Origin of the sequence: Coleofasciculus sp. E1-EBD-02, assembly GCF_040218245.1 — a bacterium.
Lineage (GTDB): Bacteria > Cyanobacteriota > Cyanobacteriia > Cyanobacteriales > Coleofasciculaceae > Coleofasciculus.
The window spans coordinates 1-52,359 of sequence record NZ_JAVJQN010000192.1 but is presented as its reverse complement, the minus strand read 5'-3'; the positions used below and the strand labels follow the sequence as shown (position 1 = coordinate 52,359).

The following is a 52,359-nucleotide window of genomic DNA, read 5'->3' as shown; positions in this document are numbered from 1 at the left end:
CTAAGAGTTTCTTTCTTTTTTATCCCTACTATTTTATTCACTTCTTCCACCAATCCCATCTCATCTATTATTCCCGCCACTATTCCTAAATGGTCTAAATTTTCAATTTTTAGCGTATCCTGACTCTCTTTCATGCTTTTTTCCTCTTAGTCTTTGACTCCATTATTTTACATTAAAAACGACTGAAATAGTTACTGGGCAAACATTTTGGGTTTTAATTTATTCAATTTCATCGCTATGAATTCTGTTGAAATATCTGCGAAATGTAGGTTTTATCCCTACCATTTTAAAAGATGAAATTATTTTATCAAGCCGTTTTTAACAGGTTGTCTGTTTCCGATGAAAACCCCGCAAAATCAATATATAATATCAAGTTACAGTCTAATGTAGAACTTTCTTTTTCACCCCATCACCCCCTCGGTTATAACTTATGACTGGATTAACACTCTAACGGTTGGGCGACTTGTTTGAGTTTCAGATAAAAGTCCGAATCATCAGGCGGTGGCGTAAATTGATCAATGGGGTGGTGGTTAGTTTCGCGACGAGACCCATCCACTGGATCAGGAAGACTGGTATGATTAGGAGAAAGTAGGTCTGGAGGTGTGCGATCGCGCTCTCTAACCCGTTCCGTTTCTGGTTCAGGCTGGGCGGGCATTTGCGGTGATGCTTCAACAGATTCTGTTGCCGATTCCGTGACAACAAATTCCTCTGACTCCGCCACCGCAACCGTAGAACTTGATTCAAACATATCCGGGAAACTCCCCATTAAGAACATCGATTCGGATGTTGTATCAACGGGGGCGTTCAAATCTTGCGGTAGTTTGCGACAAATTAACCGTTCAAACTCATGATTAAAGCGATAGATAGGCTGTTCTCGTCGCCCCCAGACGGCTAAAATTTGTTCAACCGAAATCGCCTTATACCGTCCCTGATACAAGGCTTCAATGACTGCCAAACGAATCCACTGGGCGGGATAGTCTTCCAACCAAAACTCAACTAATTCTGCCGCAGAATATCCCCTCAGTTCAAATCCATAGTGACTGAGTAACTCCACGGCATAAAAAATAGCTGAATCTATCTCATTGGTCATTCGTTATTTGTCATTGGTCATTTGTCATTGGTCATTTGTCATTGGTCATTTGTCATTGATTATTTGTCATTGGTTATTTGCTCCCCAATCTCCCCCAGCTTCCCCAGCTTCCCCAGCTTCCCCAGCTTCCCCAGCTCCCCAATCTCCCCCAGCTTCCCCAGCTTCCCCAGCTTCCCCAGCTTCCCCAGCTTCCCCAGCTTCCTCATTCTTGAACAATATACGGGGAATTGATAGCATTGACACGCCCTTGTTGCACTAAGGCTTGATACAGAAACGCCGTGGCATCGGCGCGGGTAGCGGCTTTTTTCGGGTTTAACCGGGAGGGTTTGGGATAATTGACGATAATCCCGGCTTGAGTAGCCGCCGCTACAGCAGATTGGGCGTAAATGGGAATATTATCTTGATCTTGGTAAATTTCCAAGCGGTTTTCCTCTGCCTCCGGTAACGACAGCCCCTGGACTAAGGAGACAATCAACTCAACCCGCCGTAAACTTTGTTGGGGGTGAAAGGTTTGGTCGGGGAAGCCGGAAAGGAAGCCGCCGCGATAGGCTTGACTAATCACGGCTGACGCCCAAAAGTTGGCGGGAACGTCGCTAAATTGAGTGGCGGGGCGGATGGGTGTGGGGTTAAAGACTTTCACCACTAACGCCGCATATTGCGCCCGATTTAAGGGCGCATCCGGTTTAAAGCTACCATCGGCAAAGCCGCTAATCAAATTTAATCCGGCGAGAGGGCGAATAAAATCAGCCGCCCAATGATTTTGAATATCAGTAAACGAGGGAACGTACCCCTCCGGGTTAACAATATAAGGGGATGAGATAGCCGAGGCTTCGCCAGTTGAGACTAACGCCTGGTAAATTAAGGCAGCGACTTCGGCGCGGCTAATCGCTTGCATGGGTTGGAGTTCTTGAGGGCGGGGATAATTCACCACCAATTGCCGTTGTGTCGCCGTAGCAATAGCATCTGTAGCATAGCTGGGAATCTGGGCGCGATCGCGGTAAAACAAAAGTAGGTTGCCATTCCCACTCCCTAATCCCAACCCATTCACCACCGAAACCAGCGCCTGGGTTCGGGTCAGATTTTGTTGGGGACGAAATGTGCCATCTGGGAATCCAGAGATAAATCCCATACTCGCCGCCTTGCGAATCGCCGCCGCCGCCCAAAAGTTATCCGCGACATCGCGAAATGAACCCGATGTCGCCCCTACCTGGCGGGGTAAGTTAAACGTTTGGGCAATAATCGCCGCATACTGGGCGCGGGTAATATTCGCTTCCGGCTTAAAGGTGCCATCAGGAAAGCCACTAATTAACTCCCGTTTAACTAATTCCTGAATAAATCGACTTGCCCAATGATTGCCCAAATCACTAAACTGAGTTGGACCCAGTGCTGATGCGGGAACCTCTGCTGCACTCAAGGTAACTGCACCAGAAATACGGGCAGGATTTAACAAGTTGCCCACTGAAACTAAGGTCAATGACGTACTATTTTGTAAATCAACATCACCATTATCTTGTAAGATATTCCCGGCTGGGTCTTGACGACTACCTAAATTGGGTTGGGCAGACCCATTGACAATTAGCCCCCCATTGGTATTATTTTCAATCCGATTCCGGCGCAAAACGGGTTTAGCTTGGCGAGAAAGAACAATTCCCGCCTTATTGTTGATTAACGTATTATCAGCAATTAACGGAGCCGCATTATCACTCAGGGCAATCCCATACCCCGTCCGTTGACAGCGATTGCGTCGCAGTTCCCCTTTGGCATTTCGCACCAGGAAAATACCACTAGAGGCATTTTCGCTTAATTCATTATCCATAATCAGCGGTTTTGCCGTCCCCGTGACAAAAATCCCCTCACGACCACAACGGGTTAAAGTAGTATTTGCAATAATCGGGGCGCTGGATTCAATCCAAATCCCGGTTCCCTTAGCGACAGGATTCGTCACTGTCACCCCGCGCAGTTCAGCTTGAGAATCGGCTCTAACGGTAATCGATTGACTGCCAAAACTGGGGCTACTATAATCACCACTACCCACCAGGATAATATCCTTACCTTTACTAGATTCATCGCCGATGATAATCATCCCAGAGGGAATCACAATCGGGAATCGCTCCCCGTTAGCTGCATTGTACATCCCCGGTGTCAGGTAAATCGTGGTATCAGCCGTAGCTTGTGCGATCGCGTGGGTTAAGGTACGGAAGGGAGCATCCGCAGAGCCGGTATTCGTATCCTGACCTGTGGTTGGATTGACATAGAGAGTAGATTGAACCATTCGTTTAGAATTTCCGATATTAAGGTGAATGGCACTGAAATAAGCATTTTTGGCTTGCCGAAACCCTTGATATATCGTAGGGTGGGCAATGCCCACCACCATGCCAGTCAGTGCTATTCATATTAAGGTAGCCTATACCTATAGCGATTTTAGATTTGTCGAGACGTGCCATGGCGCGTCTGGAAGCCAGGGAATCCGCGAACGCTTCTACGTTTGTGTAGCTGCGGTTTCAACCGCCCAATTATATAATGTCTGGCTCAATCCCCTGTGTCAAAAAGTGGGGCGGGTTTAGTCCCATCTGGGTCAAGAAAAAAACGATAGTAGTAAAACCCGCCCCTACTTAATCACGAATCACCTATCACCAATTCTGGACTAGCCTGAAACGGCATAGCTAAAACTGCCAAAATCCGGTTCACCTCATTAATAAAATAGTCGCGTTTATCAATAAAAACAGTCTTATCGCGTAACTCCATAAATTTCCACTCCGTTCCCGTCGTTACCGCCCCATAAATACTCTCCCTCGGTTCCTCGTTGCTTTGATTAAACAGTTGATCCGCAATCATTTCAGCAATACACTGCGCCAACCCCGACTTAATATTTTCATTCTTAGCTTCAACCAGAGTAAGCACAGGAGTCCGAATTTCATAAGAGTCTGGGGAAGCCGTCAGAATATAATCACAATATCCATTTAAACCCGCGCTAGGAGCCACATTGAACTCCGACCCCGAGAAAAAGCCAATTTTAAACCCAAAGTGTCGCCGCACCTCCAAAAGCACAGGAGTAATAATTAACTCAGCCCGTGCCTTTTCGGTATTGATAGCCGTCGCCAGCGAAACATTTTCCGTTAACGTCTTATGCAGATACTCACACGTCATGATTTACTGATTCTCACGGCAAGTACCCATCCTAGCTACCTTTTGGCGATTCCTACATTGGGGGGAGAACCGGAGGCGATCGCACGGACGCAGCAAGACACCTCTATCATTGTCGTACATTTTCCCAGCAGTAGCTGAAGGAGAACGTTTTGATTGTGTAGGGGCGGGTTTCACGGCTATCGTTGCTTTCCTCACCTAAATTTAACTAAACCCGCCCTGACTCCTGCACTAAAATTGTGGAATAGATTTACGGTTAAATCGGGCGCACGTCGGTGCGCCCCTACAATTCTAATCCACCAATTAAGGTGTGCCACGCCATGCGCCCCTACGCCCATTAAACTCCTGTTATAGTCGAGGAATGTAGAGATGCGACGGGTATACCTGGAGGATAGGATGAATCACTTTTCCAGTTTGATGTCTTTTTTACGCGATCGCAAGGCATTTTTAACCGAGGTTGAGAAGGAAATCGGACTCGACCGTAAAATTGTTTCATTGTTAGTGTGTAGTGCCTCCTTTCTGGCGTTGTACGGCTTGGTGATTGGGGCGTCGAGTCATTGGCTTCAGGCGATTAGTTCAGCGATTAAGTTGCCGGGTCTTTATTTAATCACACTGCTGGTTTGTCTGCCCAGTTTATATATTTTCGAGGTGGTGACGGGTTCACAGCGCAACTTTCGCCAATATTTGGTGTTGCTTTTAGCCACCACGTCAGTGATCAGTGTCATGCTTTTGGCGTTTGTTCCCGTGGTCTTGTTTTTCCTACTCTCGGTGAATGATTACGAGTTTTTCAAGTTACTCAATGTCGTCATTTTTGCCTTAACTGGCGTGATCGGTGTCCAGTTTTTCTACCAAAGCATGAAATCGCTGCATTCTCATTCTAAAGATACGGATAAATCCCGGAATTTGAAGGTTGTGCAAGCTTGGTTATTTCTATACGGCTTTGTTGGCAGTCAGTTGGGTTGGTCACTGCGACCCTTTTTTGGTAATCCAGGAAAAGACTTTGCCCTGTTTCGTCCCTTAGAGAGTAATTTCTATGTGCATATTTTTAAAACGCTGACTCACGCTCTAGGATTAAACTAAGCCAAATAATTTCATCATCCAGGAGATACGTTCATGCTAAATAATGTAGCAGAATTGCCGATTACTCCAGCGGAATTAGAGCAAAGCGGGGGTTTAGATCTGAGTGCGGGACTGGTGACAACGGTTTACCGTGGGGTATTTTGGCGAAATCCACAACATCTGCGATCGCTCCTGTTTATTGAGGTCTTTAGTTTAGGTCTAATTCTGATTTTTGTTATGCCTGTGGGGTTTCTGGCGGTGAAGCGATCGGGGAATTTGCCAAGTGATGGGGCGGACATTGCCAATTTATTTCTGTTATTTTTGGCGGGATCAGTCTTGATTTTGGCATTGGGAAATATTTGGCTTGTGAATCAGGCAAAACGCTGGAAATCTGTAGCTAAGTTGTTACGGCAAGTGGATAAGTACAATCGTGTAGTTAAATCCCTAGCCATGCTGAATCAACTGAGTCGGACTGAAAATAATCTGCAAGGGGATAACTCGTTAGAAGGTGAAAAGGTATTGAGGGCTTTACGGGTAACTAAAAACAGTTTACTGCAAGCAATTAAGATAGAAATTATTCGCACGAAACAAGGGGTGATGGCACGACCGGATGAATTGATGGTTACATTAGAGAATAATTTAACCAGTTTGGTTGCGGGAGAACTTGATCCGCCAACGGATCAGTATGGTTATTTGCTCGATGAAGCGCTGCAAATTGCGATGAGTGTGGAGCAACAAATGCGAGATTTGTAAGTTGCGATAAAATCATGAAATAAATCTATTGTCTTTACGCTAAAGTAAGTCTTTGAACCCGTTTTCAGTAAGCCCTAACACCCGCCAACCAGCCAAGAACTCAAGTTCTTGGCTAAAAGCTCAAGTCGTCTAAAGACGACTCAAACTCTTATCCAGTCAGCCTGAGGATGTCAACCTTGCGATCGCATCGTGTAATTCTGCAATCTAGGGATCAGGTTGGGATTGGAGAGATTCTAAGTTAGTAACTCGTTGCTGGAGTTGTGCGATCGCGGTTTCTGTCTGTTGATGAGTCTTCTGATAGAATCGCCCTCGATTAGCTAGATTCAATCCCAGAGTAATCGTAATCGGTACGGCGGCGATAACCATTTCCAATGCTGAACCAGTGAGGAAAACGTATTCGGTAATCTTTAGCCAGTAACGGTTACTCATAGCGGGTGCAACGGGAAATGGGTTACGAGATCAGGTAAAAGCGTAGCCTAATTTTCACAACATCTGGCACAATCAAGGCGGGAACGTTTGTGTAGGGGCGGGTTTGACTATTATCATTGGCTTACCCCACCCAGATGCAACTAAACCCGCCCTGATCGATGTGTAGCGGTGGTTAAAATGCTGTAACCGTCAAGCATTGCATTGGTATCGATGAGTGCGATCGCTACGAGGACATGGCAAACTCTGTCCCTATTGTCTCAGAAGCCGGATGTCAGCAATTTAGCGTACAGGCGTGGAAGGCGTGGCTATAGGTATTAAATCCCATTTTGTGTCAACGGTAGGTGTTTTATGGTTTGAGTGATCAAGTATTTTAGTTGATATGTTAAGCTATGGTTGACCCACATTATACTCAAAATGATCAACACTAAGACAACCCCTATTTTTTATAAATAAAGAGATAGTCGATTGGTCTACAAGGCATTTTAAATACTTTCAAGAGGCATAAATGTATTCCATCAGAATTAAAAATCTACGTTGTTTATCTGATACTGGTTTTATTCAGATAAAGCCTATTACTGTTCTGCTTGGACAAAATAGCTCAGGCAAGAGTACTTTTCTTCGTGTTTTACCTTTACTTAAGCAAAGTGTTGAATCTAGAACAACAGGTCCAATTCTATGGAATGGTCATCTAGTGGATTTTGGCGTATATGAAGATGCACATAGAAAAAATGCACAACAAGGTATTTTATTTTCATTTAAATTTCAATCTGATTTGTTTTATCCTTACACTAGATCTAAGTTAGTTTACACCAAAGAATATTTAGAGTCCATTGAAATTCGCATTGATTTAGAAATTTTTAAAATCAATGAAACAAATAAACCTAGAAGATTATCTATCTTTTTTGCAGATTCAACTATTGAAATAGAATTTGGAGAACATGAATATTTGTCTAAATTTTATGTAAACAATGAGAACTTTTTAAAGGCAGAAACTAAGTATAGATATCAACAATTAAGCAACAGCTATATTTTGCCAATCATTACTGAATACCAATCCGAAATAGATTCTGCTTCGGAGGAAATAGAAAGTCTACCTATTTACATTAGAGGACGCTTGCCGAGGTTTCGCAAAATCCCGGATATGCTCATAAAGGAAACTAAGAGAATAGCTGATCCCCGTACTTCTGAAAAAACCATCAAGAAAATGGCACGTTCGTTTGGTCTGGGAAGTTCTGAAGAAATGTTAAAAGACATTCAGGATAATCAATATGCTAAAAACTCTTGGAAAACTAAAACTAAAAACTGGACAATAGATACTGAAATTTTTAAAAGATTAAGGAATCTGATAATTGCTAATGCAGTGCCACTTATTATTGAGGATTGTGATAGTATTATAGGAAAAATTTCAAGGCAGATTAGATATATGGGTCCAGTACGAGCTATAGCGGAACGTTATTACCGCACTCAAGATCTGGCAGTCGATGAAGTAGACTATCAAGGACGTAATCTATCCATGTTCTTGCGAAATCTAACAGAATCAGAAATGAAAAACTTTGCCGACTGGACTTTTCGGAATTTTGGATTTAAGCCGTCAATTAAGTCTAGCCTTGGTCATATTTCTATAGAAATAATTCCTAGAGATTCAGATAAACCCGTAAATGTCGCGGATACTGGCTTTGGTTTTTCTCAACTTCTTCCTATAATTACTCAACTCTGGCTGCTGTGTGAAGCTCCAGAACGTCGCGCAGAAGGCAATCTAGACCGACAAACAAGTCAAACTCCTGTGGTATTTGCTATAGAACAGCCTGAGTTGCATCTTCATCCTCGTTTGCAGGGAATCCTAACAGATGTGTTGGTTGCTTCGGTTAAAGCCGCTAAGGATAAAAATATCAATTTTCGTTTGGTAATTGAAACCCATAGTGAAGTATTAGTAAACAGACTAGGGCATTTAGTTGCTGACAAAAAAATTAATTCTGAGGATATAAATATTGTTTTGTTTGAGCCATCTAAAGATAACGAATCAATAATAACAAGAACTTCTAAATTTGATTCAGATGGCTATCTTATTGATTGGCCCCTAGGTTTCTTCGAGATGGAATTTGAATAAAATGCTGATTGATATCCATAGTTCTTTGATCAGCCAAGATGAACAACAAAATACTTGGTCTGATGACATAATCAAAGCCCTTGAAATGCTTGCACTTGCACAAAAAGAGGGTAAACATGCAGTAATTTCTAATCGACCCACTTTAGATAAAATTAGGAAATGTCCACATTTATCTTTATCAGATAGAGATGTATACAACAAAGCATTTAATAATTTCACAAAGTTTCAGTCATATCGTTCTACTGTAACTAAGTACATTGAAGTTAACAATCAGTATAAAACACAACGGATTTGCTCTGACTCGGGTAAAACAGTTATTAAGGTTCCTCCAAAATTTTTTAATGATTCAGAAATAGTACAGAAGACTATACTGCTGTGTGAAAATACTAATGATGCAGTTTTGTATGAAAAAATCGCTAAGGTTTACCTGATATGGAACAATATAAAAATACAATTAGCTTGTGAGCATAGAGGGGGCGGGGGAAGTACAATTGCCACTGAGTACAGCAAAATCCAGCAAAACCAAAACCGTTTTTGTCTCTGCCTAGTGGATAGTGATAAATTCGCTCCAAATGGTAGTCTCGGTGATACTGCTAAATTAATTGAAAATCAAGCTAATTCCAATAAAATTAATGCTGGACTTATAATTTTAGATGTACGCGAAATAGAAAATTTAATCCCTATCTCCATTTTAGCTGATTTACCTGAATTATCACAAAGTCAAGAAAGGCAAGCAGCATTAAAAGTATTAAAGGAGATTGAAAATAATGATTTAAGATTATTTTTAGATATCAAAAAAGGTGTGGTACTACAAAATATAATTAGTAAAAGTGATGCTAATGTATGTAAATTCTGGGAAAACATTCTTCATAATGAATCTAATATTTTAGGTAGAATTAATATTCATTGTCTTAGTGATTGGGTATGCCATTCAAGTAGTCAATGCACTTGCAAGGTGTCTTTGGGTTTTGGGAAGAATATATTGGATAACACTATTAGCTGGCTTGAGAAAAAGTCGCTACATGAAGTTGCCAAGATGGTTGAGCCATCGTTACGTTCGGAGCCATCGTTACGTTCGCAATGGGAGAATCTAGGACAGGAGATTACAAATTGGTGTTTTGCACAGAAGCCAATTCGTGCTTAATTGGATAAACATGAAGATAGTGTTCTGGGCGCACGTCGGTGCGCCCCTACCAGTAATGTTCAAAAACAAATGACCAATGACCAATGACAAATGACAAACAATTAAAGCGCCTGCGCCCTTAACCACGCTACTGGTAAATAAAGCAACTTTCGCCCCTTAGACACATAAGCCCGTTGCGTAAATACATCATAATTATTACGCTCAATGACATCTAAAATCCCTTGATACAGCATCGTAGCCGCCCAGACGGGCCAACGCGCATCCCGACTCAGCGCCCCAATACCCTTTTCTGCGTAAGTATAAAACTTACGCGCCCGTTGAATTTGGAAGCGCATTAATTCCTGCCAGCGCTCGTCCACAACTCCCTTAAATAAGTCTTCTTCGGTATAATTAAATAGCGCCAATTCATCTAATGGCAAATAAATTCGACCCCGTTGGGCATCTTCGCCAACATCGCGGAGGATATTGGTTAACTGCTTGGCAATCCCCAACGCGATCGCTTCCTCTACCGGATTCGTGTCAAATTTACTATTCCAGGGCGTTTGACTCCAATCCAAATCAAATCCTAGCACCGGACTGGTCATTAACCCCACCGTACCCGCCACACGATAGCAGTACAGCTGAAGTTCTTCAAAGGTTTCATAACGGCTGCGATATAAGTCCATCCGTTGACCGGCAATCATATCCCGAAACGGTTGAATATCCATCGGGAACCGTTGCAACGTATCCACTAACGCTACATCCGCGTCCTCGATTGGCTGTCCCGCGAAAACAGATTCTAACTGCTGTTCCCAGCGATCCAAGGTTTCCGGTGTGGTTAAACGGGCTTGGGGACCATCCACCAGTTCATCGGTTCGCCGACACCAGAAGTAGATTGCCCATATCGCACGCCGCTTTTGTTCTGGCATCAGTAAGGTAGCCAGATAAAACGTCTTAGCGTATTTTGCTGTAATCTGACGACAGATTTCATAAGCCTCAGATTCAGGAACCAGCTTTCTCATGGGCGGAGATTTAGGCAATTGAAGCATTCGTTGCAGGTAATTCGGTTAGGGGCGAAGGAGTAGATCCTGGATTAAGTCATAGCAGTTAACCGTCAAAAGAAGTCAAAAGAATGGTACTGACTCCTATAGTCGAGAAACACGTTTCCCAGAACCCAAGCTCAAGTACGCTAAAGTTTAGCGGGTCAGTCTTGGAACCCAGTTCAACGGAACGCCAGCTTCCAGCCCACAGACAAAAAACAGCTTCTCGCCGATTTTAGTTCCAGGGCTTTAGCTGGGATAGTTACGGTAAAGACGGATAGTGGGGTGAGGATAATGAGTTTTTCTCTTAACCTGCCCCGACAACCTCTTTACTGTCCACCTGTTTAAACACCCGTTGACTTGAGCCTCCTGATTCATGACGCCTGACAATCACCTGCGATGTCAGCTTACCAGAAAGTACGGCACCCTCCATACTGGCAAGGTAACGTTGCATGGTGTAATCGCCAGTCAAGTAAAAATTGGGGATGGGTGTTTCTTGGGAGGGACGATGGGCTTGTCGTCCCGGAATGGCTTTGTAAACCGAACGTGGAGTTTTGACAATGTGATACTTGAGCAACTGGGCAGGGCTATCACTATCAAAATGTTTAGGGAAGAGTTTCTTGAGTTCTTCCATCGTCGCCGCCACAATATCCTGATCGGATTTACCAATCCAATCTTTAGCTGGGGCGAGAACTAACTCCAACATCGAACGGTCAGGGTTAGCGTATTCCCGACAGGTATTGCTCATGTCAGCATATACTGACAAAAGGGGCGATCGCGAAAACAGGAGATGGTCAATATCCGTTAATTTCCGGTCAAACCACAAATGCAGGTTAATCACCGGAACCCCTTCTAACCCTTCTAGCTTATTGAAAAATTCCATCTCCCGCCAAGGGTGAGGCATGATTAATTTTAAGGGATCAACGGGCATTGCCGAGACATAAGCATCCGCCGTCAGCACTTCGTCCCCATTTTCACCCCGAATCAAAAATCCTTGTACCGTCTGATCCGGATTGAGTAAAAATTCCTTCACCGGAACATTTAATCGTACCTCCCCACCCCTGGCGGTAATATAGTCTACCAAGGGTTGACAGAGGCGCTCCGTTGGGGAACCATCCAGGAATGCCATTTTCGAGCCATTCTTTTCCTGGAGAAAGCGATTCAGCGCCGTCAACACCACCGTTGCCGAAATTTCATCGGGGTTGATAAAATTCAGCGCTTTCGCCATGGCGATAAAGACTTGCTTTTCTACCCGTGGCGGTATAGTTTGACGCTGTAACCACTCGGAGAAGGAATATTGATCCATCTGTTCAACATACTTCTGACCATTAATAATGGCGGGAATCAAACCCAAGCCAAACCGGATCTTCTCCGACCAGGTCAGCATATCGTTATTCCGCAGAATCGCAATAATTCCGTTAATCGGTGCCGGTAAATCCGGGAAATCAAACCGAGAGTAGGTGCCGGGTTTCTCTGGCTGATTGAAAATCATGGTGTGGTCTTTCCACTGTAGCCGATCCTCAATCTCTAGCTCCTTAAAGAGCTGTAGCATATTGGGATAGGCACCAAAGAAGATATGTAACCCGGTTTCATACCAGTCTCCGTCTTCGTCTTGCCAAGCGGCAACTTTTCCGCCGAGAACGTCCCGACGTTCTAAAACAATGGGGGTGTGACCTGCATCCGTGAGATATTTGGCACAGGAAAGTCCAGCTAAACCCGCTCCAGCGATCGCAACTCGCATCTGATAGTAATACTCTTTAGTTAGGTGCTTGTCGGTGTACTCTGGATTTCATTATACTTTGCAATCCGTTACATTTGGTAAAAACTGTCGCCGACTTCATCTGCTCCCCCTGCTTCCCCTGCTCCCCCTGCTCCCAGACGTGCCATGGCACGTCTCTACAACCCCTGCTCCCCCTGCTCCCCCTGCTTCCCCATCTCCCTCACCCCCGTTCCCACGGTCATCAATGATGAACAAACCGACTCAGCTAATCTATCCTACCGTCGATCTATTCTTATATGACCTGCGCGAGAGTTTCGGTCACTCTCTCCCTGAAATCCATCACTACCGCCAACAATTTTGGCAAAAAATCGATCCCAACTTAGACGAAGATAAACTCAACCAATTAGCAGCCCTAGAAAATCCGGAAGCGGATTATGTTCAACTCTTGGTTAAGGCATTTGAATCTCCATTAGATGGATACTATCGGGCGCTGCAACTCGGAGATGCTTACGCCCTGCAAGTCAATTGTTCGGGGGACTATAAAGACCCAGAAACGAAACAACCGAATGATTCGACCCAACGGATTGAAACTTTAAGTAAGCTAAAAAAAATTATTGCTTCTCACATTAATCAGCAGGTGGATACCTGGGAACTGCTCCCCACCCAGCAAGGCACAATTGGTCAAACGTGGCTAGTGTCTGTACAGATTGCTGATAGTAATCAAGACCCCAAAGAACTAGCTAAAGGCTGTTATAAACAGCTCACGCCCAATTCTAAATGGACTCCTGAATTTAGAGAACAAGGACGATTGTTGGGGGCAAGGGTATTTGAATATTGGCATTCTCCCGATAATTGGCAGCAAGACTGGGAGTCGTTTAGCCAAGAAAACTATCATCTGATAATTTGCATGTTTCCCGCTGGCAAGAAAGTCACGGAAATTCGCCAAAGTATGTATGATATTCACTTGGATTTAATCCGTTTATTTAGCTATCGCCATAAAATTATTTGGGCATACTGGCAAAGTCGCTGCCGTACCCAAGAATTAAAACTTCAGTCTTATGAAATTAGAAGTTTAGTTGCCAGTGTTCGTACCTTGCCTAATCCAATTCCGGCTCAAGGCTTGAACTTAAAAGAACTGCAATCAACGTTAATCCAAACCTTACCCACGTTATCCGATTATGCCATGAATTTAAATGATTTAGACTATTATATGACCACGATTCAGGGAAATTTGGAAAATTATCAAAAGCGAATTCAAAAGCTGGAACGCGAAACAAGCAGCTATTTAAAGTTTTTGATCCATTTTAGTGAAGTAGCGAATGAAAAATATCTGCAACAAGTTGCTACAGATAGCGCGACATTTCGTCCCGGATTACCATTGATGGAAAATTTAATTCGCACGATTGGTAGTGTGAGTGGTATTGAACAAACCAAAAGCAATCGCACGCTGAATACAACCGTCGCGTTAATTGGTATCGGATTGATTGTCAGCAGTATCGCCGCGACAGTTTTGGTTGAACAACTGCCCCCAGCGAAAGAGACGCCATTCTTGTTCACCCCGGTATTTTGGGGAAGTATTAGCACAGGCGTCATCGCTGTAGTGATTGCCTTTATTTTTCTGTTTCGCGATCGCCGTTAGGAAAAATGTTGAGTGTTGACCCTTCACGACCTTTAAGGGAACCTGGTTTGTAGGGGCGGGTTTAGGGACTTTATGCGTGGCTATGGATGGTAATGTTTGTGCAAAACCCGCCCTGACCGAGTTTTAAGATATAAGAAAATCTGAGAATGGGGCAACCAATCAGGTAAGAAATGACATAAGACAAATGACATAAGACAAATGACAAATGACAAATGACTATTTAGCCAATCAGTGGTTGCAACAGGGAATTGAATACTTTAGGATTGGGCGCTACGGGGAAGCGATCGCGAGTTTTGAGCAGGCTGCCCAATTCCACCCCAATATGCCAGAAATTTGGTTCCATTGGGGGAATACTTGTTTTCATCTGGGATGGTTCGACGCGGCGTTGACGAACTATGAGAAAGCGATTACCTTGAAACCGGATTACTCAGAAGCCTGGTTTAATCAGGGAAATATTCTATTTAAATTAGGACGCCTAGAAGACGCTTTAGCGAGTTATGACCAAGCGACGCAATTTAATCCTGATTTGGCAGTAGCTTGGGGAAATCGGGCAAGTGCGCTGTATAATTTGGGGCAGTATGAAGAAGCGTTAGCCAGTTGTCAACAGGCGACTCACTGCCAACCGGATTATGTGCAAGCTTGGTATATGCAAGGGTTGGTGTTGATGAATGGGGGACGCAAAGAGGAAGCATTAGCAAGCTTTGATCAAGCCACAAGCTTAAATCATGACTATCTGGAGGCTTGGAAACATAAAGGCTGGATTCTGTTTAATTTAAACCGTTATACTGAAGCATTAGAAAGTTGGCAACAAGCGGTTTCACTACAGCCCAATGATTACGAGGTGTGGTTTCAGCAAGGGAATACATTTTATCGGTTGGAACGGTTAGACGATGCTTTAGCGAGTTATGAAAAAGCCGTTACCTTACAACCTGATGCCCCAGAAGCATGGAATAATCGGGGATTGGTTTTGTTTCATTTAACTCGCTATACCGAAGCCGTGACAAGCTGCGAAAAGGCAACTAAACTACAACCCAATTACCCAGAAGCCTGGTTTCATCGCGGTAATGCCTTGTTTAGTTTAGGACGTTTAGAGGATGCGATCGCGTCTTATGACCAAGCATTGCAGCTTAAACCCGATGATTCTGCCACTTGGGGCAATCGGGGCAGTGCATTATATAATTTGGGACGGTATCGGGAAGCGGTTTCGAGTTGCCAGAATGCCACCTATTTTAATCCCGATTATGCCGAGGCGTGGTACATGCAGGGATTAGCGCTAATGCAGGGAGAACAACCCAACGCCGCGATCGCCTGTTTGGATAAAGCGACAACGTTGAAACCTGATTATGCCCAAGCCTGGTTGTATCGGGGTCATTTATTATTTCAATTAGGGCATTTGGAAGACGCGATCGCCAGTTGTCAACAAGCGACAACCCTTCAACCCGCCTATGTCGAGGCTTGGTCTATTCAAGGTATCGCCTTGATGCAATTACAACGTCCCCAAGAGGCGATCGCTTGTTTGGATCGAGTGGTTGAATTGTACCCGGAACACCCGGAGGCTTGGAAACATCGGGGAACGGTTCTGTGTCAGTTGGAACGCTTAGAGGATGCGATTAACAGTTTTGATCGGGCAATTACCCTCAATCCAGATTACTTCCAGGCGTGGTATAATAAAGGGTTACTCCTCATGCATTTAGACCGCCCAGACGCCGCCATTACCACCTTTGATAACGCCCTAGAACTTCAACCGAATTTGTATCCCGCCTGGGTAAACCGAGGCAATTTATTATTACAAGAAGGGCGCTGGGACGCTGCGATCGCCAGTTATGATCAAGCCCTAGCTATTCAACCCAATTTTGCCGAAGCTTCGGCAAATCGAGGGATTGCCTTAGAGAGGTTAGGACGTTACCAAGACGCCTTAGAGAGTTATGATCAAGCCTTAGCCCTACAATCCGATGATGCCCAAACCTGGAATCATCACGGAGTTACCCTAATCCAGTTAGGACGTTACGAAGAGGCGTTAATCAGTTTCAGCAACGCCTTAGACAATCAGCCAGATGACCCAGAAACCTGGAATAATCGCGGATTAGCCTTGGATAATTTAGGGCGGTATGAAGAAGCAATGGTTTGTTTTGAACAAGCGATTGAATTAAACCCCGATTATGCCCAAGCCTGGAACAATCGCGGGTTAGCGTTACGGAATTTAGGACGAGAAGAGGAAGCGATTCTATCCTTTGATCAGGCATTAGAATTAAACCCAGATTACCCGGAAGCCTGGAATAATCGGGGTTTAGCGTTACGGAATTTAGGACGAGAAGAGGAAGCGAATGCCAGCTTTGAACAAGCAAATATGAAGGATTAGATAAGTTTAGTTTTTAGTGTATAATGGTTCAACCCTCATGTTTTGAGCAAAACGATGAGATTTATTAATCCCAAAACTGATTACGCCTTTAAGAAAATCTTTGGTTCCGCTGAAAGCAAAGACATTCTGATTAGTTTTCTCAATGCCTTGATTTATGACGGTAACGCTACCATTGAAGATTTAGAACTCATCAATCCCAACTTACCACCGAAAGTTGAAGGATTAAAAGATACTTACCTTGATGTCAAAGCTCAACTGAAAAACGGCACACTGGTGATCATTGAAATGCAAGTGCTGAATGTGCAATCCTTTGGGAAGAGAGTCTTGTTCAACGCCGCCAAGACCTATGCCTTTCAACTGCAAAAAGGAGAAGGCTACCGAATGCTCAAACCAGTCATTGCGCTAACTTTGACTGATTTTGAGATGTTCCCTGGTCGCCATCAATTTGCTTCCCGCTTCGTTTATCGAGAAGTATCCGATGGCTATGTTTATACCGAAAACGATATTGAACTGATTTTTGTTGAATTACCCAAGTTTACCAAAGATATTGAAGAACTAGAAACGATTACTGATAAATGGATTTACTTTATCAAATCAGCGCGATCGCTCGATCAAGTTCCCACAAATATGGATGATATTCCGGAACTTCACCGCGCCTTTGAAATTGCCAATCAAGCTAACCTAACCCTCGAAGAACTAGAAGATTTGGAGCGTCGAGAAATGTTTATTTATGATCAGCAAGGAGCGGTTGCTCTCGGTCGTCAAGAAGGTCGTCAAGAAGGTCGCATTACAGAAGCACGCGCTTTAGTCCTGCGTCTGCTGAACAAGCGATTTCCAGACAATACAGCGGAACTCAATAGCTTAGTAGAAGGTTTGTCTTTGTCAGCTTTAGAAGAGTTAAGCGATGCTATGTTTGAGTTGAATAATTGGGAAGATTTATTAACTTTATTGGCAGATATAAACCAATAAGTAGTCGGACAAAAGTAAAGTTAACGGTTGAGATTAGGGAACACCTTGACTTACCTCGACTCCGCTCGGTAACACGCTCGGTGTGTAACAGGGAACAGTAAGGGTTTGAGGGTGATTTACTTGCACTGGCTCCGGAGCGTGCCGTTTTCTTTTGTCCGACTACTTAAAGCAAGAAACCGTTGACGCTTAAATTTCTCTGCCCATTTCATAGCGTAAACTCAAAATTGCCAATACTTCGTCGATAATTTCTGTCCAATAGGAGGCTAAAGCTAACCGTTCGGGTACAATATGGCTGAAACGGGTCGAAAGTTCGGGGACAATATTAGGACTCATAAAATAGGCAAACTCTTTTAGTCCAGTAGACAGCGACCAATCGTAAGGATTATCCGTCTTCGCCAGATAGCGGCGCACACCGTCTAAAACAATCTCGGTTAGTTCTATACTCCAAGGAACGTGGCAATGGGTTAATAAACTAAACGCCGGATGTTGGCTATTAAAGGGAACCTTACTGGATGGGAATAAATTCAGGAAAAAACTATCCCGTTGTTCAGAATAGAGAACATTAATCAATCCAGAAATTAATTGACCTTGCGGGATCAAATAGCCCTTAAATGTACTATGGAACGACAGTAAACTCTCTGCCCAGTCCGGATTCTGTTGTCGCATCGCCGCTACCGCCCAACCTTCAACCAAGGAATGATCCCATTCACTCCGCTTCGCCGCTTGTATCCATTCAGTCGGGGATTCTTCCTGGAGTTCTGACCACAGAGAAAGGGGAGTCGCGGCGACGATTTGCAAAATCATCCAGGCTTTATTGCCTAATAACTGAGGTGGCTGTTTGCTATCAATCCCATCTCTAGTTATCTCTTGGTCATGATTATCCGGGAGGATAAAATCCAGATGCAAACGGTTACGCTTGCGCCGAAATGTGATTGCTGATTGGATGCGTTGCTTCATCCGCTGACATAAACTTGATTCCGGTAACTGTGCTAATAAATTAGCCGCTTGGCGTCGCACCTCTTGACGACGGTCATCTAGTGCCATCTCTAAAAATGGCTCATCCTCCAGGTTTAAGCCAATTTGCAGGGTGTCTAACAAGGCGATTCTGGCATCTGATGATTTTTGTTGCCACACAGTTACAAGTCGCTCCCGTGCTGAGGCGGGATGTTCATGCCGTAGATGGTGTAATAGAAGTCTGCGGGCGTCTAAACTTCCAGTTGTCCACGTTTGTTCGATATCCTCCTCTCCCACATAATTCCAATCCGGATTATGGGCGGCTAACCACCGTCCCCGTTGACCTAAAACTGGGAGAATTGCGGGGCGTAACTGGGGTGAGGTGCGTCCAATTTCGAGTAACTCTGGTAAACAATAGTCTGGAACACGGTATCCGGCGGTAGCGGTGGCGGTTAACCATTCCGGTAAGAGTTTTACCCGGTCTTTTTGTAGCATCAATTTCAGATAGTGGGCGGCGCGGGGGCTACAGGGGGGTTTATCCTCAGGTGGACAGGGTTGAGGTAGGGGTTGGTTATCGGTAATTGGGCGTTGTCCGGCGCGGTGATAGAGAGAAATTGCCCCAGCCGCGCTGAGTAATGTGGCTTCTGGGTCAGTTGGATTCAGTTGGGATAAAAGTTGACCGAGTGGGTTAGTGGCTGGAGTCAGGGTGAGAGTCCGTCTCTCGGTGCCAACTAAGGCGGTGGTGATTACGTCTTGCCAGAGACTCATTGAGGCTTTACCGAAGATAGGATGCTAAATCGATTTTAAGTTGCAACAATTTACCACGGCGATTAAAATCGCGGAACCACACCAACTTTCGTCCGCTTGACTATTGAATCGGGCGCAAGTCTTTGCGTCCCTACGGTTTCGGGTCTCCCGTTCTAATCCAGTAAATAAGGTGTGCCACGCCAATACTGGACTAACACAGCCAAAATTGTGGGATAGATTTGACTATTGAATCGGGCGCACGCCATGCGCCCCTACGGTTTCGGGTCTCCCGTTCTAATCCAGCAAATAAGGTGTGCCACGCCAATACTGGACTAACACAGCTAAAGTTGTGGGATAGATTTGGCGGTGAAATCGGGCGCACGCCATGCGCCCCTACGGTTTCGGGTCTCCCGTTCTAATCCAGCAAATAAGGTGTGCCACGCCAATACTGGATTAACACAGCTAAAATTGTGGATTAGATTTGACCATTGAATCGGGCGCAAGTCTTTGCGCCCCTACGGTTTCGGGTCTCCCGTTCTAATCCAGCAAATAAGGTGTGCCACGCCAATACTGGACTGACACAGCTAAAATTGTGGGATAGATTTGGCGGTGAAATCGGGCGCACGCCATGCGCCCCTACGGTTTCGGGTCTCCCGTTCTAATCCAGCAAATAATGTGTGCCACGCCAATACTGGACTGACACAGCTAAAATTGTGGGATAGATTTGGCGGTGAAATCGGGCGCACGCCATGCGCCCCTACAATTCTAATCCAGCAAATAAGGTGTGCCACGCCAATACTGTGAAAAGTAAGCACAGCTAGGAATTGACTATCCCACCACTACTCTTTTCTGTCGAAATCTTCAAGCTTTGCCGGGTAAATAATAGTTAGCTTTTCGGTTAGGTTGAAGCCAGTAAACCTAACAAAAGATAAGGCTAAGGTTCCCTACTACGAACGTTATCGAAAGGCAATAAACTGATGTTGGGAAAAAGCACTTAAGGGAAAAAAGTCATCCCCATTCCATTCGCCAAACACGGTGATGGGATGTCCCCCACTCAGGGCAAATAACTGCCAATTCTCTGTAAATTTGGGGGTGAGGCGTAATAGGTGATTGTCACCGTCGCGCAATGCCCATCCTTGGTTATACTTCTGGGGAATAACTCCTTGTAAGCTGAGGGGAAATTGGTCTAACCAGGGTTGACAAGCTAACCCATTTGTGTATTGATTTAGAGCGGTTGCGATCGCGCTTTCCCCTTCCATTTCTGTAAATGGTATGGCTGGGGCATGACGGGTTTTGACAATTGCCCGCAACGGATAAGCGCTGGCAAAGAATCCCAAATCGGCGTCGAGGAGACTACCGGGAATGAGACTGGTGTCTAGGGGTTGAGAATGATGGGCAAACGTCAGGATTAGGGCAAATCGATGCGTCTGTTGTCCTTGTAACCATATCCGTTGCGCTTTCAGGTTATCCTGGTCTTCGATACACTGTCCTAAAATTAACCAGCGATCGCGGATCATCGAGGTAGCGGTTTCTTCTTTTTGTCCCCAACCAATCGCCGTGCGGATATCGGCTTGCCTGTCTGGGGGTAATTTTTCTAGGCGTTGAAATCCTTGAAGTAACAAATACAAGCGTCCCAACCGTGCCAAGAGGCGTTCTTGCCAACCCACCCCCGTATACGGAATCCCCGACATCTCCTGTAACTGACGCGCCAATCCTGGGGCTTGAGCATCAATCATTCGGGCGGCTACCGTATCCCAAAAACTATAGTCTTTTTCCGGTAAGTTGGCTAATCCCTGACGGACTAAATCACGCAACCAACGGTCTAATTCTTGCACCCCGGCGGTAACATTTTCCTCCCGTTTGGCGGCGCGTTTGGCTTTAGCCACGGGATCAGCAACGTTTTCTGATTTTTCTACCTTTTTCGCCTGTTTTTGACGGCGAGTGTTAATCCAATCGTTTACCCAATCAGGGGATTGATTTTGGTTAAAACTATCGGGTTGATTGGCGAAGAGTAAAAGGAGTCCGAGTCCATGTTTGCAGGGAAATTTACGACTCGGACAACTGCATTTAAACGCTGTTTCACCTAAATCGATTTGGGTTTGATAGGGGTTATTTCCACTTCCTTTACACTCTCCCCACACCGCCTCCTGATTTTGTCCCAATTCTTGCCATTTCGATAAACGTGCCAAGCCTTGACCATTTTGGGCAGACTTAGCATCGGGGGCGAGTGCGAGGATTTGTTCCGAAGTCCAGGTAATAGGCATGTTCCTAGTGGCGCTCTCTTGCTCCCCTCTTGCTCCCCTCTTGCTCCCCTCTTGCTCCCCTCTTGCTCCCCTCTCCCAAGCTTGGGAGAGGGGCTGGGGGTGAGGGCTGGCTTGGGAGAGGGACTGAGGATGAGGGCTATAGCGTCACCTACAGATGATGGTGCAACGGTAAAGCCAGCTTGTGCGATCGCGTAAGACCCAAACCCCGATTATCATGAATTAGCGCATTTTGTCAATTTAGCCACAAAAATTAACATAGTTACCCTCTATATTAACAATAGAGATAAATAAAGAGGGATAGTAGTCATGGGCTTAATCAACAACATCGAAGTTCGTCCCTTGGAATCGGTCAAAGGCGGAACAGTCGATTTTTACACTCCCCAATCGAGTCACGAAACCATACTGGTGCAGATTCCACCTGCTACCGTGGAAGATCTATTTGTTCACCGATTTCAAACCGATCAACTTTTAGTTGTGCGGGGAACTTTTGTCTTAGTGGTGCTAAGAAATCGTCAGTATGATTATATTCCTTTAATTGACGCTCAGCCAACAGTCGTAAAAGTCCCCGCCGGGATTCTTCATGGTGCAATTAATCTCAGTTCCGAAACTTGTGTGGTAGTGAATGCTGTCTTGCGTCATGGTACACCCCATGAACGGGATTATCAGCCAATCAAACCACCGTTCCCTTACGATTTAGAATTGGCTCAAGCTAAGTTAACAGAAGTCAATTCTTCGACTAACCCCCAATTATTACCAATAGGTTAATTGAACCATTGCTCAATTCAGCAGGGAATTGGCAACAGATTGGATTACACCATCACAGGGGCTTTCTGTTTCCGACGCTGCTTGGGAACCATTCGCAGGTTGCCAGGAGGCGCGATCGTTAAACCGCGACGCATCGGCTTCACCGGACGATTATCGGTTAATGCCAGTTCAAACTGTGACAAAATAGTCGCCAGTACCAGCTTCATTTCCAACAGTGCCAATGCTGAACCAATACAGCGACGGTTCCCGCCACCAAAGGGAAAATATTCGTAAGGGGAATATTGCCGTTCTAGAAAACGTTCTGGTTTAAATTGCTTGGGTTGGGGATAGATATCCTCCCGATGATGAACTAAATAAATAGAAGGCATTAACGCTGTACCCGCTTCAAATTGATATCCCATGATTTCTATGGGTGATTTGGGAATCCGAATGAAGGTACTCGGAGCAATGGGATAAATTCGCAGGGTTTCTTGACAGACGGCTGTCAGATAGGGAAGCCGAGATATTGCCATTGGATCACCCTCTGCATCCAAGGTTTCTAATTCCTCAAGCAGCTTTTGACGCACGTCTGGCAGATAATGAATCCAATACAATGCCCAAACCAATGCAGACGCCGTGGTTTCATGACCCGCAATTAGAAGTGTCATTAACTGATCATGTAATTCCTCATCCGTCATCGGCTCACCTGCTTCATCTCGTGCCGATAGGAGTAATGTTAAAATATCGGTTCGTGACTCATCCCCTTGCTCCCGACGTTCGCGAATCTCATCAAAAACCAACTGTTTGATCTGCTGCTTTAACTGCAAAAAACGCCCCCAGGGACTCCACGCACCCCAATCCTGTCGCAACCAAGGGAAAAAGAGCAGAGTGGAACTGAGGGGAGAATCAAAGGATGCCAGAAGGGTACTCAGCAGTTGTCTCAGTTGGGTGTAACGTTCTCCCTGATTCAAGCCAAACACGGCTTGTAAAATCACCCGCAGGGTAATCTCTTGCGTATAGGTACGGATGATCAACGGTTGACCCACTGTCCATTCTGCGGTTACCCTTTCCGTAATATCACAAATAAGCTGACCATACTCTCGCAAGCGATCGCCATGAAAGGGAGGCATCAGCAGGCGGCGTTGGCGCTGATGGGGTTCACCATCTAACATCAGCAGTGAGTTATCCCCGACTAAATAGCGCAAAACCCCATTTCCTCGACCCGATTCAAATAACTCTGGATCAGCCGTAAAAATCTCTTTAATCGCCTGGGGATTGCTCACATAGACAAAGGGAGGAGCGTTATCCCCGCCAATTTTGAACATGTCTCCATACCGTTGAGCATAATTATCTAGGTAGTCCAAGGGGCGAAAAATCAGCTTGATAATCCGGAAAATTCTCAGATATCGGGGTGTGCGCGGACCTGTGAGTGGTTTCATAGAGTCTTGCTGTTAGCGGCTACTCTTTTTATCTTGCCTAATTTTTCCCGATACGTTGCTCTAAGATTATCAAATTAAGTTATTCTACTTATATCTTAGGCAACCGCTAGGACAAGTCAAGAGCGGCACCAATGACTCAAACTGTTCAGGCTTCCACTATCCAAATCGATGAATTAGAATCGAGTTTTGGTTTACAAGAAATTGTCGATGATCAATTTTTTCGGGAATGGCAAGATAACTTACCAGAGATTGGCGCATGGGAAAAAGAATCATTAGATAGACTGAAAGCCGGATATCTGAATTTACTCAAGAAACCGCCATTCGCCGAAAATGCGATCAGGATGGCGGTTCTTCATCCCTTGCTATTCATCGCTGGATTTTATCTATCGCCGTTTACTGTAAAACCCGAAAAATCAATCACCATTGCTTTAAACGATGAAGATGGCTTAATTATCGAAGGACGCATTGATGTTTTAGTCTTAAAAGAGCAGTTTTGGTTAATGGTAATTGAAACGAAACGGGCAGGAATTAGTTTAGAAGCAGGAATGGCTCAACTCTTGGCTTATATGCTAGGAACACCTAATCCGGAAAAACCTGTATTTGGTCTGTTAACGAATGGGGGTCATTTCCTGTTTGCCAAATTGGTTCACGGAGAAACCCCTCAGTACGCTTTATCGGATGAATTTGTGCTGCGCCGACGGGAGAATGAGTTGTATCGTGTCTTAAGTATCCTGAAACATTTGGCTCAATTAATTTGATCCGTTAAAATGAAATCTGGTACGCCTTACCTACCTGACATAAAATATGATTAGAATTACACTTGAACTTTCATCCGAAGTGGAAGCGAAACTAAGGGAAAGCCTTGTCCATCATGACGCTACAGAGATGCGCCAATTATTAGCTGAAGCTTTTTCTCCCACAGTGGAAAGGTTGCTAAAGCAAGCATCTGAACCATCACCATCAAATGATGAGTTTGAGTTCATCGCCGATCAGTTAGCGGAGGAATTTGCCGCTTGTGTTGGATCTGATGCACCAATGTTATCTGATTATGCTGTGAGTCGTGCAGGTATTTATTCAAATTGATGTACTTTGAATTAAAGAGTATAAACGCGAACAATATCTGTTCCCTGTTCCTTTATAATCTAAACCATCAACTTTAATTTTGTTCGACTACTGGACTGACACAGCTAAAATTGTGGGATAGATTTGACGTTTAACCCTTCGACTTCGCTCAGGGTTAAACCGGGCGCAAGGCTTGCGCCCCTACAATTATAATCTACCATTTTAGGTGTGCCACGACACTACTTATCGTTCATTTCAAGGTTTTTGGTAAAGGCGATCGCGTCCCGATTTCATACCCTTGCTTTTCAATCAAACGTTCCAACTCTTTCACCCGTTTTTTGGGTGCAGGATGGGTTGACAGGAAGGCAAAATTGGCTCCGGATTTCTCACTCATTCGTTCAAAAAAGTCTGTAGCTCCGGCGACATGACCGTAAGTGTCATCTAATAACATTAAACCAAACGCATCCGCTTCCTGTTCCTGAGACTGAGAATACTGCGATCGCGCAATGGCTTCCACCGCCCCCGAAGCCGCTGATTGTAAGGCTCCTGCATCTCCGAGGAAATAGGCTAAGGCTACCCGTACCACCAAAACTCGTCCCAAACCCCGAAGGTGATCCCGGTGAGCAAAATGACCCAATTCATGGGCTAAAACCATCATCAATTCATTCTCAGACTCTGCTTGTTCCAGTAAACCCTGATAAATAACAATAGCATCTCCCGGTAACGCGATCGCATTCACCGTAGACTCTGGCAAATACAGCACCTGATAATCCCGCGCTTTTTGTTGTTCAGGGGGAAGTTCCTGTTCCAAACGATCTAATAATTGGTTCAGAGTATCTTGAGTTGGAGACGGTTTAGCTTGTTTCTCGTAAACTGGCACAATTACCGCCCCCAATTTTTGCTCCACACTCGGCGGAATCATCCCAATTAAACCATTCACCAGCAGATTCAACAGCCAGAAAATAGCCACAATAAACCCGATAAATAACCCCAATAAAATTAGGAGTTGGCGATTACTCGGCGGCGGATTGCGATTTGTTGGAGCATTAGACATAGAAAATTCGTTCGTAGTGAGCGCTTTAGCGCTCTAATAATGACCATCTTCCTCAAAATCATCCCAATCTTTACCGTAATCACGCACAGGATATTCAATCCACGCATCTCTCAACCACTGGCGTCCGAAATTTTCCAAATACCAATGAACGCTACTTTCACGCCAATCATAAGGAGATTGGCTCCAGCCATGTTTAACTGGATTGTAATGGAGATAGTTTAAAGCAGCAAAATAATGTCGTTCTGATCGAATAGCGCGATCGCTATAACGATACCAAACCTTACGACGGGTGACATTATCATCCCGATTCCATTGATAAGAAGTACGACCATGTACTAAGCGAAATAAGCGACTCAACTCATCAAAATTAGTCAGATGTACCAGGAGATGATAGTGATTTGGCAGAACAACCCAGGCGCGGATTTCCATCCCAGCCGTTACGAACGCATCAAATAGCAAATTGAGTAACTCTTGGCGGCGACATTCATCCTTAACATGGCACTTGTGTTCATAACAAGCTGCTGTTAAGAGATAAAATTCCTTGTCAGTCACAACATGGGGAGGCGCGTGAGGTGGATAACCACGAGACAAGCGTTGCTGAACTAATTCAGCTTGTTGTATGGGAGTTAGTCGGCGATATTCATACATAATATTCTGGCTCGTATGTATGTATGTATGTACGTATGTAGTCGGCACTTTAGTGCCTCAAAGCGCTGAAGCGCTTACTACATACTATTTTTGTACCTATGTATGTACGTAGTCGGCACTTTAGTGCCTAGAAGCGCTAAAGCGCTTACTACATACTAATTATTACTCTTCGTCGGGCGGAAGGGATTTAAGAAATTAATTAAACTATAGAGTTCTCTCGACTGCACCCATAACCGCCCTTCTCCATTAAACCGACAAACTAATCCTTCACCCCCCAAAATCCCCGTTCGTAATCCACGAAACGATAACCCGCCCAGCATTTCTACGTTATAATTCAACGTATCTTCAAATGCCACAATATAACTGGTATCTACCACATAATCCCCAGCCACAGGAATTTCCACAATCGCCCCATAGGAACTAAACCAAACATCCCCGACTCCAGTTACCCGAATTAAAAACAAAGATTCGCCACTAAAGAAGCCTTTAAACCCTTGAAACTTGGTATCTATCTCTACCGTGGGACTGGCGGCGACAAATCCAGAAGATTGAATCATTAAGCCATTCCCTTGCAAGTAATAGTGACAAATATCTCCAGGGACTCCAGGTGAAACATACAATTGTCCTGATTTGCCCTCAGCCGTAAACTCACTGATAAAAAAGGACTCACCACTTACCATTCGCCCCAGTCCTTTCATCAAACCACCCTTAGCCCTGGACTTCATTTTAATACAGGTATCCATTGCCGCCATAGCGCCGGATTCAACTACAACTGTTTCATTGGTTTTTAAGTTAATAACCAAAGACGCATAAGACGGTGAATGCTCTATTTTATAAGAAATTTGCTGACTCATGATGATTTATCCTTTATTTATTTTTCCCACCATTTAAGTCCACTTGCTTTTAAGGGACGAGACTCAACCTAAACCCGCTCATTGCGGCGGTAGTTTAGAACCAACCTGAGAACCAAAAGCACCAGGATTGTGAGTTTGGCAATAGACGTTTCCTTGTCCTTTAAATCGACAAACCAGCCCTTCTCCGCCCAAAAAGGCACTCAGCCAACTCGATCCGGCTTTGGTAATATCAAAATTCAGACTTTTTTCAAAGGCGACAATATGACCTGTATCAACAACATATTCCCCATTGACGGGTATTTTATAAATCCCACCAAATGAAGTTAACAAGACAACCCCATAACCGCTAAGACTCAACCAAAAAATGGATTCACCCGAAAACAGAGATTTAAACCCTTGAAAGCCGATATCAATATCAACGCCTGACTCACTCGCCAAATAGGATGTCGCCTGAACCACTAACTCTTGACCCTTCATCTCATAGACGAGAAGATCACCCATCAGTTTAGGCGCGAGAAAGACTTCTCCCTCCGCAATTGGTGAACGGAACACACTTAAAAATAGCGATTCCCCCGCCACCATGCGTTTGAGTCCGCCCAAAATACCGCCACCTTTTCCCTGGCGTAATGTGGTACTGGCATTAATAGAACCATTCATGGCAATCATACAGCCAGCTTGTGCCACTAACTCTTCATTAGCGTCCAGAACAACACGCGCGATCGCACTATCCGGTTGATGCAACAGTTCAATATTCATTATTCGTCATTTGTCATTTGTCATTTGTCATTTGTCATTCGTAAAGGTTTGAGACTTGTTTATAAAACTTAGTCCCGTGCTATTTTCTCCTGTCCGGCTACTGACTAACGCACTTTTGATTGTAAATAGCTGACTAAACCACTAATACTGCGAGACTGGATGTAAATTTCTCCTGTCCCCGTAAGTCGATTAATGAATCCTTCACCAGAAGTCATTGAACCCAATAAACCGCCCGCTAAACCAACATTCATGCGAATCGTTGGTTCATAGGCGACTAAATGACCCGTATCAACAACAAAGTCACCATTAATCCGCTTTTTCGTCAATCCACCATAGGCACCAAAGAATACCTTACCCTGACCACTCACTTGAAGTTTGAACAATCCTTCTCCAGAAAACAAACTCTTCAAACCCGCCCACCGCACACCCAGTTTGACGCCAGAGGTATGGCAAATATAAGCACCGGGTTGAAAACAGAGGGAATTTCCGCGCAAGTCCACACCAACAATGTCGCCAATGGTGGACTGGGTAAGAACTAGGGTTAAGGGTTGTTGCGTTTTATTATGAAATGTATTAACAAATAACGATTCTCCGCCAAAGAACTTTTTCAGTAAGCCTGAGATAAAGCCACCCGAAAACTCCGTCTTCACGGTGAGTCTACCATCCATACTGGTCATCGCACCTGCTTCTGCCGTGATTCTGTCACCGGGATTGAGTGTCAGGAAAATAGCGGCAAAGGCTGGCTTGTAGCGAATTTCATACTCCACTGCCAACTCTCCTCCAACGTAGAGATATTATTCAGTTTGACAGTAATGGTGCTAATGTCCAGCTTTTGTAAAAAAAATAAACCCTGGTTAAAAAAATATAATCAGGCAGAGGGCAGAAGGTTCCACAGAAAAAGTACCCAAGGGAGAAGGGGGGTTACTTAAGCGAACTTGGTATCCTCCCTGACGAAGACAGAGGGTGTCTGTTAACCGTTTGACCAAAAGGTGATTGGGGAAACGCTACTGACAGGCGTATAAATTAACGAGACTGGCGTTTGCACGGGTGTGGGTTGTTGAGGGATGGCTGTAGGTTTGAACAAGAACCAAGCCGCAATTAAACCTAACACACCAACGACGGCGATGATTGCGCCGATTAAGATCATGGGTGACTTCTGGCGTCCTGATCCAGTGATTTGACGCTGTAATCCCAGTAAATCCAGCCATTCCTGTATGGTTTGGGGGCGTTCATCAACTTGTAGCGCCATCCCGATCAGGATCACTTCATTAGTGCGATCGCTAATTTGTTCGTTAATCTGTTTTGGTGGAATTAATCGCGCTTTCGACATACAGCGATCCATTGCCTTGGGCGGAATTTCTCCTGTGACTAAAAAGTATAGCGTTGCCGCTAATGAATAAACATCCGTATAAGCTCCTAGGGGAGTGTCCACATTATAAAGCTCTAAGGCATCAAATCCATCGGCTGTATGGGTATCAACCGTGGTTGACGCATCCTCACATCCTCGCGCTAACCCAAAATCAATTAACACGGCTTCTTGTTTATCGGTGCGTAATCGAATATTACTGGGTTTGACATCTCGATGGATTAACCCCGCTTCGTGAATCACTTTCAGCGCTTCGCCAATTTGTTGAATATAAAGCAGCGCTTCTGACTCTGGTAAACCCTTTTGGGCGTGGCTGGCTAAATCGACACCATCCAGATACTCCATGACAATGCCAACCTGATGTCCTTCGACCAATGGTTCTATAACTTGCACCAGATGAGGATGTCGGCATTTTACCAGCTTTACCGCTTCGCACAAAAAGGTTTCCTGAATTTGATCGACTTCCGGTTGGTTGAAGTCGTGGATTAGCTGATCACTCAGGGTTTTAACCACCCATTGATGTTTTTTGCGATCGCTCGCCAGATAGGTAACGCTAAATTGTCCGCGTTTTAATTCTTTTTCCAGAATATAATTGTTGCCATGCAACTTCTGTCCAGAAGACCAAGTCATTGCTCAAAGTTAATGATACATATCATCGATTTTGGCATATCTGAATTAAAAGCGAGTAGTTTAGTCGATTATTAATAACCCCCTTCCTAGTCAAGCAAGGGGGTTTGACGGTTAGACATTTAATACTGAAATCTCCGCTGATTAAATTTTGGACAGAATTAAATTAAGTGACTAGCTAGGTGTGGGTTATTTTTTCTCACGGTAGACTTCTGATTCTCCAGCCTAACCCGTTTTTATCTCGACTCAAGGTGATTTTTTTCCTTTTCTGGAAGATTTACTGAGAAACACCATTTCCCTTGCGCCGCTTGCTGATCTGACTACCGAGGACAGTTAAGCCGAGTCCAAAAAGTCCTACCATTGTAGATGGTTCGGGGACGGCAATAGCAGCACCATCATTGCCGCAAGTTTCAAAGACATGGGCAATATAGCGCTCACTAGGTAACAAATCTTTGTTGAAACTAAATCCAAAAGTTTCACGACCAGTTGTTTCCGATACACCACCGAAGTCAAGTCCGAGATTTGTCAACTCTGTGGCATTAAGAGACTCGAAACCACTATCTTCTTCGTAGTTTCCGCTACCAATTACATTTAGGATTGGATCGTTTCCTTGTGCGTCAAACCAGTAAAGATCATTGATAGCTAAATCAGCCATAGAGCCGTTGCCATCAACAGCCTCGTTGTAGTCTTCTAAAGAGTCAAATATAGTGTGATAGGCTGTTGTAGCCGTGACACCACTATAAACTCCTACTCCACTGTAACCTGTTCCATCAATACTTTCATTATATTCTCCAAAGCGGACAGCTAACAAGCTACCTTGTGCATTATCGAGACTACTTAGATCTGAAAAATTAAAGAAAAAATCCCCCCATTCATAATCATCATAACCATAATAATCAACTTCATCGGGGTATTCGCCTGTCACCGGGAAGTTACTGTTAATCGCTACATAAACTTTATCAGCTTCAGCATCGTGCTTGATAGCTATACCGTATAACTCATAGAAATTTCCCCCATAAGCATCAGAATCTGCACCATCACTAGGCGGGTCGATCGCATAATGCCAGTCGTTGTAAAAGGTACTAGCATTAGCGGCTTGTCCCATGGCAGAAATTAAGCAAACGGTTGCTGTAACTGTACCCAGCAGAGTGGCAATTTTTTTCGTGTTCATAATAGGGATACCTTTCATAGGAAACAACTATTGACTGTTTTTTGTTGAAGTCACAGCCTTGACTATAAGTAATCTTACTCTTGACTCTGGAGAAAGAAAATAGTAATTTTACATCTTCATCAAGTTTTTATATGGTTAATTCTTAGAAACAATTATGGAATTAATTGCTCACCGAAAAGTAAACATTGACTAATGTTAAGCATATATTAAAATTAAATTATTCTTATAATGACTGTAAAATTAGCTCTGTCAAGGGATTGCCTCAATTAAAGACTCTCTCAGCTTGTCTGAGATTCCGATAAGTTTTTCCTAAAAAAAGTAATGCTTTATTGAGATATTGCTCCAGTTATTAAATAATAGTGACAGTTGTTTACATCAATCACTTCATTCAATAAGCTAAATTTATAACCTCGTTTTGGCACAGCTAGGAAGTCCTCTTCATGAAAGCTTCATAAAGCGGACTTGGACTTTTATCCTTAAGACTGACGCACAGCCTCTATCTGTTCTATCTGTAGGGTGTGTTAGCGCAGCGTAACGCACCGCCTAATCATGCATTTACAATAGCTTCAGTACCAAGCAAGCGATCGCGTCTTGCCTTTACCTACATTCCTTTCCCAATCAGTTACTCACGTTTGCTGTCTGACTCTTGGGCATCATTAACTATACTCTGCCAGCTCGTCTAAGGTTAAATCGAGCAAATCACACAATGCTTTCGTCTGGATGGGGTATAGCTTTGGGATATGTCTGCCAGCTTCCCAATTTTTCACAGTAGTTACCGTCACACCCAATTGATCAGCGACTTGCTGCTGCGTCAGATGCAGTGATTCACGTTGACGTTTAAGCTTTTCCCCCACACTCGTCATTACTGTTTTATTCCAAAATCCTCATGGTTAAATTGACTTAACCATAATTTGCCCGTAGTATGAAGGCATAACTTCAGATGGTCAGAAAGCCAGTGCCTCGGGGCGACCAACCTTTTTGCACTGGCTCTGGCTCCAATTTCAGATGGAGACACATTTATTATGCCTTACAAAGAACGCCTTTATCCTTGGGTGCTGGTTCGCCTACTACCCAAAATGCAAGGAGTCACTGTAGCACAGAATCGTAGCCGTTCCGATGCTGATGGTCATCTTCGCATACTTCGCCGTCTGATGCCGAATGCCCAATTTGTGGTGATGTTTAATCCGGGCTTACCACCAGAGTATCAGCCGAACTCGCGCTGCTAGCACGTCAGTGTAAGGGCGCACAGACGTGCGCCCCTACGGTTTCCGGGTGTGAAGCTCATCAATAAAATATTCCTCAAATCCTTACATAAAGGTAACTTGCTTCTTTTCGGAAGCGAGTATAACAAATGACAAATGACCTACTCCTTCACAATCTCAAACAAATCCTCTATCAGTACATCAAATGTCCGTGCTAACTTCAGCAGCGCCCCAATATCCACCATCGTCATTCCCGGCGATCGCGCGTAGGTTTTGATGGTACTATAGGGTACTCCAGACCGTTCAGCGACATCCAGCAACGTCCAGTTCTCCCTGGCAGCTAGTTCCCTAATCCGCAACCGAACTCGTTCGCCTCTTGACATAAAGTTTAAATTTCGTCTATATTAAGCAAATTAAAAGCGATCGCACCATTAGGTATGTAGCCAGATTGCGATCGCCATGTCATATCAAAATACAACCCTTCGGCTTCGCTCAGGGTGCATCTCCTATGTTATCAACACTTCAGGTAAAATCAAGAGCCACTCATCCCTTACGCCGATATCCCGCCAATTTTAGGCGTAGACTCGCCCACGCTGAAAGATACCCTCTGTTGGCTCAGGCGTTGGCGCAAGCATCGATACAAAGCGCCAGACTTTTGGGCAAAATTTTACCAACAGAAATTTCAGCAATCCCTGTCTCTATCAGAACTGTATCAATGGGGGGAGTTGGTGAACCGAATTCAATTTGGACTATCTGGTACAACCCTAGAGTGGCTGCGAAGCATTTATATAAAGGAGAGAGAATCATTCAACTTCTGAATAAAACTCTTATCCAGTCAGCTTTAGCTGACTTGAGCTTTCAGCCTTGGGTTTAAACCCAAGGCGATTGGCTTGCACCGCTATCAGGGAAAATGTATCATTGCTTCCCCAGCTCCCCCGCTCCCCCAGCTCCCCCGGCTCCCCCAGCTTCCCCAGCTCCCCCAGCTCCCCCAGCTCCCCCAGCTCCCCCAGCTCCCCCAGCTTCCCCAGCTTCCCCAGCTTCCCCAGCTCCCCCAGCTTCCCCAGCTTCCCCCGCTCCCCCTTTGAGTAAGCTACAATTATTAAGAAATCTATAGTAAGATCGACCTCTCTCATCTCACTCCCTAACGCCTTTATGACTCTTCCGATTCGCAACGTTGCCATTATTGCCCACGTCGATCACGGCAAAACCACCTTGGTTGACGCCCTGCTTAAACAATCCGGTATCTTCCGTGAAGGGGAAGAGGTTCCTGATTGCGTTATGGACTCCAATGATTTGGAGCGAGAGCGGGGAATTACGATTCTGTCTAAAAATACAGCGGTTCACTATAAAGATATCTTAATTAATATCGTCGATACTCCCGGTCACGCCGATTTTGGTGGGGAAGTGGAACGGGTATTGGGGATGGTGGATGGTTGTATCCTAATTGTGGATGCTAATGAAGGACCGATGCCCCAAACCCGGTTCGTCCTCAAAAAAGCCTTGGAAAAAGGACTGCGCCCGATTGTGGTGGTGAATAAAATTGACCGTCCTCAAGCTGATCCCTACGGTGCTGTGGATAAAGTCCTGGATTTGTTTATTGAATTGGGGGCGGATGATGATCAGTGTGAGTTTCCTTATCTGTTTGCTTCCGGGTTACAAGGCTACGCTAAAGCGGATTTAAAGGACGAAGGCGTGGATGTGCAACCCTTGTTTGAATCCATCCTGCGCCATGTTCCGCCGCCTGTGGGTGATGTGAGCAAGCCTCTGCAATTGCAAGTCACGACGCTGGATTATTCGGATTATCTGGGTCGAATTGTGATTGGCAAAATCCATAATGGCGTAATTAAAGCGGGTCAGCAAGCGGCTTTAGTTACAGAAAGCGGGGAAATTGTCAAGACTAAAATTAGCAAACTTATGGGGTTTGAAGGACTCCAGCGGGTTGATTTAGAGGAAGCCTTCGCCGGAAATATTGTCGCCGTGGCGGGGTTTGCGAATGCTAATATCGGCGAGACGATTACCTGTCCGAATGAACCCCAAGCCTTACCGTTAATTAAGGTGGATGAACCGACATTGCAGATGACGTTCTCGGTGAACGATTCGCCGTTTGCGGGTCAGGAAGGGGATTACGTGACCTCCCGGCAATTACGCGATCGCTTGATGCGAGAATTAGAGACGAATGTCGCCCTACGTGTCGATGAAACCGATTCTCCGGATAAATTCTTAGTGTCTGGGCGAGGGGAATTACACCTGGGTATCCTGATTGAAACCATGCGCCGCGAGGGGTATGAGTTTCAGGTGTCTCAGCCGCAAGTGATTTATCGGGAAGTGAAAGGTCAACCCTGCGAACCTTACGAAGTGTTGGCGCTAGACATTCCCGAAGAAGCTGTGGGTGGCTGTATTGAACGCTTGGGTCAGCGCAAGGGCGAAATGCAGAACATGCTAGTCAGTGGTAATGGTCGCACCCAATTGGAATTTGTGGTTCCCGCACGGGGTTTAATTGGCTTCCGGGGTGAGTTTATGCGCCTGACTCGTGGGGATGGGATTATGAATCACAGTTTCTTGGATTATCGTCCGATTTCTGGTGATGTGGAAACCCGCCGCAATGGAGTGATTATTGCCTTTGAGGAAGGGGTAGCGACATTCTATTCCTTGAAAAATGGCGAAGACCGAGGTGTATTCTTTATTACACCGGGGACGCGGGTGTATAAGGGGATGATTGTCGGCGAACACAACCGTCCTCAAGATTTGGATTTGAATGTTTGTAAGACTAAGCAGTTAACCAACCATCGTTCCGCCACGGGGGATGAATTGGTGCAATTGCAAGCGCCAGCCGAGATGAGTTTGGAACGGGCGTTGGAATATATCGGACCGGAAGAATTGGTGGAAGTCACGCCCGAGTCGGTGCGGTTGCGGAAGGTGACGAAGAAGTTAGTCAGGCGTTAACGTAGGGGCGCACAGACGTGCGCCCTACCAACGTGCGCCCATGCCAACTTAAGTTGAAAACCAATGCTGGTCAGCTTTTCACCCTCATCCCCTAACCCCTGGGCTGGGGGTGAGGGGGTTGTGGCTTAAGTTGACACGGATGGGCATTGCCGTACCCCTACTGGCGTGGCACACCTTATTTGGTGGATTAGAATTGTAGGGGCGCAAGGCTTGCGCCCGGTTTAACCCTTCGACCCTTCGGCACACTCAGGGCGTCGCTTCGCGGCAATTGAGCCTGTCGAAATTCAGGGTTAAACGTCAAATCTATTCCACAATTTTAGCTGTGTCAGCCCACTACTGGCGTGACCGGGTTAAAATAGGACTTTGTTTGTAGTAAGCACGAAGAGTGCTTTAACGCCTAGCTGGAGAGGGCTAAAGCCCTCACTACGAACCAAATCTATTTCACCATTTTAGGTGGGTCACGCCACTACAGTGATATCGCAACCGCCATAGCTGTTAGGACACATCATTTATGTTTCAGACGTTGCATGCAACGTCTCTACAATGGTGTCTTTGTCCTAATCGATGTGTCTACTGCTATACATTTAAACCAGAGTCAGCCAACCTAAAAAATCTCTTAACAGCTTTTTTTCTTCTTGGGTGAAAGGAAAATTTACATTTTTGATAGAGTCGGGGTTTTTTTGACTTAGATTTAAGATCTCAATGCCCACAATGGTATCATTTTCGTCAAAATCATAAACAATGCCGGGGCTGATTTCTTCAGACTCAACAATTCTTGAATCCTTAAGTCGGAAATAGACGGCTTCAGTCTCTTTATCAAAATCTATCCTCATAATGTCCCCTTACGCTTGCGATCAAAATAAACAGAGATAATTATCCAAGGCTTATAATTGGGATTGTAGATAACTCGTAGAACTCTGTCCCCATATTCAGGGATAGTCTTAAAAGCGTGTCTCTTTGTAGAATCTTCTGAGTCTAACTCTAACAGATCGGGATTTGACAGGGTTCTTTCGATCCACTCTTGCTGAATATTGCGCTCCAGCATCCTTGCTCTTGCGTGTTCGGTAAGAATATAATCAGGTTTTGTTGACATTTAATAGCCAAATAAGTAGGTTGGGTCGAGGAACGAAACCTAACAAAAATAATATAATACTGTTGCCATAAAGATTAAGACTCAATACTGTTCGGATCAGCGCTCATACCCAATCCGGGTTAACCAGCTCCGTTATAACCCAGTCCGCGTAGGCGGACTTTGTTTGTGTAGCAGCGATTTTAATCGCCGTGGCAAAATGGGGTTACTTGACATTCATCTTCCAGACGTTCCACCGGAACATCTCTACGACCCCAGCTCCCTCATCCCTCCACTCCCACAATCGCCGCCAACGCCTCAGCATATTGCTGTAACTCCTTTCCCAGTATTAACAACTCCTCATGCATCTGAGGTTCTAACGACCAATTTTTCTCATGCTGTTTAGGACTCGTTGTGGCAGGTTTCTGGGCTTCCCAGGTTTGTAATAACGGATGCCATTTTGATAGAAATGGGCGCAATCCTTGATTAAGAACCGCAATCGCAATTCCGCCAACGGATTTAGAAGATATGCCAACATCGGGACCCGCGTCTCTGAGGATTTGCCGGGTAATCGCAAACATACTATAGAGTGAATTGAGCGCTTCTCGCAGCAGTCCTTGGTCAGCTTCTAGGGATTGTACCGTGATGCGAGTGACGAGTTCAACGTAGAGTGACCAAGCGGCTTTGCGTTCGGTTTCATCGGCTTCCCATTCCGCACCGCCGATGCCAAATGGGAGGCTGACAGAGACTTTTTTTAATTTGGCGGGGTCTTGTTTGGGCATAAGTTTGGTTTGTTGATGAATTCACTAGAGTCTAGGTTGAACTCAAGGTAAATGTCTTGACAATTTTGCCGATATCTGATAATTGATTTGGATATAGTTTGGCGAGATGTCCACACATTTGATAGGCAGCATCTAGGTAGTAGGCACAGGGAATTAACAGACGCTTGAAGTTTTCTTTATCGCCTGTTTTGACAAAGGTAGCCGCGATATTGGGAAGGTCTTTATTGCGGTTAATGAGAATTTTCTCGGCGGTTAAGAGTGCCTGTTCAATACATTTGGCTTCTACCTGTGCTTTGGCAATTTCACACAGCGCCAATTCCCGGTAGTTGGAATCCTCAATTTGCTGTGCAGTGTGGATGGTGGCGGTGAAGTTTTCTGCTGTTGGCTGTGCTGTGGCAATCTCAACCAGCGCCCTTGCCCGGAGTCTAGAAGACTCAATGTCTTTAGCGGTGTGGATGGCGGCGGTGAAGTTTTCTGCCTGTGCCTGTGCTGTGGCAATCTCAACCAGCGCCTTTGCCCGGAGTTTAGAAGACTCAATGTCTTTAGCGGTGTGGATGGCGGCGGTGAAGTTTTCTGCCTGTGCCTGTGCTGTGGCAATCTCAACCAGCGCATCTGCCCGGTCGTAGGAATCCTCAATTTGCTGAGCGGTGTGGATGGCGGCGGTGAAGTTTTCTGCTGTTGGCTGGGCTTTAGCAATCTCAACCAGCGCCTTTGCCCGGAGTTGAGAAGACTCAATGTCTTTAGCGGTGTGGATGGCGGCGGTAAAGTTTTCTGCCTGTGCCTGGGCTTTGGCAATCTCAACCAGCGCCTTTGCCCGTTTGTAGGAAGACTCAATTTGCAGAGCGGTGTGGATGGCGGCGGTGAAGTTTTCTGCCTGTGCCTGAACTTTGGCAATCGCAACCAGCACCTCTGCCCGGTCGGAGGAATCCCAAATTTGCTGTGCGGTGTGGATGGCGGCGGTGAAGTTTTCTGCCTGTGCCTGTGCTTTGGCAATCGCAACCAGCATCCTTGCCCGTAACCAGGAATCCTTAATTTGCTGTGCGGTGTGGATGGCGGCGGTGAAGTTTTCTGCTGTTGGCTGGGCTTTAGCAATCTCAACCAGCGCCTCTGCCCGGTCGTCGGAATACTCAATGTCTTTAGCGGTGTGGATGGCGGCGGTGAAGTTTTCTGCTGTTGGCTGGGCTTTAGCAATCTCAACCAGCACCTCTGCCCGCTCGTCGGAATACTCAATTTGCAGAGCGGTGTGGATGGCGGCGGTGAAGTTTTCTGCCTGTGCCTGTGCTTTGGCAATCGCAACCAGCATCCTTGCCCGTAACCAGGAAGACTCAATTTGCAGAGCGGTGTGGATGGCGGCGGTAAAGTTTTCTGCCTGTGCCTGTGCTTTGGCAATGTCAACCAGCGCCTTTGCCCGTTTGTAGGAAGACTCAATTTGCTGAGCGGTGTCGATGGCGGCGGTGAAGTTTTCTGCTGTTGGCTGGGCTTTAGCAATCTCAATCAGCGCCAATTCCCGTTTGTCGGAATCCTTAATTTGCTGTGCGGTGTCGATGGCGGCGGTGAAGTTTTCTGCTGTTGGCTGTGCTTTGGCAATCTCAACCAGCACCTCTGCCCGCTCGTCGGAAGACTCAATTTGCTGAGCGGTGTGGATGGCGGCGGTGAAGTTTTCTGCTGTTGGCTGTGCTTTAGCAATCTCAACCAGCACCTCTGCCCGCTCGTCGGAATACTCAATTTGCTGAGCGGTGTGAATGGCGGCGGTGAAGTTTTCTGCTGTTGGCTGGGCTTTGGCAATCTCAATCAGCGCATCTGCCCGGAAGTAGGAATCCCAAATTTGCTGTGCGGTGTGGATGGCGGCGGTGAAGTTTTCTGCCTGTGCCTGTGCTTTGGCAATCTCAACCAGTACCTCTGCCCGTTTGTAGAAATCCTTAATTTGCTGTGCGGTGTGGATGGCGGCGGTGAAGTTTTCTGCCTGTGCCTGTGCTTTGGCAATCTCAACCAGCGCCAATGCCCGGTCGTAGGAACGCTTAATTTGCTGAGCGGTGTCGATGGCGGTGGTGAAGTTTTCTGCTGTTGGCTGTGCTTTAGCAATCTCAATCAGCGCCAATGCCCGGTCGTAGGAACGCTTAATTTGCTGTGCGGTGTCGATGGCGGCGGTGAAGTTTTCTGCTGTTGGCTGTGCTTTAGCAATCTCAACCAGCGCCCTTGCCCGTTTGTCGGAATCCCCAATTTGCTGTGCGGTGTCGATGGCGGCGGTGCAGTCTTCTGCCTGTGCCTGGGCTTGGGCAATCTCAAGCAGCGCCTTTGTTCGGTAGTCAGAATCCTTAATTTGCTGTGCGGTGTCGATGGCGGCGGTGCAGTTTTCTGCTGTTGGCTGGGCTTTGGCAATCTCAACCAGCGCCCATGCCCGGTTGTCGGAAGACTCAATTTGCTGAGCGGTGTCGATGGCGGCGGTGAAGTCACTCGCTTCGACCAGGTTCTGGCACAGATTTTCGAGACTCTCATCATCTAAAATTCGCCTTGACAGCGCTGTAAACGTCCTTTTTGTCGCTGTCAATAGATGCGTCAGCCAGTAAACAGCACAATCCTTCATCCAAGATTCTGACAAACGGGGCAAATTCTTCTGCTGCAATCGCTCCAATATATCCCGCGCTTGTTCTATTTTCTCCCCATCCTGGCTGGCATCTTTTGCCAACTCCCAAGCCAGCAGCAGATACCACAGAACACAGCGTTCCGGATCAAACTTTTCCGCCAATGCCAAGGCTCCATCGATACTGCCTAATCGCAATATATCCAGAGGTGACTCTTGGGCGATTTGCATCACTCGCTCTGCGTGTACCAGCAGAAACTCTGCCATCCCACCTGCATCATCGGTTTCGGCTGCACCCGACAACGCTATCTGCACTGTCTTTAGAGGCAAATCCGGCTGTTCTGGTAAATGCTGCCGTTGAGCCGTGACAAATTCCTGATTACGAGCCAATTCATACAATTCCTGCCACCGCTTTGCCAATCCCAAGTGTTCGGCATAATATCGTAATCCATAATCGGAACGCTCCAGTTCCTGCCATTTGGCACAATAGTCGATTAACTTAGCTTCCGCCAAAGACGCCTGACGCCCCAGCGCCCCTTTAAACTCCTGGGCGAGTAAGGGGTGAGCAAAACTGTAATTCTTACTTTTGACGGAATCTGGAAAACCTCTCTCCAAACCTCTCTCCTGCTTTTGAGAAGGCTTTGAATTCTCCCCCATTGAACAAAAAGCGAAGCATCCGCTGGCTTCCCCCTTTTGAAGGGGGACGGGAGGGGGATCTAAAAGGGAAGGGGGCTGGGGGGTTAGGTTTGATATCGATTTTTCTGGATGGCGTGAAAAGTCAGAACTATAACAACCCGTTTGAATACTAAACCACCGTGTCGCCTGCCAGGGTAAATCGGCTAAATCCCAGGCATTCAAATCAGTCAACTCTTCAATATCATCCTCGGATAACGCTCCCAACGCCACTGACAGCAACGCAAACAACTCCCGCACTTCCCGTTGTCGCTTAATCTCCTCAACTTGGGCAAGTTGGCGAAACTGTTCTTTCACATAAGCTTTGAACCCACCGGGACTATTCCGGAGTACCGCCTGTACATCCTGACCCTTTTTTGCCGCCTGTCTCAACTCATCAATCAGATAACGCAGGTAAAGCGGGAATCCCCCAGTTATCTCATCCAGCCGTTTAACAAAATCCTGATTCTGGCTATACCTCACTAACTCGCTGATTTGCCCTAGCCACTTGGGAATTGCCTCACGGCGTAGCCGCTTCAGATACAATCTCTGAGCATTATCTGTCCAATTCCGCAGGTATTCCGGCTCATCCTCTGACTCGGCGCGTGCTGACGCAATCACAAACACGCCATCCGGAAGCCTGGTAAAAAACGGCTCCAACGTTTCTGACGCCTCATCCAACCCATCCAACACAATCACCAGACGCTTACCCTCTGGCGAGACAGGTTTCTCCAGCATCCCCACCAGGATATCCCGCATCCGATTTGGATCATTAGGAAACTGCCCATTCCTGATGTTGTGATACAGATACAGTTGTTTGAGCAGATGGCGATAGGCTTCAGACACCGAGCGCGTCTTCTGGTAACGATAACTAAAGCAGTGATAGGCAATGAAACAATCCTCCTGCTGAGTTTGTTGCCAATGAGACAACAGAGCCGATTTACCAAAACCCGCCGCACTGGTTACTAACAGCACCCCCCTAGAATTGTGCTGCACAAACTCATCAAGCAGACGCTGCTCCTCCTCCCGCCCTTCAAAGGGCTGCTGGAGATACTCATGAACAATTCCCTTAACTTGAGCTTCTATCTCGTAGCCGATATATTGCTCACCAATAATCGAAATAGCCGATTCAGCCAGGATTTGATTGAGGCGTTCAACTCCCTCTGACTCTTGCTCCAGCCGTTGAATAACTCGGATAGCTCGCAGCGATTGTTCAGCAAACGGGCTAGTGCAGCGCGGCGGAAATATGTGAGCAGCTTTGTAGGTGTGGAGGAGCTGGGGGAGCTGGGGGAGCTGGGGAAGCTGGGGGAGATATTAGCTGTTCAGTTATTTCTGCCTTCTTGCACTAGGAATAATCGCCGGGTCAATTCCCACCCGGAACAGCACTTCCTCAAATTGAGCCGGATTCAGCCTTTTCAGACGCTGTAGTAGTTCGCCTCGACCATCCATTCAACCCTATCCACCTGATACCAACTTACCTTCTATCATGTCATGCTGAGTGTTTTATCATGTCATTCTGAGTGTTCTAAGCTGTCATTCTGGGTGTTCTATCATGTCATGCTGAGTGTTTTATCATGTCATTCTGGGTGTTCTATCCTGTCATTTTGGGCGTTCTATCATGTCATGCATTTAAATTGGGAATGGGTAGCGAGCAATTGGGAATGAGTAGCGAGCAAGATGCTCGCACTACTGGCGTGACCCAGCTAAAATGGTGCAATAGATTGGGTACGTAGTGAGGGCTTTAGCCCTCTACAGCTAGGCGTTAGAGAACTAAAGTTCTCACTACAAACAAAGTCCTATTTTAGCTGGGTCAGTCCACTACTGGCGTGACACACCTTAATTGATGAATTAACCATTAGCCCGGAAACCGTAGGGGCGCACCGACGTGCGCCCAATTTCACGGTCAAATCTATTCCACAATTTTAGCTGTGTCGTACCATTCACCTTAGACAGCACTATCCAACTGTAAGTATTAGGACTTACGCAGCTACACCATCTATCTATCGTTGAAATGGTGCGTTATGCTACGCTAACACACCCTACAGATAGAGACTATTAGTAAGTCCTAAGTATTCAACCGGACATGACATCATCCTAAGCTGTTCGGCATTTAAACCTTCATGTCAATAATGACGAAATCCTTGTAGTGCGTTAAGCGAAGCCATGCCGCAGGCTTTGCATCTTGTTCGCTACTAATACCCAATTTAAATGCATGACAGCTTACCTCTTCAAATGTGGAGCCGCTTGATAAATCGAGTCTAGCAATCCAGACAGCGACTCGCCGTCTCTTTGACTCGCCAATTTGATAATTTCCTTGGCTTTTTGCACCTGTGCCACATTCATTGGCAGTTGAGACTCATCCACCTCATAGTAGAAAATCACCTCATCAAACTGAGCCGGAAGCAGGCATTTGAGCAGTTGAAACGCCAGGATTCTCGGTGCAACACCGGATGAAACTTGGGCTGGGGGTGAAGCCGGAACAGGTGCAGGCGTCGTCTCACCCTTAAGCGGCGGCTTTCCTGACTCTCGCCGCATCCCTCGGATGAGTTGTTGAAATCCCTGCTCATAGTTATCGTCATTAATACTAACGTGGAGAAAAGATTGGAGAAAAAAGGGCTTTTCGCAGTCTTTGTAGAGAACCGTTATTAGGCGGCGGCTGGGAGTCCGTGACTCAATTTTCGCCTGTTTTTCCTCCTCAACTTGTGCCATTAGCCATGCGTCTTTCTCATAACTCACCCACTGGGAGTTGACACTATCGGGGGAGAGAACCAGAACCAGAATACCTGCATTGGCTAATCCGTCTTCAAGTTTATCGGGTATTCTATCACCGGGGAGAATCTCCCATTTATCCAACCAAGCATCAATCCCTTCGCGGGTGCGTAAATCAGTTGCCAGACGCTCAACAAAGGGTTTGTCGATACTGCTATGGCTAATAAACGCTTTCATTATTTCAGATTATTAATATTGGAATTATTATAAACTCCTCTTGAGGATTTACACACCATCCAGCCAGTCTTTATTACCCCATGCAAGAGGAGGCGATTGAAATCGCTGCTACACAAACAAAGCCTGCCTCCGCAGGCTGAATTGAGTCCGCGTAGGCGGACTTGGTTTGGGCTTAGTAGCGAGCAAGATGCTCGCACTACGGATAAGGATTTCGCCATTATTGACATTAAGGTTTAAATGTCGAACAGCTTACCCTGTGGTGGGCAAGAGCAACAAACGATAATATAAGGTTTTCAATGTTTATAATTCTTGCCCACCCTACGTCTCAACTACGTCTCAACTAAAGGTTTGTCTATACTGGTAGGGCATGGCAATGCCGTGCCCCTACCCATTCTGCCCTAGAGCCTTCTGCCTCATTGTTACATACCAAAACGATTGGGATTATCGGGTTTACTTAAATCCAATGTCATCACCTGATTCAGCAACGCTTGATTAGAATCTAAAACCGTCAATAATTGTTGAAACTGTACATTCATTTTTTGCTCCAATATTTTTAAATTTAAGACCACTTGTCGGGCTTTCTCCTCCGATAAACTGAATTTCCCCATAACCTGCTGAACTTCGTCCTGAGAAATCCGCACCGTCATCTGGGTAAACTCAGAGAGGCGAGGCGGAATTTTATTAATATTGTCCGCCTTATCGCCATGATTATAGAAATGAATCCCCTGACGATCCACAAAGAAATCGGCAAACGGTTTTAATCCCTCATTGAGAACCATTTGCGTCGCTTGAATTGCTTCTGGTAGTATGTTTCCCAAGCCAACATATACCATAAACCAAGCCAGAATATGATGCTTTGCCCCTAGGGATTCCTCTAACCGTTGAGCCACTTGAATCAAGAAATTTCTGGCAACTTGCGCTCGCAATGATTCCGGTTGTTCGGTAGGAATGTCATAGAGCGCTGTTTTCAGGAGTTTATTAAGACGGGGTTGATCTTGGTTGAGCGTCGCATCAACCACGGCTGAAACTAAATGAGTGTTTCTATCATTAGAGGGTTGAGAATCCATGGGATAACTCTTTCTCCTTAAATTAAGTTCAAAAATAGCTGAGCAATAACAGAGATTGTACATTGTTCATGGTTCAGGGTTCAGGGTATTCCTGCAACCAAACCGGATCTTTCCCATCATAAAGGAATGGAGGGGCGACCCGCTTACCAAAATGAACAACTGGACTCTGTTCAATAGGCTCGGATCGCCCTATACTCAAATCATTGGGTCAAAAGGTGTTTCCGCGACGTTTTGTTACATAGGCGCAGGTTCCTCAATCGTCCAAGGAATCGGCGCAGTGGTTTCTTGTCGTTCCAGATATTTACTCAACGCATAAGCCATATCTCCACGAGTCATGGGTGCGAGAGGATCAATAGAATTAGTCAAGGGATCGATATTAACAAACCCCTCATACAAAGCCGTGGCAATTGACTTTCTTGCCCAAGTTGGTATTTGATCAGCATCGGGATAGCGCGAAAGCAGTTCAGCCACCGTATCCTCTGGAAACTGAAACACGCCATAGGCTTGAGCTAAAATAGAGAATGCTTCAGCGCGAGTAACCCGTTGATTTGGAAAAAATCGTCCCTGACGATAACCCGTCATCACGTTATTTTGCAAGACTAATTGAATATCGCGATATGCCCAGTGAGAGGTAGGTACATCGAGAACAGCAATAGGTTTGTCGGGTTGGGCGACTCGTTTTTCTAAGTCAAAGGTTTTGACTAAAATCGATGCTAATTCAGCCCGATTGAGGATTCTTTGTGCCTGAAAATCCCCCTCGCGATCGCGATTCATCCATCCCGCCGCGATAACCTGTTCAACGGGGTCAAGGGTTGTTGACTCTTGGGCAACAACGGGAAGACTTTGCAGTAAAAATACCAGAGGTAGGATGCCAAAAATGCGACGCATAGTGTAAAATACCAATCCTTTGATAAACGCCAATGGTTTCCAGAAGCATTGACGTTACCAGCAACGAGCGAGTTTCAACCCGATTAATATAAGCGCTAAAGCGCTTACTACAAACGCACCGATCGCGGATGTTCTCATCCAGTCAGGTTATCTTGATCGGCGATATCATATCCAGCAGTTCAAATGACATAAGACATAAGACATAAGACAAATCTAACGAAATAATTCAGCAAAAAACCGATTCATTGCCGCCCAAGAGCGCTTATCTGCCTTCTCATTGTAAGCCACTCCCGTTGAAGGCTCATTCCCCGCATTCGGATCACTAAAGCTATGAACAGCATTACCATACATAACCATTTGCCAGTCTACATTGGCATAATTCATTTCCCGTTTAAACGCATCAACTTGCTCGTCAGGAACTAAAGGATCGGCTGCACCATGCAACACCAAAACTCTACCTTTAATCGCTTGAGCATCTGCGGGATTGGGTGTATCTAAATTGCCATGGAAACTAACAACCCCAGCTACTGGCGCACCACTGCGGGCTAATTCCAATACTGTACCGCCTCCAAAACAATAGCCGATCGCGGCAACTTGATTTCCATCCGTCAACGGATATTGTTGCAACACTTGTAATCCAGCCTGGGCGCGATCGCGCATTAATTGGCGATTTGACCGATAAATCGTCGCTTGTTCTCTGGCTTCTTCATTGGTTTTGGGTCGAATTCCCTTACCATAAATATCAGCGGCAAATGCCACATAACCCAATTCAGCAAGCTGTTTTGCCCGTTGTTTCTCGTAATCTCCCAATCCTTTCCAAGCGTGAACTACCATCACACCAGGGCGCTTTCCCTGAATCTCGTCATCGTAAGCCAGAAAGCCTTGGAGTATAGTATCACCCTGTTGGTATTCAATCACTTGAGTGCGGACTTCAGCTAGAGCAATGGCTGAACTCAAGAGAGTAAATAGGGGAGTGATGATCAGCGAGGCGAGTAGAGGTTTCATAGCCGTTAGGGTGAGTTACTTAGTTAGGATATATCATCTGAATAGGATTCGGAACTAGCAGTTAGTGGTTCAACTCCGTAGATACGTTGCGGCGGAATGTCTGTACAAAGTCAATCCTCTAACTCTTTATTTTGCCGCCCGATGAGCATCCTCATCGAGTAATAATTGAACCACACTAGCAGGATTTTCTGCCCCCATCACCGCACCAATGACAGCAACGGCTTTTGCCCCTTGTGCGATCGCGTCACTCACTCGCCCTGGCTCAATTCCACCGAGGGCGACTAACGGGCGGTAACTGCGCCTAACGCTATCTCTCAACCCCTGTAAACCTAATGTGTTGCGCCGATCCCCTGGTTTTGACAGAGGGGAGTACACTGGACTAATCGTAGCATAGTCAGCCAAACCAATATCATTGTGATCGAGTGCGTCGGTTCCATGACGCGAGACTCCTATAAGCATCTCAGGTGGAAGTTGTTGACGTACAGGTGCAATAGCTGTCGTTGATGATAGATGAACTCCCGCTAGATTGTATTCTAATGCTAATTGAGGATAGCTGTGTACGAGCAACAAGACACCTGTCGCATCAGTTAACGGCTTTAGGTTACTAATTGTTGTAGCAATTTCAGAAATTGTCGCTTTTTTGTCGCGTATAAGTATAGCGACACGCTGAGAATTAATGTTATTGAGGATAGTTGTTAGAGTTTGTTCAACAGTTCGATCCGCCCGATTACAAGCGGTTTTGTCAGTAATGAGTAAAAGGTCGAAGGGTAGGGCAGATAAATTATTGTTTATTGGCATTTTTTTTGGAGAATATGTTGCTGAATAAGCTCTGAAATAACGCCCTGAACTAACGCCCTGAACTAAAGTACTCGAAGAGAAGCCGCTCCGCGTCTACGGGCTAAAAGCTAAAACCCGTTAAAACGGGTTCAAAGAGTCACCCTAGTAAGTTTTAGCTTACTTTAGCTTTAAAGTTCCGAACTGTTGTAGAGACGTTCCGCCGGAACGTCTCTACTAAATGATGTGTCCTAACCGCTATGGCGGTTGCTATATAACTAATCCTTTGAAACGAGATGTTTATAGTCCAGAGATGTCTATTTAGTTATTTAAGGTTAGGTATTTAGATGGATTTGGTATAATGGTATGAGTCCGTGCCATTTGACTTAAATCCATGATGAAAAGGGATGAAGTAATCGCAATTATTGCGGCACACCGAGAACAGTTACAGGAGATGGGCGTAAAGTCCCTGGAGTTATTTGGTTCAGTAGCACGGGATGAAGCTCGTCCAGATAGTGATGTAGACTTCTTGGTAGAGTTTAATCGACTAGTGGGACTATTTGAATTCATAGCCGTGCGACTTTATTTAGAAGATATTTTGGGGTGTTCTGTAGACATGGGTACCCAGAAGGCGTTAAGGGAACATTTGCGGGAACCTGTACTAAAGGATGTCATCCGTGCCTTCTAGAGATTGGCAGCTACGCATTCAAGATATTCTGCAATCCATTGCCGAAATTTTACAACGGACAGAGGGAATGGAAGTTGAAGATTTCATGGCAAACAGAACAATTATTAAAGCTGTTCTCTACGACTTTGGTATTATTGGTGAGGCAGCTAGAAACAATTAAAGGATAGTAAAATAAGTTTCAGTGGGGCTAATGGGTAAGAGTTTTAAGGTTTGATTTTTTAAATCCAGTTCAATTCCCAATGCTTCCAGTGGAATAACGCCTAGTAAGGGATCACTGCCTCCTGGAAGTTCCAAACATTCAAACGTTCCCTCCCGTCCACACAGAGAGATTTTGGCATCTTGAAAGATTCTCGCTTTGCCAATTCCTGTAGCTGTGGCGACATCGACTTCTTTAAGGAGTTTTAATCCTAACTGATTGATGATAGATTTAGGCAGACACAAGGTTGTGGCTCCTGTATCGACTAAAACGTTAGTTAAGGTGATAGACCGCACTCGCTCAGCAGGAATCAGACCATCTTCGGCATTGGCTTGATCAATACGATTAGTGATCACTAGGGTCGTTTTAACTTTTCCCATTAAGTTATTAGTCGTAGGTTGCATAATTATAATTGATGTTGTCCTTTTTTTTAGTGCAATTCCAGGTTGTATTACAGCATCTGGCATCAACAGAAATGCTACTGCGATCGCACAGCCATGTCGGCGTTACATCTTAGAGGAATGAAACGATAGGAGAAATACACAAGTTTTGTGTCTCAAAATGTTGACAAAACAGCCAAAACACTTGCTTCTAAATTACCCTTCTTGCGACACACATCTCATCTATGGATGTTGGGTTCCATCAGGCATAATCGCACCTTTGAGATTGGCACCTTTGAGGTTAGCACCTTTGAGGTTAGCATCCAGCAAGTTGGCATACTCCAGATCAGCATTTCCTAAGTGGGCAACTGTCAGGTTAGCATTAGTCAGATCAGCACCCTTTAGGTCAGCATCCCACAGGATTGCATACTGGAGGTTGGTACCCATCAAATTGGCATTTTTGAGGTTGGCTCCCTCTAAAGAGGTGTTTATCAAATTAGCACCCGCTAAGTTAGCCCCCTCCAAGTTGGCATCTTTGAGATTGGTATACTCCAAGTTAGCACTCGCCAAGTTAGCACCCTCCAGGTTGGTATCTTTAAGGTTGGCATGCCCAAGTCCAGCGCTCTTCAAATTGGCATTTTTGAGGTTGGCATTCCCAAGTCCAGCACCCGTCAGGTTAGCATACTCTAAGTCAGCACCCTGCAGATTACATCCTAGACATCTGTTTCTTTCTAGCAACTGCTTCTCTGGTTGAGACTCCAGCAACTGTCTTTCGGGCTGAGACTCCAGCAACTGCTTCTCTGGCTGAGGAGTGATAACAGTTGTTCCCACCCAGGCGACAATACCCAAGGTGGTTAACCCCACAACATACGTTAGCGTTTTCCCTTTAATGACACCGACTAAACTCTCGACGCGATTAGCCTTACCAACCCACCGTTTTGACTTAAGCGCCTCCAACGCAACCTCTGCATTCTTAAAGCGCTGTTTCACATTCGGTGCTACCATCTTCTCCAACCAGGCGATAAAGCTAGGATTGAGTTTGGGAACTAATTTCTTGATATCAAACCGATAGTTATCATCAATTAAATTACCGATATTGAGCGATCGCGTGCCTGTAAGTAAGCAAATTAACGTTACTCCTAAACTATAAAGGTCAGAAGCCTCCGTCAGGGGACGACCAAACTGTTCCTCCGGTGGCATAAATCCCAGAGTCCCAGCCGCTACGCTACTGAGTGCCATTTCCTTACTCCGAATTCGGGCAAAGCCAAAATCTACCAAATAAGCATTCAAATGCTTGTCCACTAATATATTTTCGGGTTTGATATCCCGATGGATAATTGGCGGAACCCGCCTTTGTAAGTCAACTAAAATTTCTAAGACTGACACCGCTATTTGCTGAATCTGTTCGGGAGTAAAGCTACGTCGTTCGGCTAACGATGGGGCATTTTTATACTCCTGCACAAGGCAAAAGCCTTGTGGTGTTTCAAAGGAATCTAAATAACGAGGAATACGGGGATGATCCAGTTGTTGCAAAACTTCAATCTCCCGTTGATAGGCTTTATAGCCTGACCAACTGGCATCCGCCAAGGCAAAGCGGAACTCTTTGATTACAACCCTTTGGTCTGGATTGAAGGCTTTTGCCAAGTAAGTAATGCGCCCTGCTTCGCGGTTGCATCCTAATTCTTGAAGAACGTGATAGCCGTATTGGTCAAAATTTGGATAGTTAATCATTAGTCCGTACTGCTTCCCCATGATCTGAATTATAAGCGCGATCGCTCCCTAAGCATCACGGCAGAAATACTTGGGTATTTTCTTGACGGTTGCTCAAATAATCGACCCCCGACTCCTTACACTAGAAGATAGAGGTTTAGATTTTGCATCATGGTCACGCTCCAACTCCGACAACTCGACGTACCCCCCGGTCAACGATTGTTGATCCATGATGTCGATTGGTCAGAATTTGAACAAATCTTGAACGAGCTGGGTGAAAAACGCACCGCTCGAATTGCCTACAGCCAGAAAACATTAGAAATCCGGATACCATTACCCAAATATGAGCGAGAAAAATCGATTATTGGTGATCTAGTCAAAATTATATTAGAAGAATTAGAAATAGACTGCGAATGCTTTGGTTCAACCACCTTCAAATGTCAAGAAATGGGTTATGGCATTGAACCGGATGAATGCTTCTACATTCAAAATCATCAAGTCATGGTGGGTAAAGATCGCATCGATTTATCGGTTGATCCACCGCCCGATCTGGCTATTGAAGTGGATGTTACCTCGAAAACTCAGATGGAGGGTTACATTAGCTTAGGAGTTCCCGAACTTTGGCTGTGCGATCGCGGCGAACTCAAGATTTACACCTTACAATCAGGACAATATCAGTCAGTTTCAATCAGTCCTACATTTCCAGGACTACCGATTTTAGACCTCGTAGCAGAGGTTCTCGCCCAAAGTAGTGCGATCGGTAGAAGTCCTGCCTTACGAACCTTTCGCAAGCTAATCCGAAATCTCAACTCTCAACTCTAAAATTCCCGACTTAATCTAGGTTCGTAGTAGGCACGAAGCGTGCCAGAAGCGAAGACAGTGCTGACTACAAACTGTTCTTAGTTCTGGGCAAAATTCTATCAGATCGTCTAGATTAGATTCGCATACGGCGGATACCACAATTGACTATGCCCGAAGAAAAACCCACGGAACAGACAACACGAACCCTAAAACCGGGTACATTATGGTTAAAGGTTCTAGAGACAACCGAACACGCTCTCCAATGCGGCGCACTGCAACCCATCGCAACTGAGTGTGAGTTCGTCGAACAGGATGGAATTCGCTTTCTGGTGCGGATAGCCTCTAACCTGGATCGCAAAGCTAAGGACAAGAAGCAGCAAAAGAAGAAAAAAGCTGACTTTAACCCCTTTCTCCCCTACGAGGAGGATTTATTCGTGGCGGATATTTCCGATACTCACCTGTGTCTGTTAAATAAGTTCAACGTGGTTGATTATCACCTCCTGATCGTCACCCGCGAGTATGAAGACCAAGATAATTGGCTGACGTTATCCGATTTTCAGGCAATGTGGGCAGGTTTAGCGGAAATTGATGGTTTAGCCTTCTATAACGGCGGCAAAATAGCGGGTGCGAGTCAGCGACACAAACATTTACAGCTTGTCCCTTTACCCCTAACACCGGAGACATCCAAGCTACCCATCGAACCCGCGATCGCATCGGCTAATTTTCAGGGTTCAATAGGTACAATACCCAGCTTTCCCTTTGTTCATGCCCTAACGCGATTCGATCCCAGTTGGATAGACTCGCCAGACGTTGCCGCAAAAGCCACTCTGGACGCTTATCACAAGCTTTTAGATGCCGTAGGTATGCCCAACCAGGGAATCAAACAATCCGCCCCCTACAACCTGCTAGCCACACGAGAATGGATGCTGCTTGTGCCGCGATCGCAAGAAGAGTTTGAGTCGATTTCAATAAATTCACTTGGCTTTGCGGGGGCGCTGCTGGTTCGCAATTCCCAGCAAATGCAGAGTCTCAAAGACGCCGGTTCTCTGACTATCCTCAAACATGTATCGAATTAGAGCTCAAGGGGTGACAATACAGCTAAAAAGGAGACAGGGTGTAGGGTGTGGGGTATGGGGTGTGGGTAAATTCAAGTCGGCTCAAGGGGCGGGTAAGACAGCTTAAGCCCTCAACTAAAGTTGGGGCTAAAAGCTGAAACCCGTTGAAACGGGTTCAAGAGTTATAGCAGTAGACACATCGATTAGGACTTTCCGAACTGTTGTTCCAGACGCGCCATGGCATGTCTGGGATCTCAACATATTCGCGGGAGTCCTCACCCTCAGCGCTAGCAGGGTGAGGAGGGATAGCGGGATGCCGGAAGAATGGAGGCATCCAATTCTTGCCTAAGCCACACATAAGCCGTTATTCCTCCTGATTAACTCAACTTTACTAGGAGAAAACTGCCCAATACGTTTCCAGGTGTAGTCACAAACTGAAACCTTTTTGGTCTTTTTGGTATCGGTAAACCCGCTGACGTAGC

General features: G+C 45.5%; 51 protein-coding genes and 2 pseudogenes. 19 read left to right on the top strand and 34 right to left on the bottom strand.

Features of this window, described 5'->3' with window-relative positions:
* From RIC07_RS29865 to RIC07_RS29850, 4 genes are all read right to left on the bottom strand, one after another.
* Positions 1–134, bottom strand: a 134-nt coding sequence (locus RIC07_RS29865) for a DUF4277 domain-containing protein (RefSeq protein ID WP_446394071.1), incomplete at its 3' end; no start/stop codon positions are given.
* A gap of 305 nt (positions 135–439) precedes the next feature.
* The gene (locus RIC07_RS29860; protein ID WP_446397680.1) at positions 440–1,090 is read right to left on the bottom strand and encodes a hypothetical protein; all 651 of its coding nucleotides are present in this window, start codon (positions 1,088–1,090) and stop codon (positions 440–442) included.
* A gap of 66 nt (positions 1,091–1,156) precedes the next feature.
* Complete coding sequence (locus tag RIC07_RS29855) at positions 1,157–1,306, bottom strand: hypothetical protein (RefSeq protein ID WP_446397679.1); 150 nt, start codon at positions 1,304–1,306, stop codon at positions 1,157–1,159.
* Complete coding sequence (locus RIC07_RS29850; protein WP_446397678.1) at positions 1,293–3,362, bottom strand: S-layer homology domain-containing protein; 2,070 nt, start codon at positions 3,360–3,362, stop codon at positions 1,293–1,295. The genes RIC07_RS29855 and RIC07_RS29850 overlap by 14 nt, the downstream gene beginning before the upstream one ends.
* 88 nt (positions 3,363–3,450) lie before the next feature.
* Here RIC07_RS29850 and RIC07_RS29845 point away from each other — a divergent pair, with 88 nt between their 5' ends.
* Positions 3,451–3,654: a hypothetical protein gene (locus tag RIC07_RS29845; protein ID WP_446397677.1), complete on the top strand. Its 204-nt coding sequence runs from the start codon at positions 3,451–3,453 to the stop codon at positions 3,652–3,654.
* 52 nt (positions 3,655–3,706) lie between these two features.
* Here RIC07_RS29845 and RIC07_RS29840 read toward each other — a convergent pair whose 3' ends face one another.
* Entirely contained in the window at positions 3,707–4,237 is a 531-nt protein-coding gene (locus RIC07_RS29840; RefSeq protein WP_446397676.1) for a hypothetical protein, read from the bottom strand.
* Here RIC07_RS29840 and RIC07_RS29835 point away from each other — a divergent pair.
* The 3 genes from RIC07_RS29835 (at position 4,217) to RIC07_RS29825 (ending at position 6,046) form a co-directional block, all read left to right on the top strand.
* Positions 4,217–4,375, top strand: coding sequence for a hypothetical protein (locus RIC07_RS29835; RefSeq protein ID WP_446397675.1), 159 nt, complete (start codon positions 4,217–4,219; stop codon positions 4,373–4,375). The two genes, RIC07_RS29840 and RIC07_RS29835, sit on opposite strands and share 21 nt — an antisense overlap.
* Before the next feature lie 255 nt (positions 4,376–4,630).
* The gene (locus tag RIC07_RS29830) at positions 4,631–5,314 is read left to right on the top strand and encodes an actin-binding WH2 domain-containing protein (protein ID WP_446397683.1); all 684 of its coding nucleotides are present in this window, start codon (positions 4,631–4,633) and stop codon (positions 5,312–5,314) included.
* A 33-nt stretch (positions 5,315–5,347) separates the two neighbouring features.
* Positions 5,348–6,046 carry a hypothetical protein gene (locus RIC07_RS29825; RefSeq protein WP_446397674.1) on the top strand — a complete coding sequence of 233 codons (699 nt, stop codon included), beginning with the start codon at positions 5,348–5,350 and terminating at the stop codon, positions 6,044–6,046.
* Between the two features lie 204 nt (positions 6,047–6,250).
* Here the strand turns inward: RIC07_RS29825 and RIC07_RS29820 are convergent, their stop codons facing one another.
* Positions 6,251–6,475, bottom strand: coding sequence for a hypothetical protein (locus tag RIC07_RS29820; RefSeq protein WP_446397673.1), 225 nt, complete (start codon positions 6,473–6,475; stop codon positions 6,251–6,253).
* A 182-nt stretch (positions 6,476–6,657) separates the two neighbouring features.
* Between RIC07_RS29820 and RIC07_RS29815 the strand changes: the two are divergent.
* From RIC07_RS29815 to RIC07_RS29805, 3 genes and pseudogenes are all read left to right on the top strand, one after another.
* Positions 6,658–6,783: pseudogene (locus RIC07_RS29815) on the top strand (tRNA dihydrouridine(20/20a) synthase DusA); the annotation flags it as partial.
* 197 nt (positions 6,784–6,980) lie between these two features.
* Positions 6,981–8,582, top strand: a complete 1,602-nt coding sequence (locus RIC07_RS29810; protein WP_446397672.1) for an AAA family ATPase — start codon at positions 6,981–6,983, stop codon at positions 8,580–8,582.
* 1 nt (position 8,583) lies between these two features.
* Positions 8,584–9,726, top strand: coding sequence for a hypothetical protein (locus RIC07_RS29805; RefSeq protein ID WP_446397671.1), 1,143 nt, complete (start codon positions 8,584–8,586; stop codon positions 9,724–9,726).
* A 101-nt stretch (positions 9,727–9,827) separates the two neighbouring features.
* Here the strand turns inward: RIC07_RS29805 and crtB are convergent, their stop codons facing one another.
* Positions 9,828–10,754, bottom strand: a complete 927-nt coding sequence (gene crtB / locus RIC07_RS29800) for a 15-cis-phytoene synthase CrtB (RefSeq protein WP_446340899.1) — start codon at positions 10,752–10,754, stop codon at positions 9,828–9,830.
* 298 nt (positions 10,755–11,052) lie between these two features.
* Complete coding sequence (gene pds / locus RIC07_RS29795) at positions 11,053–12,486, bottom strand: 15-cis-phytoene desaturase (RefSeq protein ID WP_446397670.1); 1,434 nt, start codon at positions 12,484–12,486, stop codon at positions 11,053–11,055.
* Positions 12,487–12,709: 223 nt separating this feature from the next.
* Between pds and RIC07_RS29790 the strand changes: the two genes are divergently transcribed.
* The 3 genes from RIC07_RS29790 (at position 12,710) to RIC07_RS29780 (ending at position 17,432) form a co-directional block, all read left to right on the top strand.
* Positions 12,710–14,104, top strand: coding sequence for a DUF308 domain-containing protein (locus RIC07_RS29790; RefSeq protein WP_446397669.1), 1,395 nt, complete (start codon positions 12,710–12,712; stop codon positions 14,102–14,104).
* 205 nt (positions 14,105–14,309) lie between these two features.
* Positions 14,310–16,463, top strand: coding sequence for a tetratricopeptide repeat protein (locus RIC07_RS29785; RefSeq protein ID WP_446397668.1), 2,154 nt, complete (start codon positions 14,310–14,312; stop codon positions 16,461–16,463).
* A gap of 54 nt (positions 16,464–16,517) precedes the next feature.
* Complete coding sequence (locus tag RIC07_RS29780; protein ID WP_446397667.1) at positions 16,518–17,432, top strand: Rpn family recombination-promoting nuclease/putative transposase; 915 nt, start codon at positions 16,518–16,520, stop codon at positions 17,430–17,432.
* A gap of 186 nt (positions 17,433–17,618) precedes the next feature.
* Here RIC07_RS29780 and RIC07_RS29775 read toward each other — a convergent pair whose 3' ends face one another.
* Together RIC07_RS29775 and RIC07_RS29770 are read right to left on the bottom strand one after the other, a co-directional pair.
* Positions 17,619–19,154 (bottom strand): DUF5691 domain-containing protein, encoded by a 1,536-nt coding sequence (locus RIC07_RS29775; RefSeq protein WP_446397666.1) that lies wholly within the window; start codon positions 19,152–19,154, stop codon positions 17,619–17,621.
* A gap of 935 nt (positions 19,155–20,089) precedes the next feature.
* Positions 20,090–21,397: an SWIM zinc finger family protein gene (locus RIC07_RS29770; protein ID WP_446397665.1), complete on the bottom strand. Its 1,308-nt coding sequence runs from the start codon at positions 21,395–21,397 to the stop codon at positions 20,090–20,092.
* 306 nt (positions 21,398–21,703) lie between these two features.
* On the opposite strand from RIC07_RS29770, the gene RIC07_RS29765 reads away from it, so the two are divergent.
* Positions 21,704–22,162 carry a dTDP-4-dehydrorhamnose 3,5-epimerase gene (locus RIC07_RS29765; RefSeq protein WP_446397664.1) on the top strand — a complete coding sequence of 153 codons (459 nt, stop codon included), beginning with the start codon at positions 21,704–21,706 and terminating at the stop codon, positions 22,160–22,162.
* A 44-nt stretch (positions 22,163–22,206) separates the two neighbouring features.
* Here the strand turns inward: RIC07_RS29765 and RIC07_RS29760 are convergent, their stop codons facing one another.
* Positions 22,207–23,580, bottom strand: a complete 1,374-nt coding sequence (locus tag RIC07_RS29760; protein ID WP_446397663.1) for a cytochrome P450 — start codon at positions 23,578–23,580, stop codon at positions 22,207–22,209.
* 131 nt (positions 23,581–23,711) lie between these two features.
* Between RIC07_RS29760 and RIC07_RS29755 the strand changes: the two genes are divergently transcribed.
* Both RIC07_RS29755 and RIC07_RS29750 read left to right on the top strand, forming a co-directional pair.
* Entirely contained in the window at positions 23,712–24,338 is a 627-nt protein-coding gene (locus RIC07_RS29755; protein ID WP_446397662.1) for a restriction endonuclease subunit R, read from the top strand.
* A gap of 46 nt (positions 24,339–24,384) precedes the next feature.
* Complete coding sequence (locus RIC07_RS29750; protein WP_446397661.1) at positions 24,385–24,663, top strand: hypothetical protein; 279 nt, start codon at positions 24,385–24,387, stop codon at positions 24,661–24,663.
* A gap of 229 nt (positions 24,664–24,892) precedes the next feature.
* Here RIC07_RS29750 and RIC07_RS29745 read toward each other — a convergent pair whose 3' ends face one another.
* The 8 genes from RIC07_RS29745 to RIC07_RS29710 form a co-directional block, all read right to left on the bottom strand.
* Positions 24,893–25,696, bottom strand: coding sequence for a M48 family metallopeptidase (locus RIC07_RS29745; RefSeq protein ID WP_446397660.1), 804 nt, complete (start codon positions 25,694–25,696; stop codon positions 24,893–24,895).
* A gap of 33 nt (positions 25,697–25,729) precedes the next feature.
* Entirely contained in the window at positions 25,730–26,344 is a 615-nt protein-coding gene (locus RIC07_RS29740; RefSeq protein WP_446397659.1) for an REP-associated tyrosine transposase, read from the bottom strand.
* 155 nt (positions 26,345–26,499) lie between these two features.
* Positions 26,500–27,198: a TIGR00266 family protein gene (locus RIC07_RS29735; RefSeq protein ID WP_446397658.1), complete on the bottom strand. Its 699-nt coding sequence runs from the start codon at positions 27,196–27,198 to the stop codon at positions 26,500–26,502.
* 78 nt (positions 27,199–27,276) lie between these two features.
* The gene (locus tag RIC07_RS29730) at positions 27,277–27,954 is read right to left on the bottom strand and encodes a TIGR00266 family protein (RefSeq protein WP_446397657.1); all 678 of its coding nucleotides are present in this window, start codon (positions 27,952–27,954) and stop codon (positions 27,277–27,279) included.
* Positions 27,955–28,058: 104 nt separating this feature from the next.
* Positions 28,059–28,721 (bottom strand): TIGR00266 family protein, encoded by a 663-nt coding sequence (locus RIC07_RS29725; protein WP_446397656.1) that lies wholly within the window; start codon positions 28,719–28,721, stop codon positions 28,059–28,061.
* Between the two features lie 203 nt (positions 28,722–28,924).
* Positions 28,925–29,950: a serine/threonine protein kinase gene (locus RIC07_RS29720; protein ID WP_446397655.1), complete on the bottom strand. Its 1,026-nt coding sequence runs from the start codon at positions 29,948–29,950 to the stop codon at positions 28,925–28,927.
* A gap of 274 nt (positions 29,951–30,224) precedes the next feature.
* On the bottom strand, positions 30,225–31,118 hold the full coding sequence (locus tag RIC07_RS29715; protein ID WP_446397654.1) for a PEP-CTERM sorting domain-containing protein: 894 nt from the start codon (positions 31,116–31,118) through the stop codon (positions 30,225–30,227).
* A gap of 656 nt (positions 31,119–31,774) precedes the next feature.
* Positions 31,775–31,981 (bottom strand): helix-turn-helix transcriptional regulator, encoded by a 207-nt coding sequence (locus RIC07_RS29710; RefSeq protein WP_006105643.1) that lies wholly within the window; start codon positions 31,979–31,981, stop codon positions 31,775–31,777.
* Positions 31,982–32,140: 159 nt separating this feature from the next.
* Between RIC07_RS29710 and RIC07_RS29705 the strand changes: the two genes are divergently transcribed.
* On the top strand, positions 32,141–32,344 hold the full coding sequence (locus RIC07_RS29705) for a hypothetical protein (protein WP_446397653.1): 204 nt from the start codon (positions 32,141–32,143) through the stop codon (positions 32,342–32,344).
* A gap of 137 nt (positions 32,345–32,481) precedes the next feature.
* Here the strand turns inward: RIC07_RS29705 and RIC07_RS29700 are convergent, their stop codons facing one another.
* The 3 genes from RIC07_RS29700 to RIC07_RS29690 form a co-directional block, all read right to left on the bottom strand.
* The gene (locus RIC07_RS29700; protein ID WP_044210723.1) at positions 32,482–32,703 is read right to left on the bottom strand and encodes a helix-turn-helix domain-containing protein; all 222 of its coding nucleotides are present in this window, start codon (positions 32,701–32,703) and stop codon (positions 32,482–32,484) included.
* Positions 32,704–32,935: 232 nt separating this feature from the next.
* Positions 32,936–33,127 carry a hypothetical protein gene (locus RIC07_RS29695; RefSeq protein ID WP_446397652.1) on the bottom strand — a complete coding sequence of 64 codons (192 nt, stop codon included), beginning with the start codon at positions 33,125–33,127 and terminating at the stop codon, positions 32,936–32,938.
* 20 nt (positions 33,128–33,147) lie between these two features.
* Positions 33,148–33,453 (bottom strand): hypothetical protein, encoded by a 306-nt coding sequence (locus RIC07_RS29690; RefSeq protein WP_446397651.1) that lies wholly within the window; start codon positions 33,451–33,453, stop codon positions 33,148–33,150.
* A gap of 19 nt (positions 33,454–33,472) precedes the next feature.
* On the opposite strand from RIC07_RS29690, the gene typA reads away from it, so the two are divergent.
* Positions 33,473–35,263, top strand: a complete 1,791-nt coding sequence (typA, locus tag RIC07_RS29685) for a translational GTPase TypA (protein WP_446397650.1) — start codon at positions 33,473–33,475, stop codon at positions 35,261–35,263.
* 584 nt (positions 35,264–35,847) lie between these two features.
* On the opposite strand, the gene RIC07_RS29680 is transcribed toward typA, so the two are convergent.
* From RIC07_RS29680 to RIC07_RS29635, 10 genes are all read right to left on the bottom strand, one after another.
* Positions 35,848–36,096 carry a DUF2283 domain-containing protein gene (locus tag RIC07_RS29680; RefSeq protein ID WP_446397649.1) on the bottom strand — a complete coding sequence of 83 codons (249 nt, stop codon included), beginning with the start codon at positions 36,094–36,096 and terminating at the stop codon, positions 35,848–35,850.
* The gene (locus RIC07_RS29675; RefSeq protein WP_446397648.1) at positions 36,093–36,356 is read right to left on the bottom strand and encodes a DUF4258 domain-containing protein; all 264 of its coding nucleotides are present in this window, start codon (positions 36,354–36,356) and stop codon (positions 36,093–36,095) included. The genes RIC07_RS29680 and RIC07_RS29675 overlap by 4 nt, the downstream gene beginning before the upstream one ends.
* 260 nt (positions 36,357–36,616) lie before the next feature.
* Entirely contained in the window at positions 36,617–37,114 is a 498-nt protein-coding gene (locus RIC07_RS29670; RefSeq protein WP_446397647.1) for a hypothetical protein, read from the bottom strand.
* A gap of 31 nt (positions 37,115–37,145) precedes the next feature.
* Positions 37,146–41,432 carry an AAA family ATPase gene (locus tag RIC07_RS29665; RefSeq protein WP_446397682.1) on the bottom strand — a complete coding sequence of 1,429 codons (4,287 nt, stop codon included), beginning with the start codon at positions 41,430–41,432 and terminating at the stop codon, positions 37,146–37,148.
* A 261-nt stretch (positions 41,433–41,693) separates the two neighbouring features.
* Complete coding sequence (locus RIC07_RS29660; protein WP_446397646.1) at positions 41,694–41,816, bottom strand: hypothetical protein; 123 nt, start codon at positions 41,814–41,816, stop codon at positions 41,694–41,696.
* 771 nt (positions 41,817–42,587) lie between these two features.
* The gene (locus RIC07_RS29655) at positions 42,588–43,313 is read right to left on the bottom strand and encodes a toll/interleukin-1 receptor domain-containing protein (protein ID WP_446397645.1); all 726 of its coding nucleotides are present in this window, start codon (positions 43,311–43,313) and stop codon (positions 42,588–42,590) included.
* Positions 43,314–43,732: 419 nt separating this feature from the next.
* Positions 43,733–44,380 (bottom strand): hypothetical protein, encoded by a 648-nt coding sequence (locus tag RIC07_RS29650; protein ID WP_446397644.1) that lies wholly within the window; start codon positions 44,378–44,380, stop codon positions 43,733–43,735.
* A 234-nt stretch (positions 44,381–44,614) separates the two neighbouring features.
* Positions 44,615–45,268 (bottom strand): S-layer homology domain-containing protein, encoded by a 654-nt coding sequence (locus RIC07_RS29645; protein WP_446397643.1) that lies wholly within the window; start codon positions 45,266–45,268, stop codon positions 44,615–44,617.
* A 213-nt stretch (positions 45,269–45,481) separates the two neighbouring features.
* A complete protein-coding gene (locus tag RIC07_RS29640) occupies positions 45,482–46,273 on the bottom strand; it encodes a dienelactone hydrolase family protein (protein ID WP_446397642.1) in 792 nt (263 codons plus the stop codon).
* 126 nt (positions 46,274–46,399) lie between these two features.
* Positions 46,400–47,071, bottom strand: coding sequence for a thiamine phosphate synthase (locus tag RIC07_RS29635; RefSeq protein WP_446397641.1), 672 nt, complete (start codon positions 47,069–47,071; stop codon positions 46,400–46,402).
* A 373-nt stretch (positions 47,072–47,444) separates the two neighbouring features.
* Between RIC07_RS29635 and RIC07_RS29630 the strand changes: the two genes are divergently transcribed.
* Both RIC07_RS29630 and RIC07_RS29625 read left to right on the top strand, forming a co-directional pair.
* Positions 47,445–47,735, top strand: coding sequence for a nucleotidyltransferase family protein (locus tag RIC07_RS29630; protein ID WP_446397681.1), 291 nt, complete (start codon positions 47,445–47,447; stop codon positions 47,733–47,735).
* A pseudogene (locus RIC07_RS29625) lies at positions 47,725–47,889 on the top strand (HepT-like ribonuclease domain-containing protein); the annotation flags it as partial. The gene RIC07_RS29630 and the pseudogene RIC07_RS29625, both read left to right, overlap by 11 nt.
* Before the next feature lie 2 nt (positions 47,890–47,891).
* On the opposite strand, the gene RIC07_RS29620 reads toward RIC07_RS29625, so the two are convergent.
* Positions 47,892–48,335 carry a retroviral-like aspartic protease family protein gene (locus tag RIC07_RS29620; RefSeq protein WP_446381897.1) on the bottom strand — a complete coding sequence of 148 codons (444 nt, stop codon included), beginning with the start codon at positions 48,333–48,335 and terminating at the stop codon, positions 47,892–47,894.
* Between the two features lie 219 nt (positions 48,336–48,554).
* Complete coding sequence (locus RIC07_RS29615; RefSeq protein ID WP_446397640.1) at positions 48,555–50,042, bottom strand: pentapeptide repeat-containing protein; 1,488 nt, start codon at positions 50,040–50,042, stop codon at positions 48,555–48,557.
* Between the two features lie 150 nt (positions 50,043–50,192).
* Between RIC07_RS29615 and RIC07_RS29610 the strand changes: the two genes are divergently transcribed.
* Both RIC07_RS29610 and RIC07_RS29605 read left to right on the top strand, forming a co-directional pair.
* Positions 50,193–50,843, top strand: coding sequence for a Uma2 family endonuclease (locus tag RIC07_RS29610; protein WP_446397639.1), 651 nt, complete (start codon positions 50,193–50,195; stop codon positions 50,841–50,843).
* Between the two features lie 146 nt (positions 50,844–50,989).
* A complete protein-coding gene (locus RIC07_RS29605; RefSeq protein ID WP_446397638.1) occupies positions 50,990–51,898 on the top strand; it encodes an ATP adenylyltransferase family protein in 909 nt (302 codons plus the stop codon).
* Positions 51,899–52,359 lie beyond the last annotated feature (461 nt).

What these genes read in the sequence shown, in the direction of transcription:
- crtB (WP_446340899.1), bottom strand. Translation starts at nt 10,754, where the DNA reads ATGCTTCAATTGCCTAAATCTCCGCCCATGAGAAAGCTGGTTCCTGAA.
- RIC07_RS29705 (WP_446397653.1), top strand. Translation starts at nt 32,141, where the DNA reads ATGCCTTACAAAGAACGCCTTTATCCTTGGGTGCTGGTTCGCCTACTA.
- RIC07_RS29745 (WP_446397660.1), bottom strand. Translation starts at nt 25,696, where the DNA reads ATGTCTAATGCTCCAACAAATCGCAATCCGCCGCCGAGTAATCGCCAA.
- RIC07_RS29670 (WP_446397647.1), bottom strand. Translation starts at nt 37,114, where the DNA reads ATGCCCAAACAAGACCCCGCCAAATTAAAAAAAGTCTCTGTCAGCCTC.
- RIC07_RS29825 (WP_446397674.1), top strand. Translation starts at nt 5,348, where the DNA reads ATGCTAAATAATGTAGCAGAATTGCCGATTACTCCAGCGGAATTAGAG.
- RIC07_RS29630 (WP_446397681.1), top strand. Translation starts at nt 47,445, where the DNA reads ATGAAAAGGGATGAAGTAATCGCAATTATTGCGGCACACCGAGAACAG.
- RIC07_RS29810 (WP_446397672.1), top strand. Translation starts at nt 6,981, where the DNA reads ATGTATTCCATCAGAATTAAAAATCTACGTTGTTTATCTGATACTGGT.
- pds (WP_446397670.1), bottom strand. Translation starts at nt 12,486, where the DNA reads ATGCGAGTTGCGATCGCTGGAGCGGGTTTAGCTGGACTTTCCTGTGCC.
- RIC07_RS29720 (WP_446397655.1), bottom strand. Translation starts at nt 29,950, where the DNA reads ATGACTTGGTCTTCTGGACAGAAGTTGCATGGCAACAATTATATTCTG.
- RIC07_RS29785 (WP_446397668.1), top strand. Translation starts at nt 14,310, where the DNA reads ATGACAAATGACTATTTAGCCAATCAGTGGTTGCAACAGGGAATTGAA.
- RIC07_RS29645 (WP_446397643.1), bottom strand. Translation starts at nt 45,268, where the DNA reads ATGCGTCGCATTTTTGGCATCCTACCTCTGGTATTTTTACTGCAAAGT.
- RIC07_RS29710 (WP_006105643.1), bottom strand. Translation starts at nt 31,981, where the DNA reads ATGACGAGTGTGGGGGAAAAGCTTAAACGTCAACGTGAATCACTGCAT.
- RIC07_RS29770 (WP_446397665.1), bottom strand. Translation starts at nt 21,397, where the DNA reads ATGCCTATTACCTGGACTTCGGAACAAATCCTCGCACTCGCCCCCGAT.
- RIC07_RS29840 (WP_446397676.1), bottom strand. Translation starts at nt 4,237, where the DNA reads ATGACGTGTGAGTATCTGCATAAGACGTTAACGGAAAATGTTTCGCTG.
- RIC07_RS29790 (WP_446397669.1), top strand. Translation starts at nt 12,710, where the DNA reads ATGATGAACAAACCGACTCAGCTAATCTATCCTACCGTCGATCTATTC.
- RIC07_RS29615 (WP_446397640.1), bottom strand. Translation starts at nt 50,042, where the DNA reads ATGATTAACTATCCAAATTTTGACCAATACGGCTATCACGTTCTTCAA.
- RIC07_RS29755 (WP_446397662.1), top strand. Translation starts at nt 23,712, where the DNA reads ATGACTCAAACTGTTCAGGCTTCCACTATCCAAATCGATGAATTAGAA.
- RIC07_RS29620 (WP_446381897.1), bottom strand. Translation starts at nt 48,335, where the DNA reads ATGCAACCTACGACTAATAACTTAATGGGAAAAGTTAAAACGACCCTA.
- RIC07_RS29735 (WP_446397658.1), bottom strand. Translation starts at nt 27,198, where the DNA reads ATGAGTCAGCAAATTTCTTATAAAATAGAGCATTCACCGTCTTATGCG.
- RIC07_RS29715 (WP_446397654.1), bottom strand. Translation starts at nt 31,118, where the DNA reads ATGAACACGAAAAAAATTGCCACTCTGCTGGGTACAGTTACAGCAACC.
- RIC07_RS29680 (WP_446397649.1), bottom strand. Translation starts at nt 36,096, where the DNA reads ATGAGGATAGATTTTGATAAAGAGACTGAAGCCGTCTATTTCCGACTT.
- RIC07_RS29765 (WP_446397664.1), top strand. Translation starts at nt 21,704, where the DNA reads ATGGGCTTAATCAACAACATCGAAGTTCGTCCCTTGGAATCGGTCAAA.
- typA (WP_446397650.1), top strand. Translation starts at nt 33,473, where the DNA reads ATGACTCTTCCGATTCGCAACGTTGCCATTATTGCCCACGTCGATCAC.
- RIC07_RS29640 (WP_446397642.1), bottom strand. Translation starts at nt 46,273, where the DNA reads ATGAAACCTCTACTCGCCTCGCTGATCATCACTCCCCTATTTACTCTC.
- RIC07_RS29780 (WP_446397667.1), top strand. Translation starts at nt 16,518, where the DNA reads ATGAGATTTATTAATCCCAAAACTGATTACGCCTTTAAGAAAATCTTT.
- RIC07_RS29775 (WP_446397666.1), bottom strand. Translation starts at nt 19,154, where the DNA reads ATGAGTCTCTGGCAAGACGTAATCACCACCGCCTTAGTTGGCACCGAG.
- RIC07_RS29845 (WP_446397677.1), top strand. Translation starts at nt 3,451, where the DNA reads ATGCCCACCACCATGCCAGTCAGTGCTATTCATATTAAGGTAGCCTAT.
- RIC07_RS29860 (WP_446397680.1), bottom strand. Translation starts at nt 1,090, where the DNA reads ATGACCAATGAGATAGATTCAGCTATTTTTTATGCCGTGGAGTTACTC.
- RIC07_RS29830 (WP_446397683.1), top strand. Translation starts at nt 4,631, where the DNA reads ATGAATCACTTTTCCAGTTTGATGTCTTTTTTACGCGATCGCAAGGCA.
- RIC07_RS29730 (WP_446397657.1), bottom strand. Translation starts at nt 27,954, where the DNA reads ATGAATATTGAACTGTTGCATCAACCGGATAGTGCGATCGCGCGTGTT.
- RIC07_RS29835 (WP_446397675.1), top strand. Translation starts at nt 4,217, where the DNA reads ATGCAGATACTCACACGTCATGATTTACTGATTCTCACGGCAAGTACC.
- RIC07_RS29660 (WP_446397646.1), bottom strand. Translation starts at nt 41,816, where the DNA reads ATGGATGGTCGAGGCGAACTACTACAGCGTCTGAAAAGGCTGAATCCG.
- RIC07_RS29655 (WP_446397645.1), bottom strand. Translation starts at nt 43,313, where the DNA reads ATGAAAGCGTTTATTAGCCATAGCAGTATCGACAAACCCTTTGTTGAG.
- RIC07_RS29635 (WP_446397641.1), bottom strand. Translation starts at nt 47,071, where the DNA reads ATGCCAATAAACAATAATTTATCTGCCCTACCCTTCGACCTTTTACTC.
- RIC07_RS29610 (WP_446397639.1), top strand. Translation starts at nt 50,193, where the DNA reads ATGGTCACGCTCCAACTCCGACAACTCGACGTACCCCCCGGTCAACGA.
- RIC07_RS29760 (WP_446397663.1), bottom strand. Translation starts at nt 23,580, where the DNA reads ATGAAACCACTCACAGGTCCGCGCACACCCCGATATCTGAGAATTTTC.
- RIC07_RS29805 (WP_446397671.1), top strand. Translation starts at nt 8,584, where the DNA reads ATGCTGATTGATATCCATAGTTCTTTGATCAGCCAAGATGAACAACAA.
- RIC07_RS29650 (WP_446397644.1), bottom strand. Translation starts at nt 44,380, where the DNA reads ATGGATTCTCAACCCTCTAATGATAGAAACACTCATTTAGTTTCAGCC.
- RIC07_RS29690 (WP_446397651.1), bottom strand. Translation starts at nt 33,453, where the DNA reads ATGAGAGAGGTCGATCTTACTATAGATTTCTTAATAATTGTAGCTTAC.
- RIC07_RS29820 (WP_446397673.1), bottom strand. Translation starts at nt 6,475, where the DNA reads ATGAGTAACCGTTACTGGCTAAAGATTACCGAATACGTTTTCCTCACT.
- RIC07_RS29695 (WP_446397652.1), bottom strand. Translation starts at nt 33,127, where the DNA reads ATGATTCTCTCTCCTTTATATAAATGCTTCGCAGCCACTCTAGGGTTG.
- RIC07_RS29850 (WP_446397678.1), bottom strand. Translation starts at nt 3,362, where the DNA reads ATGGTTCAATCTACTCTCTATGTCAATCCAACCACAGGTCAGGATACG.
- RIC07_RS29675 (WP_446397648.1), bottom strand. Translation starts at nt 36,356, where the DNA reads ATGTCAACAAAACCTGATTATATTCTTACCGAACACGCAAGAGCAAGG.
- RIC07_RS29700 (WP_044210723.1), bottom strand. Translation starts at nt 32,703, where the DNA reads ATGTCAAGAGGCGAACGAGTTCGGTTGCGGATTAGGGAACTAGCTGCC.
- RIC07_RS29740 (WP_446397659.1), bottom strand. Translation starts at nt 26,344, where the DNA reads ATGTATGAATATCGCCGACTAACTCCCATACAACAAGCTGAATTAGTT.
- RIC07_RS29750 (WP_446397661.1), top strand. Translation starts at nt 24,385, where the DNA reads ATGATTAGAATTACACTTGAACTTTCATCCGAAGTGGAAGCGAAACTA.
- RIC07_RS29605 (WP_446397638.1), top strand. Translation starts at nt 50,990, where the DNA reads ATGCCCGAAGAAAAACCCACGGAACAGACAACACGAACCCTAAAACCG.